We start from the raw sequence: 56,092 nt of genomic DNA on the forward strand, positions 1-56,092 counted from the left end.
TCGGCCTGGGGGGGTGGTCCCCCGGGCCGGGGGGGCTGGGGCCCCCGCGGCGGGGGGGGTTCCTCCCCCCCCGGGGGGGGGGCCCCACTGGGGGGCCCCCCCCCGCCGGGACCCGGGCCGGTTGTACGGCGCTGGTGGACGGCCGCGACCGATGGGTGACCGGCGAGTTCTCGAGCCGGCGTTTCGGCGTCGGCAACTGGTCGGAAACAACATACGGCCGGCACCGGCGAGTTGCCGGGGCCGGCCGTACGGGCCTGCGGGTGGGGCGCCAAGGGGCACCCCACCCGCAGCTCCGTTCAGTCCTTGTCCGTGCCGCCCGCTTCCGCCGGACGCCAGCCCCGGGCGCGGGCCCTGGGGAGGGCCAAGGCCGCCCACAGGATGGCGAGGACGCCTGCGGTGCCGAGGAGGACGAAAAGCGTGGCTCGGTCGGTGGCGCGGTCGGCGGCCGAGGTGTCGCGGACGGCCACGGGGGCCGCGGCGCGCTCGGCGCCGGCAGCCGTACCCGAGTCGCCGAGGACCGTGGTGACGGCGGCGTACGGGTCCAGCTGGGGGATGTCGGCGGGGTAGGCGGTGGCGGTGAGACGGCGCGCGACGGCGTCGGGCGAGTCGTCGGGCCGGACGGCGCGGACTGCCGCGGCGGCCCCTGCGGCGTAGGCGGTGGCCACCGAGGCGCCGGCGCCGAGGTAGTGGCCGTCGCCGCGCGGGCCGCCGGAGACCACCCCGGCGCCGGGGGCGGCCAGGTCGATGCCGCTGGTGGCCAGGGAGTTGTCCGGGCGGACACCGCCGGGAAGCATGTCGGCGACCGAGAGGACCCCGGGTTCACCGGCCGGCCAGTAGGTGCGCGACGGGATTTCGTCGGTGCCGCCCCGGGGCGGGTCCGGGGTGGCCGCGGCGACCACCAGCGCGCCCTCGCGGCGGGCGTCGGCGACCGCACGGGTCAGTTCCGCGTCACGACGCGGCAGGGCCGCCGCGACGGCGATGACGTCGGCTCCGGCCTCGGTCGCCTCGCGCAGCGCCTGCGTGACGAGGTCGGCGCTCGCCTGACCGCGCTGATCGGTACCGCGCAGGGCCAGGATCTTCGCGCCCGGGGCGACACCGGTCAGACGCGAGCCGCCGTCGCCGGTCCCGGCGATCAGCCCGGCCATGAAGGTTCCGTGGCCGACGCAGTCGTCGCCGGCCGTGCCCTCGGCGGTGACCCTGCCGCTGAGCCCGGCGGCGCCCGGGACGACACCGGTGTCGATCAGGGCGACGGTCACGCCCGCGCCGGTGCTGTACTGGTGCAGCCGGTCCAGGTCGAGGCGCTGGCGCGACCAGTCCTGCTTCTTCGCCTTCTCGCGGGACGCGGGGGTGCAGGTGACCCCATCCGCGTCCGGATCGAGCGCGGAGGGCATGCCGGGCAGTTCCTGGCCCTTCTTCCCGTCGGCCGCCGGCAGGCGCGACGGGAGTGCCGCCTGGGCCGGGACGGCCGTGGGCAGCAGCAGCGCGGCGGCGAGTCCGGTGCCGGACAGCAGGCGGGCCACCCCGCGGGCGGGCATCGTCATCGGGGAGCCGCCTTCGGTGCCTCGGACACGACGTCCTCGGGGAGCAGGATGCGCAGGTCGTCCAGAGTGGGTGTGGCCAGTGAACTGAGCCGCCCCGCCTGGCGGGTGACCATCGACTCGACCACCTGACGGGCCAGGCGGGCGTTGCCGAAGGAGCGGTCCCGGGGCAGCGAGTCGAAGTACTCCTTGAGCAGCGGGCCGGTGCCGGCTCCGCACTCGTAGCCCATGCTCGAGGCCTGGGCCCGCACGATGGTGACCAGTTCCTCGGAGGAGTAGTCCGCGAAGGAGATCCGGCGCGGGAAGCGGGAGGACAGGCCCGGGTTGGAGGCGAGGAAGCGCTCCATCTCGTCCGTGTAGCCGGCGACGATGACGACCACCTCGTCGCGGTGGTCCTCCATCAGCTTCAGCAGGGTGTCCACGGCCTCCTGGCCGAAGTCGGCGCCGCCGCCGCGCGGGGTGAGGGTGTACGCCTCGTCGATGAACAGCACGCCGCCGCGGGCCCGTTCGAAGACCTCGCGGGTCAGCTGGGCGGTGTGGCCGATGTAGCGGCCGACCAGGTCGGCGCGGGCCGCCTCGATCAGCTGGCCCCGGTCGAGGATGCCGAGCTGGGTCAGGATCTCCCCGTAGAGGCGGGCGACGGTGGTCTTGCCCGTACCGGGCGGGCCGGTGAAGACCAGGTGGTTGCTGAGGGAGGGCACCGGCAGCCCGGCGGCGGCACGGTGGCGGGCGGTGGTGATGAGGTTGACCAGGTCCGCGACCTCGCGCTTCACCTCGGCCAGGCCGATCATGTCGCCGAGGCGGGTCAGGGGGTCGTCGGCCGGGGCCGCGGTCTCGGCGCCCTTCGCGGCGGCGGTGGCTGAGACGTCCTCCGGCAGCAGCAGCCGCAGGTCGTGCTCACTGACCTGCTGCAGGGTGGCGAGCCGGACCGCCTGTCTGTCCACCATCTCCTCGAACACCCCGCGTGCGGCACGGCCGTTGCCGAAGCCGCTGTCCCGAGGCATCGCCTCGAAGTGCGCGGCCAGCGCCGCCGCGGTGCCCTCGCCCAGCTCGTACTGGTGCTGGGCGCACATGTTCTCCATGATCGCGACCAGTTCGGGCACCGAGTAGTTCTCGAACTCGACGGTCCGCGAAAAGCGGGAAGCCAAGCCGGGGTTGGAGCCGAGGAAGGACTCCATCTCGCGGGAGTAGCCGGCCGCGACCACCACCACGTCGTCGCGGTGGTCCTCCATCAGCTTCAGCAGGGTGTCCACCGCCTCACGGCCGAAGTCGGCGCCGCCGTTGCCGCTGTCCGAGGCGAGCGTGTACGCCTCGTCGATGAACAGCACACCGCCGAGCGCCCGTTGGAAGGTCTCGGTGGTCTTGATCGCGGTACCGCCGACGACCTGCGCGACCAGGTCGGCCCGGGAGACCTCCACCAGGTGCCCGCTGCGCAGCGAACCCAGTTCGGCGAGGATCGCCCCGTACAGGCGGGCGACGGTGGTCTTACCGGTGCCGGGCGGACCGGCGAAGATCAGGTGCCGGCTCATCGGCGGGGCCGACATGCCGAGTTGTTCGCGGCGCTGGGCGAGCTGCGTCAGGTTGACCAGGGTGCGCACCTGCTGCTTGACGTTCTCCAGGCCGATCAGCGCGTTCAGGGCGCCGAGCGGGCCGTCCGCGCGGTCCGGCGGGGGCGCGTCCGCGGCGCCGGAGCCGGCCGGGTCGGTGTTCTCGGCGCTGCCGCTGCCCCACGCGTCCCGCTTGCCGTTGCCGGTGCTGTTCAGGCCTTCAACGGCCAGCCGGTCGCCGGGCGCGGTCTGCACCAGGCCGCCGCCCTCGTTCTCCCGGGCGAGGCAGTTCACCAGGGACACCGGCGCGGTGGATTCCACCCGGAAGCCGTCCTGGGCGCCGCCGGAGACCTCGCAGCCGCTGAGCGAGGCGAGCGCGCCCTCGCGGAGGAGGAAACCGTGGCCCTTGGGGGCGTGCACCGCGGTGCGGTTGGCGGTCAGCTCGCCGCCCGTGGCGACGACCACACCCTCCTCACCGGATATCTCGATGCGGAAGTCACGGACGGTGACGTTGCCGCCGTCCTCCACGACCAGACCGCTGGTGGCCGTGTCGGAGACTCCGCCACCGGCCAGGTAGAGGGTGCTGCCGGAGGCGACGCGTACACCCGCGCCCTTCGGCCGGACGATCTCGCAGTCCTCTACGCGGCCGCGGGCGTCCTTGGCGGTCGAGATGCCGTCACCGGAGGGTTCCACCAGCCGGGCCCGTCGCAGCAGCGGGTTGGCACCGCCGCGCACCGCGATCGCGGGCGAGCCGCCGATCACCTCGAGGTGGTCCAGTTCCGGCGCCGAGTCCTCCTCCAGGAGCAGCCCGGTCTGGTCGCAGTCGCGGACCGTCAGGCCGGTCAGGGCCGGGGAGGCGGCTCCCGCGACCCGCAGCGCCGCGCCCTGCGCGCCGTCCACCCAGCAGTCCTCGAAGGTGCCGCGCGCCCGGTCGGTGACGAGCACGCCGTGGCCCCGCGTACGCGAGACGCGGCAGCGGCGCAGTACCGGGTCGGTGCCCTGGGCCAGTGTGATGCCGTTCCCTGACGCTCCGGTGACGCGGACGTCCTCCAGCGTCGTACGGCCCCCGCTGCTCAGATGCACGCCGGTGCTGGTGTCGTGCACCACGGTGCGGACCACGGAGAGGGAGCAGTTCTGCTCCAGGGCGATGGAGGGTTTGTCGGTGGAGGAGATGTCGCAGTCCTCGACGGTGCCGCGGGCCTCGCCGTTGGCCAGCAGGCCGTTGCCGCGGGCGTCGCGGACCGTGCAACCGCGGATGCGTGCCTCGCCCTGCTCCGCGATGACCATGCCGCTGGTGCCCAGGTGTTCGAAGGTGCAGGACTCCACGGTGGTTGGCGTGGTCGAGGTGACCACGATGCCCGCGCCCTGCGGGTTGCTCACCCGGCACTCCCGCAGCGCGAGTGAACCCGTTCCGCCGGCCAGCATCGCGGTCCAGGCGGCGCCGACGACCTCACAGCCGTCGAGGGCGGCCTGCCCGCGCCGCACGTCCACGGCCGGCAGTTCGGCGTCGCCGCCGCGCAGAGTCAGTTCGGAGAGCATCACGGCGTCGGCACGCAGCGCGATCACGCTGCCCGAGCGCGGGCGGATCTCCACCGTCCCCCGCCCTTCGGCGGCGGTGAGGGTGACCCTGGTGCTGATCACCAGGTTCTCCGCGTATGTCCCGGGCCGGACGCTGATGAGTGCGCCGGTACGGGCGGCCGCGAGTGCCTCACCGATCGTCCGGTAGCGGTCCCGGTCCCCCGGACCGACGGTCAGTACCTGGCGCGACACGCACCAACCTCCTTGCCACGGGGGCGTCTGCAGTGGGCGCCCCTTCGTCCGGGGCGCGTGTCGGCGAGCCGACGGTGCCATCATGCCTCGCCCTGGGGGCCGGCGAGTGCCGAGAGCGGTGTTCTCGGTCTGCGGGCGTCCTGTCAGACGCTCCACTTCTGGTTGTCGGTCCCCGCGCAGCTCCACAGCTGCAGCCGGGCCCCGCTGCCCCGGTTGTTGTCCTTGATGTCGACGCACTTGCCGACAACGGTGTTGACCAGGTCGTGGCTGGCGTTCAGGACGAACTTCTGGGCGGCGTTGCCACTGCACCAGGCGATCTGGATGGGGCTGCCGTCGTTGTAGTTAGCGTTGGCCACGTCCAGGCACTTGCCCTTGATGCGGACGGTGCCGTCGGAGGCGAACTGCCACTTCTGCGCGGGGCTGTTGTTGCAATCCCACACGAACAGCTGCTTGCCGTCGCTGAAGTCGCTGGCCGGTACGTCGATGCAACGGCCCGAGAGGTGACTGCGCAGGGAGACGGGGGCACTGAGAGTCACGCCCGAACCGGCCTTCGCGGGCTGGTCCTTGCGGCCGTCGGACTTCTTCCCGCCGCTCTGTTTCTCCGGCTGGTCCTTCTTACCGGCGTCCTTCGGCCGGCCCTCGCCCTTGTCCCCGCCCTTCACCGGGGCGGACGCAGAAGCCTCTTTCACCGGCTCCTTCTGCTTGCCCTGCTGGTCGGGGTCCTTCTTGCCGTCGCCGGAGGAACCGGTGTCGGGCGTGGTCGCAGCGAACTCACCCGGTGCGTCCTGCGCGTTCCCGCCGAGCACTGTTCCCGCCGACGCCGGCTCCCGGCGGTCCTTGTCGTCGTTCCCGCCGAGCATCATGAACGGCACCGACACGAGCAGCGCCCCCGCGACCGCGGCCCCGGCCAGCACCGCCTTACCCGGCCGCCCCACCAGTCCGGCCTGCTGCTGCGGCCGGTCGATCGCGGTCACGGTCATGCTCCGTACGAGCGCTGGCAGCCGGCTCTTGGCGGCCGCGGCGGCACCGGGGTCGCCTTCGGCTTCGGACTGACTGCCGGAGGCCGCCCCGCTCTCGGAGCTGGTGCCGGTCTCAGAGTTGGTGCCGGTATCGGAGCTGGCGCCGCTTTCGGGCTCTGTGGTGCTGCCCTGTGCGGCCGTCTCCTCGGCCGCGGCAAGTCTCGTACCGGCCTCGGCTCCGCTCTTCGCCTCCGCGGGCTCAGAGTTGGGCTCGGTCTTGGGTACGGGTGCGGGCTCGGCGACGGCTGCGGGCGCGGCCGTCTCCTCGCCGTCGGAACCGGGCTCGGCACGCGGGGAGATGGGGGGTTGTGGGGCCGAACGTGTCACGTGGTCCTCCCTGTGGTGTGGGGCCTGGGTTCAGGAGAGCTGTCGGTCCGGGCCGCGGCCGCAGGGCCGGTACGGTCCGCCGAGCCGGAGAGGCCGCCGGAGCTCTCCACCGTCACGGCCTCTGCTGCGGGCGCCCCCTCGGCACCCGGCACACGTACGGGATCGAGAAGACTGTCCGCCGGGACGAGCAAGGGGGCCGCGGCTCCGGCGTTCGCCAGCAACCGGGTGCCCGAATCACTCAGTGAACGGGCCAACTCGCGTGCGGGAAGCGTGTCATGTCGAAGTGCCGCGGACATGAACTCGTGTACCGGCGAGGTGAACAACAGCACCACCGGTGCCCCGTCCAGGCCGGTGGCCGTGAGCGGCCCGCCGTCCGGCCCGCGCACCACTGTGATCTCCGCCTCCGCGAGCGCCGCGAGCGCCTCGTCCACCGAGCCGTAACCGGTGGCGGCACGCTGCGCCGCCGCGTCCACCGGGTCGCTGGGCTCCGGCCAGCCGAGCACCCGGGCCGAGGGCCGGTACGCCGGGTTGGCGCGGTAGTCCCCCACGCCCCCGTCCACGTCCGACTGCCACTCCCCCAGCACCGCCCACTCCGGCGGCGTCCGCTCCTCGGTCCACTCCGGGTCGACCACGCCGATCCAGTGCCCCGGCGCCCGGCGGGCGGCGGCCCGCACGGCCTCGGGTATCTCGGGCGTGTCCGCGAATTCGGTGGTCTCGGTGACGTCGGCAACGACTGGCTCGGAAGCGGCGGTCGGGCCGGAGTCGTCAGGCGCCACGGACAAGGCATCATGCCTGCCCTCTTGCCGTTCTCCGGGCCGCATTTTCACCTGAACTCTTCGGTCCGTACGAATTCTTGGGTGCCGCGCGCCATGCGCGCACCTCGACGTTGATCAGATCGGGGAGCCAACAGGATGCCACACGCGCCCCGCCCGTGGGCGACCGGTTCATGTCCGTATCAGGGGCCCGCATGCCCGTTTGCTGCCCGGGTGGTGAACTTTGGGGACCAGTGAGGCGTGGGTGGGCAAAGCGGGGGGCAGTTGGGGCTGGGGGTGCTGCTGTCGCCTCTGTGACGGGCTAAGTTGGGTGTGCCATCGGACCCGTCGACGTACACATGCCTTCCGCCCGGACGTCCAAGCCAGGGCTGTACGGGAGGACTTCGCGGCTCGGAAAGGTTCGCAGCCCGGAAAGGCTCGGACCGGTCCGCGGCCGCCGCCGCGGAGGGTCACGCGGAACTCGACGACCAGGACCTCGAGCCGAACCGGCTCACTCGACGCGGCACTTGCCCAAAGCCCGCCGCGCCGACCGGCGTTCGTCCGGCCCGGCCGCTGTGCGGGCCCGTGCCCACCACCGACAACTCCGCCACCGAGGAGGAGTACCGCATGTCCCCCCAGCACCACACCCCCGGCGCGAACGCGGAGGCGGCCGCCGCCCGCGCAGAGGAGGCCGGGTCGCCACCCCCGTCCTCGGCACCGGACGAGCAGGCCCCGAGCCCCGCCGCGGCCCCCAAAGCGGAGTCAGGCACTGCCCCGAGCGGGGAGACCGCTACCGCCGCCGCCCCGCCCCCGGCCGCCGCCAAGCCCGCCGAGGAGCCCGAGGAGGGCGTCGCCGTGGCGGCGGCCGTCGGAACGGCGCCGCCGGACGTCAAGGCCGCCACCGGTACCGACACAGGACGCCCTCGCAAGCCGATCCTGGCGGGGGCCGCGATCGCCGGCGCCGTCCTGGTCGCCATACCCCTGCTGCTGGCGGGGAGCGCGAACGACGAGCGACCCGACTCCGCCAAGGGGCTGGCCGCGGACTCCGACACCGTCCTGAACGCGAGCTCCGCCCCCGCCGTGCTCGACGACTACGTGGCCGAGAAGCCCAGTTCGTCCCCGAGCAAGGCGAAGCCGAAGAAGAGCGAGGCTCCGAAGGTCGCCGTCCAGCCTGCCGCGCCCTCGCCGAGCCCCAAGGCGAGCAGCTCGCCCGAGAAAAAGCCCAAGGCGACCCCGAAGCCGAACTGGGGCACCAAGACCGTCTACGCGACCAGTGTCCTGCAGGTCGGACAGGCCTGGTCCACCAACCGCATCCGCATGGTCATGCAGAGCGACGGCAACCTCGTCGTCTACAACGAGAAGGGCAAGCCCATCTGGGCGGCCATGACGTTCGGCGCCAACCACCGGGCAATCTTCCAGCAGGACGGCAACCTCGTCATCCACAACGCCGACGACCGCCCCATCTGGGCCTCCAAGAGCCACGGCCACGAGAACGCCCAGCTGGTCCTGCGGGCGGACGGCAAGGTTGTCATTCTTCACAACGGCGGAGTCATCTGGTCCACCTGACACCGCGGCGGTCGGAAAGGCCCGCCGACTGTCGGACCTCGCCGCTATGTGACGGGCCGTGATCGCACAACGGCGCCACGGCCCGTCACGCTGCCCATTCCGCCGTAGCACGATCAAGAGGCGGTCTTCGTCATCACGGGCAGTGATGTCCACGCCGAGGGCGGGGCAGGCAAGCGCGGGCTCGCGGCCATGGACGCCTGGCTTACGCAAGATCAACAGCGGAAAGTCCCTGAGAAGTCCCCGGCGACCCCCTGGATCACGTCGCTGACTGTAAACCCACAGGTCAAGTACAAGGAGACGGCGCGGGGCGGACTCGCGGTCAACGTCATCGAGTGCTGAGAAAACCACACCCGATCAGGGGTTTCCCCTCTTTCAGCTCTGTCACGACCTTCATCCCAGCTTCCTCGGGGCCGGGATCTCGCTCGTGGGTCCATGCACGTGACGGTGTCGGGGAGGGTCGTGAAGCGGATGCCGGAGACGCCGTAAGAGCCGTCGATGCGGCAACTCCCGCAGATCGGGCAGGGCGTGGCCTGGAAGTCCTTCCCGAAGCGCAGGCACCGGCCTGCTTCACGGTGTCGGCGCCCGGCTGGACCATCCCACGGCCATGTAGAACGACTGGAAGCCGGCACCGAAGTCCGGCTCGGAGTGTTCCTGTCGAGCACGAAGTCCAGGGCGCCAAACTCACCGAAGACAAGCGGGAGAACCTCGCCGACCTCGGATTCGAATGGGCAGCAGCGTGACGATCTGCGCCGGCTGCACCCACGCGGGCGCCCGCAGAGCGCGTTCCACACTCATCGGTGGCCTGCCGCCAACGTGCGTAGAGACCTTCCACATCAGCAGCAGTCACCTGGGAGATGGTCAGGGCTCGGCCCAGGGGCGCTCTACGTCTCGCCCTCCGGCTCCTCCCGCACCTTCTTCTCCTCTCGCAGCTTCTGCCACCGCTGGCGTTGACGCTCGCCGTACGCCGCGTTGCGGACGGTGCCGTCGTCTTCGAGTCCGGATCCGAACGCGCCCCCGACCATGCCCATGGAGCTGACGAACCAGGCGAGCACGGCGTAATCGTGGACCGTTGCGTGTTGCCCGGTGACCGTGCCGAAGACCGACGGGGTCAGGATGAGCTCGGAGACGCCGAAGAGGGCGAGGAACAGGACCACGTACAGGGAGAGCACACCGAGGGTGATCGTCACGCAGGTGACTGTGTTGTAGAGGCGGGAGAAGGAGCGGGAGAGCGAACCGTGAGGGCGTTCCCAGAGCTCGTGATCGATGATGATCCATGCCGTGAGGGCGAGGAGGGACGCAACAGAGGTCGCGATCAGGCCCCCCACGTCCATGCCCGAGGAGATGATCCAGGTCGAGCTGTTGATCAGGCCGAAGGCGGCGGTGGCGAAGACACCGGCCAGTGCGCGGGAGAGGGTGGCGAAGAGCCGCCAGGGCCGGTTGGCCCGCACCATACCGGCGACGAGACTCAGATGTCCGCCCAGGCCGGGCACGATGAAGCGTTCCAGGCCATCCTCGCCGGCCCTCGCAGCTTCGAGCCGCCCGGCTTCCTCCAGGGACGGAGCGAGATCGGCACGTTCCCGGGTGAGCAGGCCGACGACATCCGCGACTACGCGCCGGGCGCGCTGTCGCATCCGCCAGGAGCCGAGCGCGGGCAGGGACACGAGCGCGATGCGGTCCTCCGGGCTCACCTCGACGCTGACCGGGCGCAGGCCGGCTCGTCGAGGCAGATCGGTGAGGAAGACTCCGGCCTCCCAGTCGCCCTCGGGGAGGAGGGGGCGTACCAGGTCGGCCGCGGAGGAGACGTCCAGTTGCTCGTCCGCGACCAGAGGTGCCGTGCGCGCCGTCACCCGCCAGTCGACGTCCGCGCTGACCCGCCGCCTCAGCTGCTGTGGCAGTTTGTCGGCCAGTTCCTGGGCGATCTCCGACGCCACTCCGGGGTCGGCGACCAGCACGATCCGCACCGCGTGCGCCGCAGTGGCAGGCAGGAAATCTGTCACGGTCTCAATCCGGTCGTCGGGGGTGGGCAGACTGCGCGACGGCAGGTGGGGGGCCATGCGGGCAGCCCGATTCCCGACGCCGAGCGGCGCCCCACGGTTTTTTCGCCCGAGGTCCCGTTGTAGCGCCCCCCACGTGGCGGTCGAGCGCGACAGGCGCCTTGGCGCCCGGCGTCCCCGATCAGGCCGGGACAGGGAGACCGGCCGACGGAGGGAGGAAAGGGCCGACACCTCTTCGCGGCCTTCCTCTGCCTGCTCTTCTACGTGGGCGCCAACCGCTGACCCCCGTACGGCGGGCGCGCGGCGAGGCGGGTCAGGCGGCTTTCCCGCCGCTCGCCCCTTCCCGCAACCCGGCGATCAGGTGCGCGGCCTCGTCGGCGACGTCCTCCTCCACCACGACCTCGTACCGGCTCGGCTGCATCACGCTGAACGACGCGAAGTCCCGGCGACCGCCCTGCAGCGAATACAGGAGCGTCCCCAGCAGGGCGCCGACGATGGCCCCGAAGATCAGTCCGTAGAGGGCGAGCAGCAGTCCGGCCACGACGGGGTCGAGCCAGTCGAGAAGGCCGAAGATCCAGCCGATGAGCGCGCCCGGGACAGCCCCGGCCGCCGCTCCCTGCAGCGCGGCCTTGCCGTAGTCCATGCGGCCGACGACCTGTTCCACCAGATGTACGTCGTGGCCCACGATCGCCACCTTCTCCACCGGGAATCCCCGGTCGGAGAGGTGGTCCACAGCGCGTTCCGCCTCGGCGTACGTCGCGTAGGAGGCGACGGGCCGGGTGCTCTGCTCTTGCATCGTCACGTCCTTCCCTCGCTGCCGGGCCGCGCAGCCGTGCGGCGGAGCACGTCGTGCCGACAGGGTGGTCCGATACGACCCACAGTGACGACAAGAGAAGCCGTGGGCCTGCCCCTGGGGGATCGAGAATCCGCGCCGGGCTCCGCCTCGGGGCCCAGGCGCCCCGGCGGGAAGGGAGCGGGGGGCCGGCCACCCGACTGGCGCATAGCGGCGGTCGTGAACGGCGATTCGATCGTAGATTGCTGTGTGTGCCGCCCCCTCCGCGCAAACCCCCGAGTCACCCCCTGCAGAGGGTCCTGCAGGGCGCCGAGGACGGTATCCATCTGATCGTCGCGGCGCTGCTGATCGTGTTCGCGCTGGTGTTGATCATCGGGGTCGTCAACGACGCCGTGAATGCCATCAGGGGTCCCTACCACGAGGGGCAGGTCGTGCTCTCCGCGCTCGACAACAGCCTGGTGCTCTTCATCGTGGCCGAGCTGCTCCACACCGTTCGCCTCACCATCAGGAACCGGATCCTGGATGCCGAGCCCTTCCTCGTCGTGGGCGTGATCGCGGGCATCCGGAAGGTGCTGATCGTGACCGCCGAGGCGGACAAGTCCTTCACGTGGAGCTCCCAGGGGATCGAGCTGCTCATCCTGATCGGCCTGATCCTGGTGGCCACGGTGTCCGTGTGGGTCTGGCGGCGCGCGACGCATCCCCACGACACGCCCGGCTGAAGCTCCCGCCCGGCCGGCCCCGGGACTGACGCCGGGGGCTGCGCGCTCCACCGGGCACGGCCAACGGCGGGGAGGCCTCCCCGCCGCTAACGAAATAAATCTGGAGCGAATGTTGCGCTGTCGCCTTCTCGGGCATCGATACCGCTTCTCCACCGAAGCGGAGACGATGACCTGGCGGTGCGGCCGGGGCTGCGGGGCCCACCGCTCCAAGCAGTACGCGTCCGCGGAGGACGCCAAGCGCTACGCCCGCGCCTTCGACCGCGAGGACAGCGAGGGCCTGGGCCGTCGCGCCCGGCTCATCGGGCTGTTCCCGCTGAGGCTGCTGAGAGCGCTGCGCAAGCGCCGGGCGGAATCCGGGACGAGAAGCGCGAACTGAGTCTCACCCCGGCAGCACAGATCGACGGGGTCCTTTCGTCACCACATGGGCATGTTGCGCCGTGCCCCATCGGCGAGGCTGGCGAGGAGGGGGAGCGCCGCATCCGGCGCAGTTCCGATCATGGAGGTTCGAGCCATGCCTGTGATGTCCGTGTCCCGGTTCGAGAGGTTCTTCCGCATGGCGGCCGGACTCGACCTCGACAAGAGCGATCTCAAGCGCTACGGCGAATTCGTCGACGCCAAGCTCTACGATCTCCTGCTCGTCGCCCAGGCGACCGCCAAGGCGAACAACCGGGACGTCGTACAGAAGCACGATCTGCCGATCACCAAGGGATTGCAGGAAAGCATCCATGGCTTCAGGAAGCTCGACCACGAGATCGAGCTGAAGCCGATCCTCGATCAGCTCGCCACGCATCCCCTCCTGGACCGCGCGCCCGACGAGGAGACGGAGGCGGCGTACCCGGAGATCATCGGCGGGCTGAGCCTGGCCCTCGCCCAGTCGTTCAAGATCCTCCACCCGGATCTGAAGAATCCGCAGACCCGCCACTGGAACGAGGTCCGGGCCGTCTTCGACCTGCTCCTCTGACGTCTCCTAAGAAACCGCGGACGACGGTCCCTAGGGCAGCAGCGGGGCCCTGGACGAGGGCATACGGGCCCTGAGGTCCTTTCAATCGATTCGCGCCATCGTGGTTCCGGTCCCTCGTGCCCGGCGAACGCCTTCCGGAAGCGCCTGGCGGCCTCACGTACGGCCGTGGAGCGCCGGCTCCAACTCCTCGCGCGTCGTGGTGACGTGGTCGATCTCCTCGTCCAGGGCCTGATCGGCCATGGCGGAGGAACGGCTGGCGGCGCCGGCGGAACCGACCATGCCCGGCGAGTAGAAGGCACTGCCCGTGCCCACTCCGGGCTCTCCACGACTGCTGCTCGGCGCGGATACCGAGGAAGACTTCGGCAAGGCCGCCGAGGGCCACCGCGCCGGCTCCGATGAGGAAGCCGACGGCGACCAGATCGGCGTTGCCACTGTGGATGAACTGCCCGAACAGCATCGGGCCGGTGATACCGCCGACGGCCGTGCCCACCGCGAAGAACAGCGAGATGGACAGGGCGCGGGTCTCCATCGGGAAGAGTGGGCACGGGTGGGTCGCGCGTGGCGGGTGTGCCGGGCTCCGTGGCTCTGCTCTACGGGCCTCAGGCGGTACCGGCGTTCGCTGTCTTGCCCAGGTGCTCGTGCACCAAGTGGACGGCCATGGCGCCCTCACCGACGGCGGAGGCCACCCGCTTCACCGAGCCGCTGCGGACGTCACCCGCTGCGAACACCCCCGGCAGAGTCGTCTCCAGAGTCAGGCACTCCCGGCCCAGGCCCGCCCAGGAACCGGGCGCTGCGCGGGCCTGGGCGTCCGTGCCGGTCAGGACGTAGCCCCGGGCGTCGAGCAGGACGGAGCCGGCGAGCCAGGCCGTGCAGGGCTGCGCTCCGATGAAGACGAACAGTGCCCTGGCCTTGACCGTGTGACGTTCGCCGGTGCGGTTGTTCTTGACCACCAGGTACTCCGGAGCGTTCTCGCCCGCCACTTCGCCTAGCTCGGTGCTCAGGTGGACCTCGATGCGCGGATGGTGCTCGATACGTTCGGCGAGGTAGCGCGACATGGCCGCGCCCAGGTCCGCGCCCCGTACGAGCAAATGCACGCGCGGTACGTGCTGGGCGAGGAACAGGGAGGCCTGACCGGCGGAGTTGCCGCCGCCGACGACGGCGACGGGATCCGCGCGGCACTCGTGCGCCTCGAAGGCGGTGGCCGCGTAGTAGATACCGCTGCCCTCCAGACGCTCGATCCCGGGCACGGCCAGCCTGCGGTAGCGCGCGCCCGTGGCCAGGACCACAGCTCTGCCCGTGGCCTCGGTGCCGTCGGCGAAGCCGACGGAGTAGTGGTCGTCGTGCGCTTTCAGCGCCGCCGCCTCGGCCGGGACGCTGATCGTGGCGCCGAACTTTCGGGCCTGGATCACGGCGCGTTCGGCGAGTTCGCCGCCGCTGATGCCCGAGGGGAAGCCGAGGTAGTTCTCGATACGGGAGGAGGTGCTCGCCTGCCCTCCCGTGGCGATGGCGTCCACGACGGTGGTCTCCAGGCCCTCGGACGCGCCGTAGACGGCGGCCGCCAGGCCCGCCGGGCCGGAGCCGATGATGAGCAGGTCGCACCGGGTCTCGTCGAAGGCGGGCGGCGCGGGCAGGCCGATGAGCGCGGCGAGTTCGCCGTTGCCGGGGTTGCGCAGAAGTTGCTCCCCGCGCCAGAGGACGATGGGGGTGTCCTCGGGGCGGATGGAGAACCGGCGCAGCAGAGCCTCGGCCTCCTCGTCCGTCTCCAGGTCGATCCAGCGGTGCGGCAGCCGGTTGCGGGCCGCGAACTCGCGCAGCCGCCGTGTGTCGGGCGAGTACCGCGAGCCCAGGATGCGGAAGCCCGCCCCCTGTCCGACGAGCAGGTCCCGGCGGCTCAGATAGGCGCGCAGGATCAGGTCGCCGAGGACGGGGTCGCGCGCGACGACGTCCCGCAACCGGTCGACGGGGACGGCCAGGACCTCTCCCGGGCCCCGTACGACAGCGGTGAAGAACGCCGCCTGCCCGTGGAGCAGCCCGAGTTCGCCGAGGAACCGTCCCGGCCCGTGGACGCGGAGAACGCGTTCGTCGGGGGTCCCGTAGTTCTCCAGGACCACGACGGAGCCGCTGAGGATGACGAGGAAGTCGCCGCAGGGCTCGCCCTCGCGCATGAGGACGTCGCCGCTCGCGGCGGGCGCCCGCCTGCCGTCGGAGGCGAGGAGGTCGATCTGTTCGGGCGTCAGCCGCGGGTAGGCGCCGTACAGGTCCGGGGTCTCGACGGCGTCGAGCGGTTCTTCGGCCCCTGTGTCGTCCTGTGTCATCAGACCAACGCCTCGTGGACGTAGCACCAGCGCCAGTTCTCGCCCGGTTCGAACGACGCGACGATGGGGTGGGCATCGGTGCTGGCGTGGGCCCGTGCGTGGCGCGACGGCGAGGAGTCGCAGCACCCGACGTGTCCGCAGGTCAGGCAGAGCCGCAGATGCACCCAGGGGGTGCCGTCGCGCAGGCACTCCTCGCAGCCCGTGGGCGTACGCGGAACGACCGGGCGTACCAGGGACAGATGCGGGTCGGCGTCGGTGACCATGCGATCACTCCTTCGTCGCGGGTGTGAGGCCGGTCGACTGCTCGACCCAGTCGCGCAGGACCGGGGCCGGGGCGGCACCCGTACGCCGGGCGATGACCTCTCCCTTATCGAGAATGAGCAGCGTCGGCACCGCCTGGGCGTGGAACCGGGCGGCGATCTGCGGGTTCTTGTCGATGTCGACCTTGACGAGTTTGATCCTCCCGGCGAGTTCCTGGGCCACCTGCTCGAGCGCCGGGCTCACCATCCGGCAGGGGCCGCACCAAACCGCCCACAGATCGACGAGCACGGGCAGCGATGCCTTTTCGGCGATATCGGCGAAGTCGCCGTCGCCCGCGTCCACGATCCACGGCAGCGCCGCCTTGCAGTTGCCGCACTTGGGGACGCCGTCACCGACGGCGGGAACCCTGTTCGTGCGCCGGCAGTTGACGCACCTGATGAGCGTGCTGTCCATCGCCCTCACGCGGCCTTCCCGAGATGCGGCTGCTCCCCCTGGTCGAAGCTGACGACCAGTTCGCCGTTCCGGGCGTCGATGAGGACCGTGGCGTCCTCCTGCACATCACCGCTCAACAGGGCGCGCCCGACGCGGGTTTCGACCTCGTGCGAGATGAACCGGCGCAGCGGCCGTGCGCCGTACACGGGGTCGTAGCCCTCCTTGGCGATCAACTCGCGGGCTGTCTTGGAGAGTTCGAGCGAGATACGGCGCTCGGCGAGCCGGCCGCGCAGTTCGTCGAACAGCAGGTCCACGATGCGCTCGATCTGGGCCTCGCCGAGAGGCTTGAAGAGCACGATGTCGTCGACCCGGTTGAGGAATTCGGGGCGGAAATGCCCGCGCAGCTCGCCCATCACCCGGGCCCGGGCGTCCTGCTTGATCTCCCCGTCGGCGGTGACGCCGTCGAGCAGGTACTCGGAGCCGATGTTGGAGGTCATGATGACGACGGTGTTGCGGAAGTCGACCCGGCGGCCCTGGGCATCGGTGATCCGGCCGTCATCCAGCACCTGCAGCAGGGTGTTGAAGACATCGGTGTGGGCCTTCTCGATCTCGTCGAAGAGCACCACGGAGTACGGCTTGCGCCGCACGGCCTCCGTGAGCTGGCCGCCCTCCTCGTAACCGACGTAGCCGGGAGGGGCGCCGACGAGCCGGCTGACGGTGTGCCGTTCCTGGTACTCGCTCATGTCGAGGCGGACCATGCTCTCCTCGGAGTCGAAGAGAGCGGCAGCGAGCGTCTTTGCCAGTTCGGTCTTACCGACACCGGTGGGGCCGAGGAAGATGAACGAGCCGATCGGCTTGCGCGGATCGCGGATGCCGGAGCGGGCACGGATGATGGCGTCCGCCACGAGCTGCACCGCCTCGTCCTGGCCGATCACGCGCTCCCGCAGGATCTCGTCCAGGCGCAGCAGCTTCTGGCGCTCGCCCTCCTGGAGGCGGGCAACGGGAATGCCGGTCCACGCGGCAACGATCTCGGCGATCTCGCTCTCGGTGACGACCTCGCGCAGCAGCCGGTCCTCGCCCTGTTTGGCAACCAGTTGCTCCTCTTCCGCGGCCAGACGGCGCTCCAGTTCCTGGAGTTTGCCGTAGCGGAGTTCCGCGGCCCGGTTGAGGTCGTAGCTGCGCTCGGCCTCCTCGGCCTCGTGCCGGACCTGTTCCAGTTCCCTGCGCAGGTCCTGCACCCGGCGGATGCCTTGCCGTTCGGCCTCCCACTGGGCGTGCTTGGCGTCGGCCTCCGCCCGGACGTCGGCCAACTCCCGCCGCAGTTCCTCCAGCCTGCTCTGGCTGGCAGGGTCGGTCTCCTTCGACAGCGCGGCTTCCTCGATCTCCAGCCGGGTGACCCGGCGGGTGATCTCGTCCAGTTCGGCCGGCATGGAGTCGATCTCCGTACGCAGCCGGGCGCAGGCCTCGTCGACGAGGTCGATCGCCTTGTCCGGAAGGAACCGGTCGGTGATGTAGCGGTGGCTCAGTGTCGCGGCCGCGACCAGGGCGGTGTCCTGGATCCGGACGCCGTGGAAGACCTCGAGCCGCTCGCGCAGTCCGCGCAGGATCGAGATGGTGTCCTCCACGCTCGGTTCGCCGACCAGCACCTGCTGGAACCGGCGCTCCAGCGCCGCGTCCTTCTCGATGTGCTTGCGGTACTCGTCGAGGGTCGTCGCGCCGATCATGTGCAGCTCGCCGCGGGCGAGCATCGGCTTGAGCATGTTGCCCGCGTCCATGGCGCCTTCGGCGGCGCCGGCCCCGACGACGGTGTGCAGCTCGTCGACGAAGAGCAGGATGCGCCCGGAGGCAGCCTTCACCTCGCTGAGCACGGCCTTGAGGCGTTCCTCGAACTCTCCGCGGTACTTGGCGCCGGCGACCAAGGATCCCATGTCGAGCGCGAACACCGTCTTGTCCCGCAGCCCTTCGGGCACGTCACCGCGCACAATGCGCTGCGCCAGGCCCTCGACGATCGCGGTCTTGCCGACACCGGGGTCGCCGATCAGGACGGGGTTGTTCTTCGACTTGCGGCTGAGGATCTGTGTGACGCGACGGATCTCGCCGTCGCGGCCGATAACCGGGTCCAGCTTGCCGTCGCGGGCCTCGGCGACCAGGTCGCGGCCATACTTCTCCAGCGCCTCGTAGGCGACTTCCGGGTTCGCGGAGGTGACGCGCTGGTTGCCGCGGACGCGGGTGAGGGCGGAGAGGAACGCGTCCTTGGTGACGCCGTGCTCCTTGAGCACCCGCCCCGCGGCGGTGGACGACCCCTCATCGGCGAGGGCGAACACGAGGTGCTCCACCGACACGTACTCGTCCTTGAGCCGCTTCGCCTCCTGCTCGGCCGACTCCAGCAGCCGGGCGAGGCGCTGGGTGACGAACACCTGGCCGGGCTGAGCACCGGGCCCGGTGGTCTTCGGCTTCTTGGCGACCTCGGACTCCAGCATCGCGCGCATGGCGGCGGGGTCCGCGCCCGTCTGGCTGATCAACCGTGATATCAGGCCCTCTTCCTGATCGAGGAGGGCGAGCAGCAGGTGCTCGCCGTCGACCTCGGTCTGGCCCAGGCGGACGGCATGGGCCTGCGCGTCCTGCAGGGCTTCCTGGGACTTCTGGGTGAGACGGTTCATGTCCATGGCGTTTGATCACTCCTCATCCCGCTGCGACGCAGCGCGGCTTCGAGCTGGCCGATGCGGTCGAGCAGATCGAGCACCAGGCCGATGGAGGCGTAGTTGAGGGAGAGACCGGCGCGCAGCCGCTGAATGCGCGCCAGGGTCGCGGGGGCCGTCGGCGCGAACACCAGCCGTCCCGCAGCGTCGCGCCGGGCGGGGACGAGCCCGAGCGCGACGAGCCGGCGTACGAGGTCGGGGTGGAGGCCCGAGCGGCGGGCGACGGCGTCCAGGGACAGGTGCGGGACCGGCACCAGGGCGTACTCGACGATGCCCGGGCCCCGGCCCTGTGCGGATGTCCGCGGTGCGTTGGAGCTCATCATGACGTCCTCGGGTCGAAGGTAGAGGTGGCGGCGAGCTCCGCGAACAGCTCACGCTCGCGGTCGGTGAGCTTCGGCGGGACGAGAATGCGCACCTCCGCGTAGAGATCGCCTCCCGTACCCCGGGGGTTCGGCATGCCCTCGCCGCGCAGCCGCAGGCGGCGGCCGCTCGAGGAACCGGCCGGGACCGTGACCTTGGCGGTGCCGCCAGGAGTGGGGACCGGGACCGTGGCGCCCAGCGCCGCCTCCCAGGGGGCGACGGGCAGTCGGACGTGGATGTCGCGGCCCTCCAGCCGGAACCGCGGGTGCGGCCGGATCCGTACGCGCAGGAAGAGGTCGCCGGCCGGCCCGCCGCCCATGCTCTGGCCGCCCTGCCCGGACAGCCGGATGCGCTGCCCGTCGACCACGCCGCGCGGCACGTTGACCTCGTAGGTGCGCTCACCGGACGGCCCGGCGAGTGTGACGGTGCGCTTGCCTCCGTGGTAGGCGTCCTCGACGGTGAGCGGCAGTTCGGCCTCCTGGTCGGCCCCGGGCACCGGCCCACGGGCGGCGCCGCCGCCGAAGATGGACCCGAACAGGTCCTCGAAGTCGACTGCACCGCCCATGTCGTCGCCGTGGACGTAGCGGACCCGGGGGCCGCCGTCACCACCGGCCCCCCGGCCTCCGAAGCCGCCGCCCACGCGCTCCTCGTAGTCCTCGGGGACCTTGCGGAAGTCCTCGCCGAAACGGTCGTAGCGGGCCCGGGTCTTGGGGTCGGAGAGCACGCTGTAGGCCTCGTTGAGCTCCTTGAAGCGCTCCTCGGCCTCCGGGCTCTTGTTGACATCGGGGTGGTACTTGCGGGCCAGCGTGCGGTACGCCTGCTGGATCTCCTCGGGGCTCGCTCCACGCGAGACCCCCAGTACCTCGTAGAAGTCCCGTGCCATGGCGCCTCACTCCCGCTTGGCCACGGTGACGGCCGCCGGCCGGAGCTGGTGGTCGGCGTCCCCGTAGCCGGGGCGCAGGACCTGTACCACCGTGCCCGGTTCGGCGTCGGGATTCTCGACGACCCCGACCACCTCGTGCTGGGTGGGGTCGAAGGGCACACCGGTCTCGGCGTGCCGCGGGAAGCCGAGCCGTTCGAGGATGTCGACGGCCTGGTCGCGTACGGCCTTGACACCCTCGACGATGGCACCGGGGTCGGACTCCGCGTGGGACAGGGCGAGTTCGAGGTTGTCGATCACGGGCAGCAGCGCGGCGGCGGTGCGTGCCCGCTCGGCCGCCCGTTCCCGCTGCAGCTCCCTGACATGGCGCTTGCGGAGGTTGTCCAGCTCGGCGACGGCGCGGCGCCACTGGTCCTGGAGCTGCTCCAGCGCCTCGGCGTGCGCGTCCGGGACGGGGCCGGCATCCGTGGCCGCGTCCGGTCCGGGCCCGTTCTCCGGGTCCATTGCCTGGTCGACCGGACCGGGACGGGGCAGATCCCCCTGGGGCTGGGGAGTCTCCTGCTGGGGCCCCTGGTCCGGTTCCTGCGGATACGTGGGCATGGCAACGACTCAGCCCTTGTCGAACTCGGCGTCGACGATGTCCTCGTCGTCCCCCGGCGCGGCACCGCCCGCCCCGGTGTCACCGGACGCGGCGGAACCTCCGGCGGCCGCGCCCGCGGCACCGGCCTGCTGGGCGGAGAGGCTCGCGAGGATCTGCTGCAGATCGGACGTCAGCGGCCGGACCTCGTCCACGTCCGCCTGGTCCTGCACGGCCTGCCGCGCGTCGGTCAGCAGCATCTCCGCACGCGACTTCTCGTGCGCCGGGGCGGCGTCGCCCAGCTCCCCCAGCCGCTTCTCGACCTGGTAGGCGACCGCGTCCAGTTCGTTGCGGGCGTCCACCGCCTCGCGCAGCGCGCGGTCCTCACCGCGGTTGCGCTCGGCCTCGGAGACCATGCGCTCGACCTCACCGCTGTCGAGGTTGGAGCTCTCGCTGATGGTGATGCTCTGTTCCTTGCCGGTGTCCTTGTCACGCGCGGTGACGCTGAGGATGCCGTTCGCGTCGATGTCGAAGGTGACCTCGACCTGCGGTTCGCCGCGCGGGGCCGGGCGGATGTCGGTGAGCTGGAAGCGGCCGAGCACCCGGTTGTCCGCCGCCCTCTCGCGCTCGCCCTGGAGGACGACTACGTCGACGGCGGGCTGGTTGTCCTCGGCGGTCGAGAACGTCTCGGTGCGGCGCACCGGAATGGTGGTGTTCCGCTCGACGATCTTCGTCATCACGCCGCCGCGCGTCTCGACGCCCAGCGAGAGGGGCGTGACGTCGAGCAGCAGGACGTCCTTGACCTCGCCCTTGAGCACGCCCGCCTGGATCGCGGCGCCCATGGCCACGACCTCGTCGGGGTTCACGCTCATGTTGGGTTCCTTGCCGCCGGTCAGCCGGCGGACCAGGGCCTGGACGGCCGGGATACGGGTGGAACCGCCAACCAGAATGACCTCGTCGATGTCGTTGTCGCTGACCTTGGCGTCGTCCATCGCCTGCTGGACCGGTCCGAGGCAGCGCTCCACCAGGTCGGAGGTGATCTGCTCGAACGTCGAGCGCATCACGGACGTGGTGAGGTGCTTCGGCCCCGCGGCGTCGGCGGTGATGAACGGCAGGTTGACCTGGGTCTGCGTCACGGAGCTCAGCTCGGTCTTCGCCTTCTCCGCGGCCTCGAAGAGGCGTTGCAGCGCCTGCGGGTCCTGCCGGAGGTCGATGCTGTTCTCCTTCTGGAAGTCGTCAGCGAGGTGGTCGACGAGACGCCGGTCGAAGTCGTCGCCACCCAGGTGGCTGTCACCCGCGGTCGCGCGTACCTCGACGACACCGTCCCCGACGTCGAGGATGCTGACGTCGAAGGTGCCGCCGCCGAGGTCGAAGACGAGCACCGTCTCGTGCTCCTTCTTGTCCATGCCGTACGCGAGGGCGGCCGCGGTCGGCTCGTTGATGATCCGCAGCACCTCGAGACCGGCGATCTTGCCGGCGTCCTTGGTGGCCGTCCGCTGCGCGTCGTTGAAGTAGGCGGGCACGGTGATGACCGCCTCCGTGACCCGCTCGCCGAGCTGCTTGCCCGCGTCGTCCGCGAGCTTTCGCAGGACCTGGGCACTGATCTCCTCCGGCGCGTAGAGCTTGCCGCGTATGTCGAAGCGCGCGTTCCCGTGCTCGTCGGGTACAACGTCGAACGCGACGGCCTTGGCCTCGTCGGAGATCTCGTCATAGTGCCGGCCGATGAACCGCTTCGCCGAGTACACCGTGCCTTTGGGGTTGAGAATCGCCTGGCGGCGGGCGAGCTGGCCCACGAGGCGCTCTCCACTGTCGGTGAACGCGACGACCGAGGGAGTGGTGCGGGCGCCTTCGCTGCTGGGGACGACCGAGGGTTCACCGCCCTCCCACACGGCGATCACCGAGTTGGTGGTGCCCAGGTCTATTCCGACTGCCTTCGCCATGAGAGCTCCTTGTCCAAGGGGCGCGGACACCCGTCGTTGGCAGTTCGGCCCCGCGTTCGTGTGGATGCCGGCCGTGCCGACGCTCGCCCCGCGTGGTGGTCGGGATAGTCCCGGGTCTCCCGCAGAGATCGGCTCCCGGCAGGGCCGGGAGCCTGGCCCCCTGGAGTCCGGGACCGGGCTGCACCGGTCCTTGGCCTTCGACTTCGGGTTTCGCGCAGTCACGTACAGAAACCAGCCTGGCCGTCACGGTGCCCGAGTGCCTGCGCCTGCGAGGCGGAAAAACGGGCCAGCGGTGACCCTCGTGGGATCAATAGGTCAAAATGGTAGATAAGGGCTAGGGTCGAATGAGTGGTCCCAGAGCCCGATGTGGACGTGTGCCGACGGATGCGTGGTGGCCACAATGAGCCCGATATCTCCCCCCGACATAGCGCGAGGCCCCATGGCCGTTCCGGAGGACGTCCTCGAAGTTCCGGCCGACGAATCCGGAGGACGGGACGGGCCCGCGCCCGCGGAGTACGCCAAAGCTGTGCGCAGGGTGTTCGACCTCTCCGACACTCTGTTCACCACCAAGAGCGGGGCAGAGATTGTGCGCCTGGCCATGACGCATCTGAGCGCCCTGGGGCCGTTCCGGGCCGAGGCGGGCTATCTCTTCGTCGACGACACCCTGGTCCGCGCACCGGAGGACTGGGGCGCTAACCCCGACATCGATGAGCAGGTCCGGGACCTGCCCGGGGCGAACGGGGCAGTCCCCCTCCCCGGGTGTGCCTGGAGCTGGGCGTTCGCTCTGCGCGGACTCCCAGGACTCCTCGGCTGCCTCGTCGTGAGCTCCCCCACCCGGCCGCACGACGAGGAGCACTACCTGCTCACCGTGCTCGTCCAGCAGACGGCCGGAGCCCTGTCCAACGCGTTCTCCGACCGGCTGCGGTTGAAGTCGGAGCTGGAGCGGGACGGAATGCGCGACGAGCTGGACACCGCACGAGAACAGTTGAACTCCTCACTGTCCGACGTCGAACATCAGAAGCAGCTCAGGGAGGCACTCGCCCGCTCGGCGGCCGCCGGGGACGGCGAGCGCGGGATCGCCGAGGTGCTGCACTCCATCACGGGACTGCCCACGGTGGTCGAGGACCCGTTCGGCAACCTCAAGGCGTGGGCGGGCCCCGGCTGCCCCGACCCGTACCCCAAGCCGGATCCGGCCCGCCGCGAGGAGATGCTGCACGACGCCGCCCGCCGTCTGCACCCCCTGCGGGTCAAGGACCGGCTGGTCGCTCTCGCGTGCCCCCAGGGCGAGGTGCTCGGCGTTCTGGCGCTCGTCGACCCCGAGGCGCGGGCCGACGAGCACGCGATGCTCGCCCTGGAGCACGCCGCGACCTTCCTGTCCCTGGAACAGGCCCACCTGCGGAGCACCGCCGAGGTCGAGCTGCGGCTGCGGCGCGAGCTGGTCGGCGACCTGATCACGGGCACGGACGAGGCGAGCGCCTACGCCCGCTCCGAGGCGGTGGGTCACGACCTCCATGGCCCGCACTGCGTGATCGCCGTGCAGTGGGACTCCAAGGCCGTCGACGACTCCTTCCTGCATGCCGTCAGCCGGTCATCGGCACGCCTCGGCATGCGGTCCCTGGTGTCGCGACACTCCGGGATCGTGATCATGGTGACCCTGGACCGGCCCGGCGGACACGCGCTGCATGATGCCCTGTCCCGGGAACTGGGTTCGGCCGACGGATCCATCGGCGTGGGAAGCCGGTGCGACTCGCCCGTCGGCCTGCCCCGCTCCTACCAGGAGTCGCTGCGCGCCCTCGAAGTCCGCCGGCGCTCGCGCACGACGGAGGGGACCACGTTCTTCGACGAACTGGGCCTCTACCGGCTGCTGGGCGCCGCGAGCGACTACGAGGAGGTCGACCGCTTCCTCCACGAGTGGCTCGGTCCGCTCCTGGACTACGACTCCCGGCACCGCACGGAACTGGTGGAGACCCTCTCCCAGTACTTCGAATGCGCCGGGAACTACGACGAGACGGCGGCAGAACTCGCCATCCACCGCAGCACTCTCCGTTACCGGCTGCAGCGCATCCGCGAGATCAGCGGCTCCGATCTGGCCGTCGTGGACAGCAGGCTGAATCTGCAAGTGGCCACTCTGATCTGGAAGATCACAGCGGGGCACGAGCAGTGAACAGCACCCGCCGGTGTCGCGCGGCGGGGCGTGCGTTCGTCCGCTGGTTCGTGTTTGATCCCAGGCTTATGTGTCTCGCCAGTTGGGGGTGGATCCGGCGGTGAGTCTGCGGCTCATCAGGTCGATCATCGCGAGGTGGAATATGGCTTCGGAGCTGGCGGGCAGGGTCTCGTAGTCGCGGGCCGGACGGCGGTGGAACATTCGTCAGCCCAAGGTCCTCTCCACAGCCCACCGCCTCGGCGACGGAGTGAATCCCCTGGTGGTGGGCGGTCGTTGGACCGATTTCCATGTCTATGCCGGGGCGGGTGGCGTGTTCGACGAGGTGCCGGCGGTAGCCGCCGGCGACCCATGCCCTACGGGGGGTGGGGTGGGCGGCGGCGACCTGGTCGACGAGGTGGGTGCCGGCCACGGAGTCCGGCACGCTCGCGGCGGTGACGGGCTCGTGAGGATCAGCCGTCAAGGAGGTCCGCTCCCTCCGCGCCGTTGCCAGTGGCCGGCGTCAGCGCGACGCCCTCCGACGATCCGGGCTGGAGCCCTCAAAGAAGACTGGCGGGCGCTGCCCTCGCCATCGGCAACGTAGCCGATCACACGATCGGGCTGATGACCTTCGTGGTCCGAGCCGCCCCCGGGGATCACCTCTGACAAGACCTCCGAGTCTGCTGAGCGCGCGAAACGGCGAGGTTAGCCGTTGGCCGCCTGCCCTCCGCCCTCGGCCGTCCCCGGCCGGCGTCGCAGGCGCCGGCGGACCAGGTCGTCCGCGGTGCGTACGCTCGACCCCAGTCGGCGCATCAGGACTCCGGCGGTTCCGGCGGCCTGGGCGCGCCACGCCTCCCGGATCCGTGCCTCGCGGCGGCGGCCCCCCTCGGCCGGCAGCCGGATCCGCCGCTCCACGTCCAGCTCGTTCATCAGCCGCTCCGCGTGCGCCAGCAGCGCCCCGTACAGCTCCCACGCGTTGGGCTCGCGCTCCGACTCCGACAGCAGCTGTGCCGCGATCCGGTCGCGTTCCGCACGGGCGCCCTCCAGCGCCCGCACGAGCTCGGTCTTCACGGGCGCGGTGTCGGGCCCCACGCGCGGCTCCGCAGTGGCGGCGACCGTGGCGAGGACGAGACGGCCGAAGCACTCGGCCGCGTCGGCGAGGTGGCGCAGCAGCTGCCGCAGCCCCGCCGCCAGCTCCCCGGAGTACAGCGGTCTGTCGGCCCCGTGCAGTTCCGCGAGCTCGGTGAGGGAGCGGCAGAACGAACGCACGCCCACCACACAGTGTTCAAGCGTGTCGAGGCCGCTGCGCAGGACCAGCCGCGCCCCGAGTGCCTGCCGTCCCCGCGGGTTGAGCCGCAGGCTCTCCTCCGCCCTGGCCAGCGCGGCATCCACGTCGGCGGTCTGGTGGTCCAGCTGGCGCGCCTCCTCCACCCACTCCGCCGCCTGGGCGGCGGAGGCTCCCCGCGGCAGCCCGTCGGCGATTCGGAGCAGCAGGACCCGCAGCCGCTCGGCCAGGTCCCTGATCGCCTCGCCCGCCGGCTGGACGTACACCGGAGGGGCGACCAGCACATTGAGCAGGACACCCGCGGCGGCGCCGATCAGGGTCTCGACCACGCGGCCGACCGCCTGGGTGGGCTCCCCGCCGACGCCGAGCACGAGCATCCCGGTGATGGCCACCTCCTCCACCCACGGGGCGAGGTGCAGCAGGTGGCCGACGGTGAGGCAGGCCAGGACGAGCAGCCCGAGGCTCCACCATGTCAGCCCCACGACGTCGGCGAAGACGACCGCGATCAGCACCCCTGCGACCACGCTGGCGATCCGCCGGATCCCCGTGGTGAGCGTCGCGTACAGAGTGACCTGCACGACGAGCACCGCGGTCAGCGGGGCCAGCAGCGGCTGCGGGTTCTCGGACAGCCACAGCCCCGCGAGGTAGGCGAGGACCGCGGCGACGGTCGAGCGCAACGTCTGGACGACGACGGGCTCCTTGCGTCGCCTGATCAGGCCCACCACGGGGGCCGGGGGCGCGGGCACCGTACCGGTTTGCACGGTTACGGCAGGACTGTCGCCAGCGACTTGGGCATATGGGCCTTGAGGGCCCCCCACTCACCTTCGCTGACGTGGCCCTTCAGTACTTCGAGGACGGTGTGTACCAGCTCCTCGGTGCCTCCCTCGACCGCGTAGGGGAACTCCTCCCTTACCCGTGCCAAGAACTCTTCCCGGTTCATCTTCACGGGCGTTTCCGCGGGCTTCCAGCCGTCGTAGTAGACGCCGCGTATCAGCGTGGGAAGCTGCGCGCCGAAATGTGCGGTCTCGTCGACCGACAGCCGGTCCCGCAGGGCGTGCAGCACCCCGCGCAGGGCGGCGTACGACTGGTTCCGGCGCTCCTTGGGCCAGCCGAAGGCCTGCTCGATCTCCTTCAGGAGCCGGTTGGCCTTGTCGACCATGGTGTCGAACGAGGAAAAGCCTGTCGCGACCATGTTGTGGTCCTTTCGCGTCCGCGGCGGCACGGCACGGGGAGTGGTGGAGCAGCCCCGGGGCGGGTGGAACTCCGGGCCCGTGCGGTCTCGGCCGTCGCTGTGCTGGTTGTCGGTAATCCCGGTGGGCGGAGGCTTTGCGTGCCCCGCCCCCGCCCACCGGGACGGATTGCCCGTGGACCGCGCCGGCTGGGGTCACCCACCCGGGGCGCGGCCACCGTGTTCCGCCGGGTCCGGTTCACCGGCCCCGAGGACCGTAGGTGTCGTCGCCCAGGTGCTTGGCGCGCGCCTCCCTGACCGCTTCGCGCAGTGTCCTGCGGAAGCGCCCCGGGCCCCACGACCGGCCGCCGACGGCCTGTTCGAGCTCCTCTCGGCTGATCGGTCCGCGCGCCGCGAGGGTCCTGGCGACCTGCTCGATCTCCTCGTCGAGCCGCCGTTCCGCCATGGCTGCCGACCGGCTCGACGTACCGGCGGTGCCGACCATGCCCGGCGAGTAGAACGAACTGCCCGTTCCGGGCCGGTAGCGGTTGACTCCCGCGCGCTCGCGCTCCTGGCGGCGGGCGGTGCGTTCGGCGACCCGCAGGTCCCGCTCGCGTTCCGCACGACGCACCTCCTCCGGCCGGCCGCGCTCGCGCAGGGACTGCGGGGAGGGCTCGTTGCGGGCGTCCGCCTCGGCCTCCTCGGCGGTGAGGGGCAGGGCGATGTTCTCCAGGGACTGCTGCTCCGCCCGGACGCCGAAGAACACCTCGGCCAGTCCTCCGAGTGCCATGGCCACCGCTCCGATGATGAAGCCGAGAGCGACGAGTGCGGCGTCACCGCTGTGGATGAAGTGGCCGAACAGCAGCGGTCCGGTGATACCGCCGACGCCCGTGCCCACCGCGAAGAACAGCGAGATGGACAGCGCACGGGTCTCCATGGGGAACACCTCACTGACCGTCAGGTAGGCGGAACTCGCTCCCGCGGAGGCCACGAAGAAGGTCAGTGACACCAGCAGGAAGAACCACCACGCCGTGAGCGAGCCGTTGATCAGCAGGATCGCCAGCACGACGGCGACGGCGGCGGAGCCGAAGTAGGTGCCCGCGATCATCGGAATCCGGCCAACGGTGTCGAACAGTCGGCCGAGGAGGAGCGGTCCGAGGAAGTTGGCGACCGCGAAGATGGCCATGAAGTACGGGACGGAGCCCGACTCCACGTCGAAGAAGCCGCTCAGAATCGTTCCCAGGTCGAAGACAATCGCGTTGTAGAGGAACGCCTGCCCGATGAAGAGCGCCAGCCCGAGGACCGCGCGGCGCGGGTACCGCTTGATGGCGACCCGTGCGATCTCGGTGAAGGGGATGACGTCCCGCTGCCGGACGGTGATGGCCTCACCGGGCTCCGGCAGGTGCTGGCTGGTCTCCTCCCGCACTTCGGCCTCGATCTGCTCCACGATGCGTTCGGCCTCCTCCTCCCGCCCGTGGATGAAAAGCCAGCGTGGGCTCTCCGGGACGTGCCGGCGCACCACCATGATGCCCAGCCCGAGGATGCCGCCGAGGCCGAAGGCCAGCCGCCAGCCGAGATCCGCCGCGAGGAGGTCCGTGTCCAGGAGCGCCAGGGCAGCCAGGCTGCCGATCGCGGCGCCGACCCAGTAACTGCCGTTGATGGCCAGGTCTACCTGGCCGCGGTTGCGGGCCGGGATCAGCTCGTCGATGGCCGAGTTGATAGCGGCGTACTCACCGCCGATGCCCATGCCGGTCAGGAACCGGAAGAGGAAGAGGTACCAGGCCTCCTGGGAGAACGCGGTCGCGACCGTGGCGAGGATGTAGATCCCCAGCGTCAGCATGAACAGCTTCTTGCGGCCGTAGCGGTCCGTGAGCCGGCCGAAGAGCAGCGCGCCGAAGCAGGCACCCGCCACATAGATCGCGGCGGCGGTGCCGATGTCTGCGCTGGTGATCGAGATGCCGCTGCCCGGCTCGGTCATCCGGGAGGCCACCGCACCGACGATCGTCACTTCCAGGCCGTCGAGAATCCAGACGGTCCCGAGGCCGATCACGATCCGCCAGTGGAAGCGGGACCACGGCAGCCGGTCAAGGCGCGCCGGAACCTTCGTGGTGACCGTGCGCAGTTCATGGGGGGTGGTCATGGCGTTCCTCCCCGTCCCGCACATCGCCACATCGGAGGAAGAGCGGGCGAACAGGCTGGAACGCGCCGCTCCGCATAGAGTGGGTCTCCATGTTGAGCTGCCGTCTTCTCGGACATCGCTTTCGCTTTCTCAGCGACGCCGACACGATGCGCTGGCAGTGCGCCCGTGGATGCGGCGCCGGGGGCTCCAAGCGATATCCGACAGCGGAGGACGCGAAGCGCTACGCGCGGGCCTTCGACCGCGAGGACCGCGAGGACCTGGGACGCCGGGCTCCGCTCGTCGGTCTCTTCCCGCTGCGCCTGATGCGCGCCCTGAGGATCCGCCGTGAGGAGAAGTCCGAAGCGGGGTCCGGCGCGGAGCGCCGGTCGCACTGACACGCTTCGGGGCTTCGCGTTGCGGCGCGGGTACACCCCGCGTCGCGGCCACGATCCGCGGCGCCGAGCACGTCGGACAAGGGGGTCGTCGTACATGGCCTCACCTCGAGCTCTGCTAGAAGCTCGCGCGGTCCGCGGCCCACGGGGGACCGGTCGGAGAACCGCGGCGCACAGGGGGTGACGGCCAGCGTCCATTTTAGGGCATTTCGACATGAAGTGGACCACTGCTCTCCCCGGGCTTGCGGGGGGCGCCCCAGCGGGGCTCGGAGCGGCCGACGGGCGCGGGGACGCGAGATCGGGAGCGGGATCCTGCTCTCCGAGGTCCAGCAGCGGGGAGGGCTTTCACCCCGCAGGCGGAAGTACGGGACGGGGTGCGTTTGCCATGGTGGCGGCAGCGACATGAACCGCGTACGTCGTCTTCGATCGGGCCGGTCGGCGTCATTGACGGCCATCCACCGGGGCGGCCCGCACGGCGCCCGGGTACAGGCGCCGGCGGTCCGGTCGAGAGGGGTTCGCGCTCGTCGGCGCGGCTGGCGTGGCTGGCGCGGCTGCGGGGCATCGGCCGCCCGCTCGCTGAACGCCAGCAGCGAGGTCGCACCGGTCAGCACCGCGCAGGCAGCCAGCGCCAGCACGTACACCAGGCCATGTCGCAGGCCGCGCGGCTTGCGGGGATCGGGAACCTCAGCCAACCGGGCCAGCAGCCCGGGCAGTTCATGTTCAGCCAGGACAACCGCTCAACCCGGCGACTACGTCGAAGCCCTGGGCACGGGTCTCACCGACTGTGTGGACTTCCCCGGACCATGAGGCCCTGACGTGGCATCAAGCTCCCGTCCTGGATCGGCCGGACGCCCCTGGACAGTCGCTATGACCTGTGCCGTGTTGCAGACCATGACGCGCTCGCGGACCTCGATCCCCTCCGGCTTGTCCGCGAGCGTGTCCTTGACCGCCTGGGTGAGCACATCGCGCGCGGTGGCCTCGAAGTCCGCCACCATCGGCGGGGTGACCACGCCATAGAACGCCGGAACCTCCCATGCGATCACCGCATCCACCGGACCACCCGACGACTGGGCCGGCTTTACCGCCCACCGCAGCGCTGCCTTCGACGAGGGTGAACCGTCGACTCCGACCACGATCCGCCGAAGTGTGATGTCTTCGAAGCCTGCCGCCCCTCTCTCCCAGAAATTGTCGTTGTCTAGGTCGTTGCTGGTCAGCGGCCCGTCCAGATGGCGTGGCCGCCGTCACTCATTGCAGCGGTTCCGCTACCAGGCGGGCGTGCCGGGGAGCGGCCTCCCGTATCGGCCGGTGAAGCCGCCTTTTTCGGCGAGGCTGGCACCATGGGCCGAAGAGGGCCCCGGAGCACTGTCGCGCCGGGGCCGTGAAGCGACCAGCCGCCCGGAGAGGGTGGTCAGCCGGTGATCTCGACGCGCCGCGGCCTGGACTTCTCGGCCTTGGGCACGCGTACGGTCAGGACCCCGTCGGCAAGTTCGGCGGTGACGTGGTCGGTGTCGGCATCGGAGGGCAGGGCCCACCGGAAGTCGAACCGGCCGAAACGGCGGGTCTGCCGGTGCAGCACGCCGGAGCGTTCCTTCTCCTCGACCTCGCCGTGGACTGCCAGCTGGGAATCGGTGACATCCACCGTGATCCGGTCCTTGCTGACGCCGGGGAGCTCGAGTTCGATCTGGTAGGCGTCCTCGGTCTCCTCCTCGTCGGTCGGCGGCACCCAGGCGTCGGCGAGCCCACCGCCGCCGGGAACGGCTGACCGCCACAGCTGTCCGAGACGGTCGAAGTGGTCCTCGAACTCGCGGAAGGAATCCCACAGCGCGGGCAGTGCCTCGCGACGGACATTAAGCATCATGTTCGATCATCTCCTTCCGAAAAGCATCTGCTCGTGTCATGCACGCGAAGTTGCCACTCGGAAGACCTCCTGATCGAGGCCTCTTGCTGTTGTATTTCCACCCTTTTCTTCGTCTATTCCTCCGTTCCTGGCCGCCGGCCGCGGCTATCCGCCGTTGTCCAGGTGGTGATGGCGAGCAGGGAGCGGCGCGAGCCCTGGTCGTTGGCTTAGGCCTCGCGGCGCTGCACCTGTCCCGGCGGGGGCCGCCGCTGTCCCACGCCTCGGCCGGCGGCATCGTACGGGCAATGTCGAGCCCAGGCGGTACCGGTGGCACGCTGGCGGCCAATCGGCTGCGGCAACCGGCTGCCGGCCTCCCAGGGCTATAAGCGCCGCTCCACCCACCAGGTGTCATGGCCGCGTCGGCTCACTGGCCGGGCGGCTGCCATTCGATCATCAGAATCGTGGCGTCGTCGCTGAGTTCGTTGTGCCGATGACCGAGGATCGCGTGGATGAGCAGGCGGAGCACCTCCGGGGCGTTCTGCCCGGCGGCGGTCGACCGGATGATGTAGTCGGTGAAACGCTCCAGGCCGAATTGCTCCCCGCTCTCGTCGCGCGACTCCACGACGCCGTCCGTGTAGAGCAGTATCCGGTCACCGGGTTCGAGGCTTGTCTCGTGCACCTGCCGGGGGCCGCCGGCCAGGCTGGCGGGCAGACCCAGCGGAGGCTCGGAAGCCCGCTCCAGGGTCTTGTCAAGCAGGCGCTGGCCGCGGATGAGCAATGGCGCCGGGTGACCGCAGTTGGACCAGTGCAGCACGCCGGTCGGCATGTGCAGCTGGGTGAAGATGCCGGTGCAGAACTGGTCCGGAAGCCACTTCGCCAGCGCCTGGTCGACGGTGGCGACGAGTTTGGCCAGGTCCGCGCCCGTGCGCCGGGCGTTGCGGCAGCCCGCCATGGCCACGGAGGTGGCAAGGCCCGACGCCAGGTCGTGGCCCATCGCATCGAGGATCGTGGCGTGCAGAAAGTCCTCGGTGAATGAATGGTCGAAGGCGTCGCCGCCCAGCTCGTACGCAGGTTCCAGGACCGCGGTCGACACTACCCGGCCGGTACCGATCGAGCGCGGGGGGAGAAAAGCCCTGAGCATCTCCGTGGGCAGTTGCATCGTTCGGGTCCGCATGCGTTGCGCGAAGGTGTCGCTGTAGGTGCGCTTGGAAGTAATGACCAAGGCGAGGAGCGACGCTATCGTCCGGCAGCGCCAGAGTTTGACCCCGTCCAGTGTCTCCATGCGGAGTTCCAGGACTCCCAGCCGCTCCGCTCCGTCGACCAGCGGCAGCCATAGGGTCAGCCCGCCGGACGTGTCTTCCTCCACCCGCAGGGAGTTTGTCCGGTAGGCCCATCCGGCCAGGGAAGCGTCGACGTCCAGGTCCGGCTCGCCTTCGACCAGCGGCAGCAGCACTCTCTGCTGGAGATCGGCCAGGTAGACGATGGCACGGCCCATACCCATGGCCTCGGCATATCGCTCCAGGACCGTCGGCAGTTCCGCAGGTGACGCCTGCTGGGCGGTCCTGACCAGCGCCTCCAGCAGCCGTTCACCGGCTCCGGCCGACACGCTCGCACCTGCCATCCGATCACCCCTGCCGCCCGAGTCACCACCCCGAACGCCCGCACCTTGAGGTAGCCGGCCTGCTGCGTTCACCTGGGTGGGGCGGCCGGGCAGGCGGCGTACGCGCGCCGCATCGGGGACGCAGCGGATGCGGGCGCAGCCTGCGCCGTGGTGCCGTCCGGCCCTCCACCAGTCTGCTCCAGCCGGCGCCCGATCGCGCCCCGAGCATGGGCCTGCTATCTGCCGCCGCGATGTGGCAGGAAGCGTCAGAGGGACCGATCCTGCTGATCAACACAAGCCGCTACCGAGGCGACGCACTGATCGTCACCAAGACCGGACCCCGCACGGCTTCGGCGGCCTGGTCGGCGGTCAGGCGGTCGTCGAGCCAGGTGACCAGTGACTGGACGCCAGGCGATCTCCACCCACTCCTTGACAGGGCCTCGCATGGCGACGCACCCGGAGCGAACCTGGGAGTGGGCAGTATGAAACCTCGCGGAGGTACCCATGAGCACCAGCCTCCTGCGCATCGTGGTCGGCGGAGGCTACACCGGCTCCGCCGCGCACAACGTCGCCGCCTCCTGCGGCCGCGGCGACCGCAGCCCCGGAGCCCCGGAGCCCTTGCATGATGGACGGGCAGGACCGTCAGCAGCTCCTGCCCGAAACTATCAAGCGGAGGGCGGCCGACCATGAGTCAGCATGTTCACGTCCGCTTCAACCACGGCCTGGCAGTGTCCGAGGACGGCGATCTGATCGAGCAGTCCGCTGCCGGTGCGGCGCCACCTGGACCAGGACGTTCCAGGCAGCGGAGGGCGATCCCGAGCCTTGACTCTCCGAGGCGGGCATCCGGGCCCGGAAGGAGGCGGCCATGAGTGCCGGACTGCTGGACCGGCTGCCCGTGGAACAACGAGACCGCCTGCGCTGCCCGCCACCGGACGGGCACGCTGTGGACCGGCCGATGCTGGCCGTGCTCAGCGACCGGCGGACCTTCGACGGTGGCTGGCTCTTCGAACGCAAACTGGACGGCGAACGTGCCCTCGGACTGCGCGGCCATGACCGCGTTCAGCTCCTCTCCCGCAGTGGCCTGCCCCTCAATTCCACCTACCCCGAGCTCGCGGCCGCCCTGGCGGAGCAGGAGTGCTCCGACTTCACCGTGGACGGCGAGATCGTCGCACTCCGCGACGGCCGCACCGACTTCTCCCTCCTGCAACGAAGGATGCACCTCACCGACCCGCGCACGGCCCTGGCCAGCGGGGTCCCCGTCGTCTACTTCGTGTTCGACCTGCTCCGGCTGGACGGCTGCGACACCACCCGGCTGCCGCTGCGCACCCGGAAGCAACTGCTGCGCAGCGCCTTCGAGTTCCGCGGACCGCTGCGCTTCACGCCGCACCGCAACCATGGCGGGCAGGAGCTACTGGAGCAGGCGTGCGCCCGCGGCTGGGAGGGGCTGATCGCCAAGCGCGCCGACTCGGTCTACGTCGCCAGACGGTCGTCCGACTGGCTCAAGCTCAAGTGCGCCGCCGGGCAGGAGTTCGTCATCGGCGGCTTCACCGAGCCAACCGGCAGCCGGGCCGGCTTCGGCGCGCTGCTGCTGGGCTACTACGACGGCGGGCGCCTGCGTTACGCAGGCAAGGTCGGTACCGGCTTCGACCGGGCCACCCTGCTTGACCTGCGCCGCCGCCTGGAGGCTCTGCGGCAGTCGCGTTCCCCGTTCGAGGCGGGGCCCGAGATACGGGAACGCGGCGCGCACTGGGTGCGTCCGGAGCTGGTCGCCCAGATCGGCTTCACCGAGTGGACCCGAGACGGCAGGCTGCGGCACCCCCGCTTCCTCGGCCTCCGATTCGACAAGAAGCCCACCGACGTGGTGCGCGAGGTGCCCGCCTCCGGCTGACGGCCGAGAGGGACGATCGACGAACACCTCTACAAGGAGACCTCCCGCGGAGGCCTCGCGGTCAACGTCATCGAGTGCTGACCCGATGGAATGCCGACGCGAAGCCGACGCGAGGCGGTCAGAACCCGCAATCAGAACCCACGGTCAATCCACTCCTGCACATGCGGGGCCTCGGCGGCGATGGTGGTCATGTCCCCGTGGCCGGTGTGCACGACGGTGTCGTCCGGCAGTGCCAGCAGCCGGTCCCGGATCGACTCGATGATGGTGCCGAAGTGGCTGTACGACCGTCCCGTCGCCCCCGGCCCGCCCGCGAAGAGCGTGTCACCGCTGAAAAGGGCGTTCAGAGCGGGCGCGTACAGGCAGACCGCTCCGGGGGCGTGGCCGGGGGTGTGCAGCACCGTCAGATCGACACCCGCAACCGTGATGATCCGGCCGTGGGCCAGTTCACCGTCGGGCAGCCGCTCGGGATGGGTCTGCTTCCACAGCGGCAGGTCGTCCGGGTGCAGCAGGATCGGAGCGCCGGTCCGGTCGGCGAGCACCGGGGCGGCGTCGATGTGGTCGTTGTGGGCGTGCGTGCAGACGATTGCGCGAAGCGCCCGGCCCCCGAGCGCGGCCACGATGGCGTCGGCGTCGTGCGCGGCGTCGATGACGATCGCCTCGCTGTCGTCGCCGACCAGCCACACGTTGTTGTTCACGTCCCAGGTGCCGCCGTCCAGGGAGAACGTTCCGGACGTGACCAGTCGTTCGACGCGCGCGGACATCACAGGACCACCACCGAACGCAGCACGTCGCCGTGATGCATCCGCTCGAAGGCCTTCTCGACATCGTCCAGCGCGATGGTCTCGGTCACAAACGCCTCCAGATCCAGGCGACCCTGCAGATGGAGGTCGATCAGCATCGGGAAGTCGCGGCTCGGGAGGCAGTCCCCGTACCAGGACGACTTGAGCGCTCCGCCGCGTCCGAAGACGTCCAGCAGCGGCAGCTCCAGTTTCATCTGCGGGGTCGGCACCCCCACCAGGACGACGGTCCCGGCCAGGTCGCGGGCGTAGAAGGCCTGTTCGTACGTCTCCGGACGGCCGACGGCCTCGATGACGACGTCCGCGCCGAAGCCGCCGGTCAGTTCGCGGACCGCCTCCACCGGATCGGTCTCCTTGGAGTTGACGGTGTGTGTGGCGCCGATCCTCTTCGCGGTGGCCAGCTTCCGCTCGTCGATGTCCACCGCGATGATCTTGGCCGCGCCTGCGAGCCGGGACCCGGCGATCGCCGCGTTGCCCACGCCGCCGCAGCCGATGACGGCGACGGAATCGCCGCGTCCGACGGCGCCGGTGTTGATCGCTGCGCCGATGCCCGCCATCACACCGCAGCCCAGGAGCCCGGCGACCGCGGCCGACGCCCTCTCGTCGACCTTTGTGCACTGCCCGGCTGCCACCAGCGTCTTCTCGGCGAAGGCGCCAATGCCCAGGGCCGGGGACAGCTCGGTACCGTCGGTGAGGGTCATCTTCTGCTTGGCGTTGTGGGTGTTGAAGCAGTACCAGGGCCGCCCCCGCAGACAGGCCCGGCACTGCCCGCAGACCGCACGCCAGTTCAGGATGACGAAGTCGCCGGGTTCGACCTCGATGACGCCCTCGCCGACCGCCTCGACCCGGCCCGCCGCCTCATGGCCGAGCAGGAAGGGGAAGTCGTCGTTGATGCCGCCCTCGCGATAGTGCAGATCGGTGTGACAAACCCCGCAGGCCTCGACTTTCACCAGCACCTCACCCGGGCCGGGGTCAGGCACGATGATCGTTTCCAGGCTGACGGGGGCGCCCTTCCCCCGCGCGACAACAGCACGGACCTGGTGAGTCATGGCCACTCCTCAGCTGATACGAATCCACGGGGTACGCGTTGCTTATTACGGCACGCACCTCATGTGCCGCAACAACAGCATCATGGAGGGCCGACCTACGGTCAAGGATCCTGCGTATCAGGCATGCTGGATGACGGTGTTGATCCGCGCGTCGGGCCCGACCGATGTCACCCCGACAGGGAACGCCGGTCCGTGCTCGCCAGCTCGTTGAGAGGGCCGTCGGTCAGCGTGGCGCGCTGGTCGATCGCCACCGGCAACCGCGCCATGGTGGAGGGCTCGATGAGACCCGCCTGCCCCAGGACCGATGCCTGGTCCCAGTAGATGCGCTCGCTCGCGATCAGGACGCCGTCGAACGACACGACCGCGATGACCGCGATGCTTATAGCTCTCCCCGTCGGGGCCACACCGGGGAGGATCCAGGGGACTTCAATGTCATGGGTGAACGAGACCAGCATCTCGTCGGCGATGCGGTCGTCGCCGACGGTCCGGGTCAGGGTCGCAATCGTGAAGTCCCGTGGATTGCGGCCGATGAACCAGCGTCGGTAGAAGTCGCGCACTGGCCCCCTGCCGCGGGCGCCCATGGCAGTGGGCACATGGAGCACCGCTGGTGCGTCCGTCATGGTCTCCATCGTCGCGTCGACGTCCAGGGTGGCGAACTCGCTGCTGGTGTGGAGCTCCCATACGCGCTCCAGCTGCGAGCGGACGGAGTCGGTCGTCATGGAAGAGCCTCCTCGGGCTTCCATCCCCAAGCGGTGATCAGTCCAGGTGAGAGTGCGGCGCATTCGGACGAGTCGAGCGAACGGACGGCCGCGTCGATCGTCGCTTCGTCGACCAGCCCGGTGTCCACGATGCTTGCCCTGGCCCGGTCCCAAGTCTGCGCCCAGAAGCGGCTGATGGGGCTGCCGGGCAGCAGGGGAGGTACATGGATCTCGGCCGCGACGGAGGTGAGACCCGCGTCGCGCAGCAGTCGTGGGTACTGCGGCACCCAGGAGACGTCGGTGCCGATGGTGTTCCGCAGGCCTTCCCACATCGCTCGCATGACCTCGGTGTACGGAGTGCTGGGGGCGCCTGCCGTCGTCAGGTCGACGGCGTCGCCGAGAACCAGCACACCACCCGGGGCCACCAGCTCGCAGAGCTTGGTGATCATGCGCCGGTAGGAGGGCAGATGCATGAGGACGAACCGCGCGTGAACCAGGCGGAACCGGCCCGGGTCGAAGTCCGGGGCGCTGATGTCGGCCTCCAGTACTCGGAGCCCGTCAGTGGGGGACGCCGTGAGGAAGCGTACGTCGCGGTCGACCGCGAGCACGGAGGCGACCCCGGCCCGGCGCAGCAACTGCCTTGCGACGGTGCCGGTGCCCGCTCCCACGTCCAGGCAGTGCCAGCCCGGGCCGACTCCCAGCTCTGTCAGCCGGGCCAGGGTGGTGGCGTCATAGGCGAGTCCGCCAAGGTCGATGCGCTCGGCCTCGCCGCTCTGCTCGGGCCTGAATACCGTTTCTCCGTACCGCCTTGGGGACGGAGCATCGTCATGGCGGGGCACAGACACGTACGCGTCACCGCCTTACTTCGAGGCGTCGCGCGAGCGGGGTGCTGCGGGGCAGGGGGCGACAGGGGCAGCCACCGTCTCGTGCTCCTTCATTATGACCGTTAAGACCGGTCGCTTCCTGTCGCGCCCGGCGCGGTACCAGTCGGCCGGAGAACGGCGGGGCCGGCAGCGTGGGCCATGCCGTAGAAGGACGGGTCCGGCTCCGGCCGGATGGCGTGCTCGCAGAGCCGCGTGCGGCCGCATCGCATGAATGTGGATATTCTGCTGCTCGAACTCTTGCAAATTCACATTCATTTCGGCAGGATCTGCCGAGTCCACGCCGGTCAGCCGCATATCTGGCTGCCCGTGGACCCATGGGTCGCTGAAACGACACACCCTGACCTCTTCGTCAGCCCCTGGCGGGCCTGCTGTCCCATGGGGGAGCACCGCCGGATGCGCCGTTGTGGTTTCACTTGAAAGGCACGTCCGTTGAGCATGAGATCCGGCATCGGTGGCGGTCTGCGGGCGGATGCCCTCAGCACGTACGACATGGTGGTCATGGCCGTCGCGGGCTGTGGTCCGGCCTACACGGTCGCCGGAACGATTCCCGCGCTGATCGCCGCCGTCGGTGTGGCAAGCCCCGCCGCTCTGCTCTACTGCGCGATACCGGTGATCGGCATCGCCCTGGCCTACCGGCAACTTGGCCGCGTGGACCCCAACGCGGGGGCCGCATACAGCTGGGTCGCCCGGTCGTTGCACCCCTTCCTCGGGTTCCTGTGCGGCTGGTCGCTCGTGGTCGCCTGCACCGTCTTCATGGCGTCCAGCACCGTGCCCGCCGGCAATGCGACGCTCTCACTCGTCGCGCCGAGCCTGGTCGGTGACCCGGTGCTGGCCGCGGTCGTCGGCTCCGGCTGGTTCCTCCTGATGGCAGGGGTGGTGGCGTACGGAGCCCGGATCGGAGCCCGCGCGCTGGCCGTCATCACCGCCGTACAGCTGTTCCTGCTGATCGGCTTCGCGGTGGCTGCGCTGCTGTCCGACGGGAGCGGGGCGGAGTTCTCCCCCTCCTGGTTCGGCTTCAGTCACTTCGAGGGACAGGAGTCCTTCGTGACGGGCGCGCTGATCGCCACCTTCGCGTACTGGGGGTGGGACGTGACCAGCAATCTGGGTGAGGAGACCCGGCGCGGCTCGCGTGGTTCGGGGTTCGGCGGGGTCATCGGTGTGGTCCTGGCGTTCCTGCTGTTCGCGCTGATAGCCGTCGCGGTCAATGTCCTCATGACGCCGACCGCCGTGTCGAGCGCCCCGGAAGGCATTCTGATCGCGCTCGGTCAGCAGGTCTGGCCGGGTGTGGGCGGCACGCTGCTGGTGCTCGCGCTGCTGCTGTCGACGGTCGCCATGCTGGAGACCGCCCTCATCCAGGCCAGCCGCACCCTGTTCGCCATGGGCCGGGACAGGACGCTTCTCCCCGTCCTGGGCCGTATCCATGCCAAGCGGCATACGCCGTGGGTGGCCACCGCCACCATCGCGGTGGCCGCAAGCACGCTCGCCATCGTCGAGGCCGCCCGGCTGAAGCCCGGCGAGTCGCTGCTCTCGGACGCGGTCAGTGGCGTGGGTCTGCAGGTCACCTTCTACTACAGCCTCGCCGGACTGAGCGCCGTCGTCGTCCACCGCAAACTGTTGCGCACCTCCGCGTCCAACTTCCTCCTCATGGGACTTTGGCCGCTGGCCGGCGCGTTGTTCATGCTGTGGATCATGATCGAGTCCGTTGCCTCCCTGAGCACGTCGGCGCTGATCATCGGGTTCGGCACGCTCGCCCTGGGACTCGCGCCGATGCTCACGGCATGGCTCCGGCAGCGGCCGTACTTCGAGCCCGGGCGCCTCGACGCCGACCGGGCGCGCGCCATGGACGATTCCTTCGGCGGCGCGGACTCCGACGAGACGCACGCCGTCAACCTGACCAGGAACCAGGACGAGCTCCTCACCGACTTCTGACTCCAGTTCCGCCTTCTCATTCAAAGGACGCCTGCCATGGCCCCGGCCTGGAACCGAAGACGCTCCGCGGCACCTCACTACGACCAGACCTTCGGCGACAAAGCGCTGTCCGCCGCATGCGAGGACATGGTCATGGGCCGCTGGGAAGGCGCACACGATCTGCTGGCCACCGGCCCCCACAAGGACTGGGACCGCCGCAGCCATCGCATCCGGCTGCTCGCCCACACCGCCGCCGACAAACGGATCGTGGAAGCCTGGCAGACCGCCCAGCCGAACAGCGCGGACGCCGTCGTACTGCGGGCGGACACCGAGGTGATGCGGCTTTTCGCAGCCGCCCGTACGGGAACCCTGCCCGGCCCCGACAGCCTGGACCGCACGGCCCACATCTGTCTCAACGCCTCCGAGGCCTTCCCTGAGGACCCCCATCCCTGGGTATCGCTGATCACGCTGGGCCGGCTGTACGGCAGCGGGACCCACTCGATGAACCGGTGGTGGCCGGAACTCCTGGCCCGCGACCGGTACCACCGCGAGGCGCACCATCAGGCTCTGCGCTACATGTCGGCGCGCTGGCACGGCTCGCACGGCCAGGCCTACGCCTTCGCCCGTGACTGCGCGGTCTACGCACCGGCCGGCTCCCCGTTGCTGGTCATGCCGCAGATCGCTCGCGCGGAGGAGTTCCGGCACCGCACCGCCGAAGGGGCCAGGCCGCACACCATGGTCGGCTACTGGGCCGGGGAGCGCTGGGACCTGCTGGAGACCATGGAACGCTGGATAGCGGTCCGATCCCCCATCGAGGGGGCGCAGGACGTCGCCGATCTCAACCATCTCGCTCACGGTCTCGCGCACGCCGGACTTCTCGTCGAGGCCGCGACGGTCTTCGATCTGCTCAAGGGACGGGCCACCCGGGCGCCGTGGTCGTACACGGGCGACGCGGAAGCGGAGTACCTGCGCTGGCGCGAGCGGGCGTCCCGTGCGGCGGCGGAGCAGTCGGATCCCCGGAAAGGCTGACCTCTGATGCGTACCGGCTCCTTCAACGAGGGCAGCCTGCTGGAACAGGCGATGCAGGCTGCCGTGAGCGGGGCGACGTTCGCTCCGTTCACCGAGGGGCCGGCCGGTGCTGTCGACCGTCGCAGAGGGGCGGCGCACAGTGCGGGAGCGGTGTTCCGGTCGATGCTCGGCAAGGACTTCAGCCTGGGGCAGCCCGGTGCCCGTGAACGGGTGGGGACCGAGTCGTCTCCGTACGGCTTCAGCCTGGGCGTGCGCTATCTCCGTTCCGAACCCAGTGAGTTGGTTGAGGCGGCGGTGCGGGCGACGGCGGGCTGGCGTGCGGCGGGACCGCGGCGCCGGGCCGGGCTCGCGGTGGAGATGCTCTGCCGACTCCATGACCGTAGCCATGAGATCGCGCACGCGCTGCATCACACCACTGGGCAGGCGTACACCACGGCCCACCGGTCGGGCGGTCCGCACGCGCAGGACCGGGGACTCGAGGCGGTGGCCCATGCGCTGGCCGAGTCGGTGCGCAGACCCGCCGCCCTGTCCTGGGAGCATCCCGGCAAGTTGGGCGGACCCATGCAGATGGACGGCACGTGCACTGTCGTCCCGCGCGGCGTCTCGTTGCTCATCGGCTGCCCGGACTTCCCCACTTGGAACGGCTACCCGGGCCTCTTCGCAAGCCTGGTGACCGGGAATCCGGTGATCGTCAAGCCCCACCCCCGCGCGGTCCTGCCGCTCGCGCTGACCGTACAGGTCGCCAGGGACGTACTGGCGAAGGCGGGGCACGATCCCAACGTGGTGACACTGATGGCGGAAAGGCCCGGTGAGAAACTTGCGTCCCGGCTCGCGACCGACCCCGCGGTCCGACTCATCGACTTCACCGGCTCGGCCCGGTTCGGCGACTGGCTGCGGCGCAACGCCCGTCAAGCCGGCGTATACGCCACACCGGTCGGGGCCAACACGGTGCTGGTGGACTCCACCGACGACTACCGCAGAATGCTGCGCGAACTGGCGCTGTCCCTGTCACTGTGCAGCGGCCAGAGCTGCACCGCGCCGCAGAACATCCTGGTGCCTTCCGGCGGGATCACCACCAACGAAGGCCACAAGCCCATAGGGCGGTTCAGCGTCGATCTGGGCCGCGCCGTGAAGCGGCTCCTGGCGGATCCGAGGCGTGCGGCAGGGATCCTCGGGGCAATCGGCAGCGACCGCATCCGCAGCTCCCTCACGCATGCGGCCGAATGCGGGGTGGTGGTGCACGCGTCCCTGCCGGTCGCACACCCCGACCATCCGGCGGCGGACATCCGTACCCCGCTGATCGTCCGGCTGGAGGCACACGACGAGCAGGTGTACTCCCGCGAATGGGCCGGGCCCGTCTCCTTCGTGATCGCCACCAAATCGACCTCGCAGAGCCTGGACATCTTCCGCCGCACCGCGCGCGGACACGGCGGCCAGTACGCCACGGTCCACTCGACGGACCCGCTGGTCCTGGGGGCCGCCGAGGCGGCATCGCTCGACGCCGGAGTACATCTGTCGGAGAACCTCGCCGGTAATGTCTTCATGGACCAGTCGGCGGTGTACGGCGACTTCTGCGACGCGGGCGCGCCCGCGGGCGCTCACACCTCCCTCGCGGACCCCTCCTTCGTCACCGGCCGGTTCCGTGTCGTGCAGGCCCGCCGCCCTGCGGCCCCGGTACTGGGCGTGAGCTCTGTCGGGGCGTAAGAGCCCCTCGCGCGGCGCATTCCCCACTGTCCTATCCGTCCGAGGCGCGGTCGCATGAAACGCCATTGAGGCGCGATCATTGCCTGGGGCCGAGACACCGGTCGCGGAGGAGGAGTGGACTGATGCTGAACGAACGCGCGGGACAGCCGGCGCGGCCTGAGGATCTCGTCGATGTCGCCCGGCTGGTGACCGCCTATTACGCGTTGCACCCCGATCCCGCCGACCCCTCCCAGCGCGTCGCCTTCGGCACGTCGGGGCACCGCGGGTCCTCCCTCGCCACTGCTTTCAACGAGGATCACATCGCCGCGACGAGCCAGGCGATCGTCGAGTACCGGGCCCGTCAGGGCACCGACGGGCCTCTGTTCCTCGGCGCGGACAGCCATGCGCTGTCGGAACCGGCCCTCGTGACCGCCATCGAGGTCTTCGCGGCCAATGGAGTGACCGTACTGATCGATACCGAAGACGGTTACACCCCCACTCCGGCCGTGTCGCACGCGATCCTTACCCACAACCGCAAGCGTGCCTCCGGGCCGGCCGACGGTGTGGTGGTCACCCCCTCGCACAACCCGCCGGCGGACGGCGGGTTCAAATACAACCCGCCGAGCGGAGGGCCGGCCGGCTCCGAGGCAACCGGTTGGATCCAGGAGCGCGCCAACCAGATCATCGAGGGAGATCTGAAGGATGTGCGCAGGCTGCCCTACGCCCGCGCGCTGGCCGCGTCGACCACCGGGCGGTACGACTTTCTCGGCTCCTACGTGCGGGACCTGCCGTCGGTACTCGATCTGGACGCCGTGCGCGCCGCGGGCGTGCGGATCGGTGCCGACCCCCTGGGAGGTGCGTCGGTCGCGTACTGGGGCCGCATCGCCGAGGAGCACCGTCTCGACCTGACGGTGCTCAACCCGCACACCGATCCGACGTGGCGGTTCATGACCCTCGACTGGGACGGCAAGATCCGGATGGACTGCTCCTCCCCGTACGCGATGGCGTCACTGATCGAGGGCCGCGACCGCTTCCAGATCACCACCGGCAACGACGCGGACGCCGATCGGCACGGCATCGTCACGCCGGACGGCGGACTCATGAATCCCAATCACTACCTCGCCACCGCGATCGACTATCTCTTCAGCCACCGCGAGCAGTGGCCGGCCGGTGCCGGCGTCGGCAAGACGCTGGTGTCGTCCGGCATGATCGACCGGGTGGCCGCCGACCTCGGCCGCGAGCTGGTCGAAGTACCCGTGGGATTCAAGTGGTTCGTGGACGGGCTGGCCGAGGGCACCCTGGGCTTCGGCGGTGAGGAATCCGCCGGTGCCTCCTTCCTGCGCCGCGACGGCTCGGTGTGGACCACCGACAAGGACGGCATCCTGCTGGCGCTGCTCGCGTCCGAGATTCTGGCGGTGACGGGGCAGACACCGAGCGAGCACTACGCGTCGCTCACGGCCCGGTTCGGCGAGCCTGCCTACGCCCGCGTCGATGCTCCCGCAACCCGGGAGGAGAAGGCTGTGCTGAGCCGCCTCTCCGCCGACCAGGTGACAGCCGACTCCCTCGCCGGGGAGCCGATCACCTCGGTGCTCACGCACGCTCCGGGAAATGGGGCTCCCATCGGAGGTATCAAAGTCACGACGGACAACGCCTGGTTCGCCGCACGCCCTTCGGGCACGGAGGACGTCTACAAGGTGTACGCCGAGTCCTTCCTCGGACCCGAACACCTGACCCGTGTGCAGGAGGAGGCACGTTCCCTCGTCTCTGCGGCCTTGGGCGGTTGACCTCCTGGGTCGTACGGCGGTTGCGCCACGCGCCGTACGGCCCAGGGGCTCATTCCGTCAGCTGCGCAGCGGGCCGTCGCAGGTGTAGTCGGCAGTGCCGGCGCGGCCGTCCGTCCAGAGGTCGACCTTGCCGAAGTGGCAGTTCATATCGGCCAGGTTGGTGGACGCGGGGCGAGTCCGATCCAGGATGAAGTAGTCGACCGTCTCGGACATGTCCTTGAAGATGCGGTCGGGGCTCGAGGCGTCGGTGAGGCTCGCGGTGATCCGGCCGGTGCAGACGAAGCGGGGCGTCGTCGGATCCGGTGCGGTCGCGCAGGTGGGACTGAGCTGGGTGGCGGTCGCGAAGGAAGCGCGGACGGCTTCCGCCGAGGAGTCCCTCAGCCGGTCGTTCGGATTGAACGTGGTGTTCGGCACGAAGAGCTTGTCCACCTGGGCGATCTGTAGGTCCAGGAAGCTGTCGTACGCGCGCTGCACCGCCGCGTCCCCGCCCAGGCGGTTCCGCCAGGCGTCGAAGCCGGCAGGGTCGTCGGCGCGCAGGTACCCGTACATCTCGCGGATCAGCGAGGGCCGCTCGGTCCACAGGAACTCGAAGAAGGTGCCCGCGTAGTCGTAGAAGCGGAAGCCGTCCCCGTCGTAGGTGGCGTGCAGCAACTGCTGCACGGTCATGCGCGGTCCGCCGCCCGCTGTGTCCTCGATGACGCCCTGCACCAGTGACTTGCGCACGGCGATGCCGTCGTCGCGGGTGCCGCCGTCGAAGAACTCGGCCGTGCCTTCGTCCATCGCGGTCGTGCGGTCGTCCTGGTACCACGGTCCCTCACCGAAGTAACCGGGCACAGCCCAGCGGCCGTTGAGGTAGTGCGTGTACTCGTGCCGGAAGAGCTCCTCCAGGGTGAGCGAGGAGTCCTGCGGAACGCGCCGCTGGTAGGTGTAGAAGGTCGCGCCGCGCTCGATGTAGACGCCGCCGTTGTTGGTGCCCATCCCGGTGAGCAGCGGGTGGTACGTCTCGTAGTCGGCGCGCGAGGCGTAGAGCACGATGTTCAGCGAGGTGTTGGTGTCACCGGCGAGCGGCGCGTCGGTGCCGAGGACGCGGTGGAACTGCGCCTTGACCTGCTTGCTCGCGTAGTAGAGCTGATCGACGGTGGCCCGGGCCAGGGCGGTGCGGACCTTTATGGCGCCGTTGTCGTAGCTGTAGGTGTACGGGAAGATGCGGCGCTCGATGTCGTCCTTGCACACCCCGTACGGCTTGCATGCCTCGTAGAAGTTGAGCCAGCCCGCCACCTTGGCCCAGGGCTGGCTGCCCTCGCCGAAGTTCCGCGTGGTGACCGGCAGCAGCCCGCCCAGGCCTGAGACGGTCTCGGTCTTCAGTGCCTCGATCTGGCCGAAGCGGCCGTACTCGCCGAGCGCGTCCCGCACCACCCACTCGTTCGCCGTGCCCTTGAGATGGGTGTATCCGGCGAACTTCTTGAAGGCGTTGCGGTAGGTCGTGTTCCGGGTGACCAGCGTGCGGAAGGAGGTGTCGTTGTTGCCCGGGTAGATGCCCAGGTAGTTGACGGAGAGCCCGGCGAGCGCGGCGCCGCCCCACGCCGGGTCCTTGTAGGTGGTGGTGTGGTACTGGTCCAGGGTGGCCAGCACCTTCTGGATCAGACCGATCTGGGAGTGGCGCAGCCCCGGGCCGCTGCCCGCGTAGAGACCTTCGCGCAGGGTCTCGGCATTGGTGCGTGTCACGGTGAAGGAGCGGGCCGCCGTCCCGAAGGCGTTGATGGCGCGGCGCATGGCCTCGGTGGTCGGGGCGTCGGTGACGTCGATCTCGCCGCGTGAGAAGTCGTGGTAGACCACGGCGTGGAGGTAGGTGAACATCTCCAGGAGATGACTGCCGTTCTTCCCGTCATGGGCCGGGGAGAGCGTGGATATCCGTCGGGAGACGGCCTGGACGTGGGCATCGGACATGACGGGGGCGAGGCGGGCGTCCCAGGTCCAGATGAGGTTGCGCAGACAGCCGTCGGCGGTGACGGCCGGATCGGCGAGGAAGTCCGCGAACTGCTCCGGGCTCAGACGGGTGATGCCGTCCAGTGTGCAGGGAACTGCGAGAGCGCCGGCCGCCTTCTTTGGCGTGCCTGCCGTACGGGCGCCGGGGACACGGCCCTCCGGCAGCCCGCCCGGCGCGGGCGCGGTACGGGTCGTGAAGGTGGGTGCCGTGGCGAGGCGTTCCACCTCGTCCTGCTGGTTGTGGCGTTCGACAGCCCCGGCGGGAGCGGCTGCCCGCTTCGGCTGGACGGGCGCCGCCGAGGCCTGGCCGAGCGGTGCGAGGGGGGCCAGCAGCGCTGCGGCCGTTATCACCGCGGCCAGCAGGGGTCTGGGGGCGTATCTGTTTCGAGACACCGATGTCTCCTGAGGGGGGTTTGGGGATGAAGTTCCGTGTCACAGGCGGCAGTTGAAGCGAGAGAGGCGCTGCCGCCATGTGACGTGTAACGTAGTAATGTGAAATTGCACTGACAACCCCTGTGCACACTCCACTTCGCCGGAACCTTGTCCCAGGGAGACGAATCCGATGACCGAACAGGCGCTCCGCACCGGAAGTCACGATCTGACGCCTTCCGCCGAGTTCCAGGCCGCCATGGCCCGCGACTGGGCCGCCAGCCCGCTGCCCGGCGAGCTCCTTCTGCCCGCCGCCCGGTTCACCCCCTCCCGCCGCGCCCGGCTGTCCGCCCGCTTCCCCGGCGAACGACTGATGATCCCCGCGGGTGAGCTCAGGGTCCGTTCCAACGACTGCGACTACCGGTTCCGCCCGCACAGCGCGTATGCCTGGCTGACCGGACTGACCGGGGAGGACCAGGCGGGGCATGTGCTGGCGCTGGAGCCGTCGGGGCCGAACGGCCACGACGCCGTGCTCTACGTACTGCCCCGCTCCCCGCGCGACGACAGCGAGGAGTTCTACCGGGACCGCCGCTACGGCGAGTTCTGGGTCGGCCGGCGCCCCGACCTCGGCGAGGTGGAGCGGATGACCGGCATACCCTGCGCGCACCTGGACGTGTGGGGAAAGCTGCCTCCCGGCCGGGACGCGTCACGCGACGCCGAACTCGCCTCCGTGCTGAGCGAATTGCGGCTGATCAAGGATGTCTGGGAAGTGGACCAGCTTCAGCTGGCAGTCGACCACACCGCGTCCGGTTTCGAGGACGTTGTCAGGGCACTGCCGCGTGCGCTCTCGCATCCGCGCGGTGAGCGCTGGATCGAGGGGGTCTTCGGGCTGCGCGCCCGAGCCGAGGGAAACGGCACGGGTTACGACACCATCGCGGCATCCGGCGCGCACGCCTGCGTACTTCACTGGATACGCAACGACGGCGCGCTGGACCCGCAGAAGCTACTGCTGCTCGATGCGGGCGTGGAGACCGGCTCCCTCTACACCGCCGACATCACCCGCACCCTTCCGCTGTCCGGGCGCTTCTCGTTCCTCCAGCTGCAGGTGTACGAGCTGGTGCTGGCGGCCCAGGAAGCGGGAATGGCCGCACTCAGGCCCGGAGCGAGCTTCCGGGACTTCCACCGGGCGGGCATGCGGGTGATCGCCGAGGGACTGGCCGAGTGGGGAATTCTGAAGAGCCCGGAGGGCGATCTGCACCGGCGCTACACCCTCTGCAGCAGCGGCCACATGCTCGGACTCGACGTCCACGACTGCGCGCAGGCCCGCGTCGACACCTATCTGGACGGTGTACTGGAGGAGGGCAACGTGCTCACCGTGGAGCCGGGCCTGTACTTCCAGCCGGACGACGAGACACTGCCGGCGGAGCTGCGCGGCATCGGAGTACGGATCGAGGACGACCTGGTGATCACCGAGGACGGCGCACGGCTGATGTCCGGCGCGCTGCCGCGGACACCCGAAGGGATCGAGTCCTGGATGGGTGCGCTTCTGGAGGGCTGACCTCCGCCCCATGGCGGGCGTCCGGCCGATCTTCGCAGCACCTTGGCAGGGTCAATACCATGTGACATATTACTCGGTGTCCACAGGAAAATCCCCGGACGTCGTCATCGGGGCCGGAGTGGTCGGCGCGGCCTGTGCCTTCCGCACAGAGCCGGCGGCCCCGGCAATCGCCCCCAGCTGTGCGGCACACCAGCCGTCACCGAGACGCTGCGCCGCCGCCGGGCCGGGATGCGCGCCTTCGCCGACGCGGTCGGCGCCGCCCACGCTCCCGGTCCGGGGTGGGCCGGCCGGCTCACCGGCGACACCGACGTCTGCCGCTGCGAGGAGGTCACTGCGGGCCGGATCCGTGCAGCTGTGGACGGCCTCGGGGCCGCGGCTCGCGCAGCGTCAAGCTCATGACGCGCGGGCATGGGCTGATGCCAGGGCCGTATGTGCGGCGAGGCCGTGGCCTGCCCCGCAGGCGGAACCGAGTCCCCCGAACGCCGGCCGCTCGCCACTCCGGTCCCGCTCGGTGTACCGACCGGGGTCGACCCCGCCGCTGAACCAACTCTGCGAACCCTTGCACACCCCGTAGGAGTGTTAATAAAATGTCACACCTCATCGAAGGGGATCCTTCATGACCTCCCACTCCTGGAGCAGCGCCCACCCGTGGCGCGGCATCATGGTCGCCACCGCCCTCCCGCTGCGTGACGACCTCTCCGTCGACTTCGACGCGTACGCCGAGCATGTCGCATGGCTCATCGCGAGCGGCTGCGACGGCGTCGTCCCCAACGGATCCCTCGGCGAATACCAGACGCTCACCGACGACGAGCGGGCCCGCGTCGTCCGCGTCGCCGTGGATGCCTCCGGTGACGGAGCCCGGGTCATGCCCGGCGTCGCCGGCTACGGCAGCGCCGAGGCCCGCCGCTGGGCCGACCAGGCGGCCGAGGCCGGCGCCGGCTCGGTCCTGCTGCTGCCGCCCAACGCATACCGCGCCGACGACCGTGCCGTACGCGCCCACTACGCGGAGGTCGCCCGGAGCGGACTGCCCGTCGTCGCGTACAACAACCCCCACGACACAAGGGTCGACCTCACCCCCGAGCTGCTCGCCCGACTGCACAGCGACGGCAGCATCGTCGCCGTGAAGGAGTTCAGCGGCGATGTCCGCCGCGCATACCAGATCGCCGAACTCTCCCCGGACCTCGACCTGTTGGTCGGCGCCGACGACGTCCTGCTGGAGCTCGCCGTCGCCGGAGCCGTCGGCTGGATCGCCGGCTACCCGAACGCCTTCCCGACCACCTGCACAGAGCTCTACCACGCCGCCGTCGCAGGCGACCTGGACACCGCGCTGCCCCTCTACAAGTACCTGCACTCACTGCTGCGCTGGGACTCCAAGGCCGAGTTCGTCCAGGCCATCAAGTTGTCCATGGACATCGCCGGGCGCCGCGGCGGCCCGGTCCGCCCGCCACGCTTCGCGCTCACCGGCGCCGTCGAGGCCGCTGTGCGGGCCGCCACCGACAAGGCCGTCGCCGACGGCCATCACTGACCACAGGGGCCCACGCATGCGTACTCGCAATGTCTTCCATGCCGTCGACTCGCACACAGAGGGCATGCCGACCCGTGTCATCACAGGCGGCGTCGGCGTCATCCCCGGCGCCACCATGGCCGAGCGGCGCCTCCACTTCATCGAGCACCTGGACCACATCCGCACGCTACTGATGTACGAGCCCCGCGGCCACGCTTCGATGAGCGGGGCGATCCTTCAGCCGCCCACGCGTCCCGACGCCGACTACGGAGTCCTCTATATCGAGGTCTCCGGACTGCTGCCGATGTGCGGACACGGCACCATCGGCGTCGCCACCGTTCTGGTGGAGACCGGCATGGTGCCCGTGACCGAGCCGGTCACCCGGGTCCGCCTGGACACCCCGGCCGGTCTGGTCTCCGTGGACGTACACGTCGAGGACGGCTCGGCAAATTCCGTCACCCTCACCAATGTGCCCGCCTTCTGTGTCGGCCTGGACCGCGCGGTGGATGTGCCGGGGTACGGGAAAGTGACGTACGACCTCGCCTTCGGCGGCAACTTCTACGCCTTCGTCGAACTCGACGCGCTGGGACTGCCCTTCGACCGGGCCCGCAAGGACGATCTGCTGGCCGCCGGACTGGCGATCATGGAGGCCATCAACACCGCCGACCGGCCGGTCCACCCGGAGCAGCCGGAGATCGGCGGGGTCAAGCACGTATATCTCGCCGCACCCGGCTCGGACGCGCACCGGTCCCGGCATGCCATGGCCATCCACCCGGGCTGGTTCGACCGCTCCCCCTGCGGGACCGGCACGTCCGCCCGGATGGCGCAGCTGCACGCCCGCGGCCGGCTGCCGCTGCACCGCGACTTCGTCAACGAGTCCTTCATCGGGACCGAGTTCACCGGCCGACTGATCGAGGAGACGACCGTGGGCGGGCTGCCCGCCGTGGTGCCCACGATCACCGGGCGCGCCTGGATCACCGGCACCGCCCAGTACTTCCTCGACCCGGACGACCCGTTCCCCGGAGGCTTCCTGCTGTGACCACCGCCGCCCTGCCGGATCAATGCCGCGTCCGCCGGCGTCGACTTCCATGTGCCCTTCGCGGTGCGCAGTCCTCCGGCCGTGGGACCGCGCGAACAGCACCGCGCGACCCTGGAGTTCCACTCCCCCGGCCGCACCTACGTCCTCGCGTCCACACCCTCGCACCTGCGAAAGCAACGTGACATTGTACCCTGGTGATCCGCGGCAGTACGGAAGGAACACCATGGGGCACCTGAAGCAGCGCAACCTCATCACGACCCGGGAACGGCTGCGCGACCAGGTGGCCCACGCCCTGCGAGCCGCGCTCATTTCCGGTGAACTCCGCCCGGGCGAGGTCTACTCGGCGCCGGGGCTCGCGGAGGACTTCGGCGTCTCCGCCACCCCGGTGCGCGAGGCGATGCTCGACCTGGCCCGCGAAGGCCTCGTCGAGCCTGTACGCAACAAGGGGTTCCGGGTCACCGAGGTCAATGAGCGCGACCTCGACCAGTACACCGAGATCCGCACCCTGATCGAGGTGCCGATGGTCGGCCGGATCACCCGCAGCGCCTCCCGCAAGGACCTGGAAGCGCTGCGGCCGGTGGCCGACGAGATCGTCCGCGCCGCCCGCGAGCACGACCTCATCGGCTACCTGGAGGCCGACCGCCAGTTCCATCTCAGCCTGCTCGGTCTCACGGGCAACGAGCGTCTCGTCGAGACGGTCGGCGATCTGCGCAAGCGTTCCCGTCTCTACGGACTGACGGCCCTGGACGAGCGCGACCAGCTGCTGCCGTCCGCCGAGGAGCACCTGGAGCTCCTCGATCTGATGCTGACCGGTGACGCAAAGGCCGCCGAGGCCTGCATGACTCGGCACCTGGGCCATGTGCGCTCCCTGTGGGCGGAAGGCCGTAAGGACGCCGAACCCCCCGCAGCGCGCCGGCCCCGGCGGAAGTCCGCCGCCGCGGGCTGACAGCAGGGGCGGCCCGGCGGGCTTGTGGCCGCCGGGCCGCCGGGCCGCCCCGGGACTACGTGGACGTCACTCGCCCGGATACGCGCTGCGGATCGAACGGCCTGACTCCTGCGCGTTGTTCTACTTGCTCTCCTTGAAGCACACCACGAATGACTCGGCGCCGACCTGGGTGAGGGAACCTGTCGCGCCGGTGACGTCCGAGCACGCGAGAGTGCCGGAGACCGCGTCCTTGACGGTCTTGAGCACGGTGTAGTCGGCGTGGGCATCCGTGCAGCCGAGCTTCTTGACCTCCGGGGTCTCTGTGGTCCCGGTGTTCTGGAAGCAGTCGCCCGCCTTCAGTGTCCCGGCGTCGTCCTTCGAGTCGTGCGGACCGAAGACGGAAAACGCCACCAACCCCGCGAGGACGACAACCAGCCCCAGCAGGACCAGACGGTTGCGCTTGCGGGGCGCGTCCGTAACCAACGCGATCGGCTCATGCAGGGGCGGAGTTGCGGACACGGGTGGTGCTACCTCCGACGGGGTGATGGACAGACAGGCGCAGGCGACCCTAGCAACCCACCCGTCACCCTTGTTGATCGCACCCTGTCGGGCCGGACGGGAGTAGCGCCGGCATCCGGAGGAGCGATTCAGCCTATTCCCCTACAATTGTCATGATTAGTTCCGATTGTTAAAATTCGAGCTACCCGCACCCCGAGGGTGGCCGCGACGCTTCGGTCACTGCACTCGGAACCTGCCCTCGGCTGCCCAGTGGAGGATGCGATGGACACGACGTGGACGATCGTCATCATCGTGGTTGCCGTGATCGTTGTGGTCCTGGTGGCGCTGGCCGTGCGGAGCATGGCGCAGCGTCGACGACTTCAGGAGCGCTTCGGGCCGGAATATGAACGCACCGTCGAAGCGAAGGACAGCCGTCGAGCGGCCGAGCGTGATCTGACCGCACGAGAGAAGCGCCACGAGAATCTGGAAATCCGGGCGCTGCCGTCGACCGTCCGGGACCGGTACGCGCGGGACTGGGCCAGCGTGCAGGAGCACTTCGTGGACAGCCCCGACCAAGCCGTGGGCGAGGCGGACCGGCTTGTCACCACCCTGATGAGCGAGCGCGGCTACCCGACCGAAGGGTACGAGCAGCAATCGCGCGACCTGTCTGTCGACCATGCCCGCACGCTGGAGCACTACCGCGCGGCCCACGAGATCAACCTGCGCACCGGCAGCAGAGACACCTCCACAGAAGAACTGCGGAGCGCGATGGTCCACTACCGGGCACTGTTCGAGGAACTACTGAAGGACGACACCACTTCATCGGATGAAGGACGCCGATGACCGGCGAGCATTACAACATCCCGTCACTTACCAGTCCATGGAGGTGGAAGCGACATGCAGGGAGAAGGCGGATTCGGGCGCGAGGACCGTGTCGCACCCGGCGAGGAGAGGCTTTCCACTGAGGACATAGCCCGGCCCCAGACAGAGCCTGCGGAGCCACCGCCCCTGGACGACCCGATGCCGGTCTCCGAGCCCGGCCGCGCGGAGCCGAGAAGCAGAATCACGGACGCGCCCGGTGACCAGCGGCCCGCCGCCCATGAGCCCGCCGGATCGGGGCAGGAGGACGCAGCTGTTCCACTCCTCGGGTCCCGGGAGGCGGAAGAGCTGCGTTCGCGGTGGAGCCAGATCCAGCAGGGCTTCGTCGATGACCCTCAGGAGTCCGTGCGGGCAGCAGACGGGCTGGTTGCCGAGGTCATGCAGCTGCTTGCTTCGACCTTCGCCGACCACAAAGAGAGGCTCGAAGGGCAATGGCACCAGGGGAATGAGGTCGCCACCGAGGATCTACGCATCGCCCTGCGGCAGTACCGGTCCTTCTTCGACCGCCTGCTCACCACCTAGGCAGGACTCCGTCAGGTCTTCCCGACGACTTCCTCAGGGAGCATGTTGGACCTGTGGATCTACGCCAAGTAGAGGGTATGCGGCGCGAGTTGGCGGAGTTCGTGACTGGTGTGTCGCCGCGGCGGATCCCCGAGCGGAGGGGGCCGTTGATCGGTCCGGGTGCCTGGGTGGTCGATGTGTCGTTTCCCAAGGACGGCCGTATGCCGGTCGGCGTCGCCCCGACGTACTGCGGAGCCTTGGGCAAACAGGCCAACCGCCAGGTCGCCGTGAGCGTGCACGCGGCTCCCGACGTCTCCGCCACCACGGCTAGCCGGCGCTCCGCACCTGGGACCGCCGCCGGGCCGTCCGGCGCTTGAGCGCCCGGCGCTCGTCCTCGCCGAGTCCGCCCCACACACCGGAGTCCTGGCCGTGCGCCATGGCCCACTCCAGGCACGACTCCTGGACCGGGCACCGGCGGCAGACGGACTTGGCCTCGGCGACCTGAAGCAGAGCCGGGCCGGTGTTGCCGACGGGGAAGAACAGGTCGGGGTCTTCGTCGAGGCATGCCGCTTCATGACGCCAGTTCTCGTTCTCCACGGGAGTTCCTCCTCCATTCGCAGATGATTGTCGGTTCCCTTACGGGTCACCGACGATCGCCCGCTGAAACTGCCGAGGCGCATGCGAATGCTGGACTGTCCGAAATCCGGCCGGTGCGCACCGGGGGTCCCGCCCTGTCGGTCGGCATCGGCCGGCATCGGAGCGCTGTCCCCGGACGCGCGGCTGCGGCAGCTTCGACGTACCCGTCGGCAAGTCGGCGCTCAGCCACCACTTGTCGGTGCTGGGCGCCGCCGGTCTGGGCGAGCAGCGCGACCAGGGCCCCAGACGCCTCAACCGGTTGAGGCGCAAGGAGTTCGACGCCCGCTTCCCGGGACTGCTCCACCTGGTCCTGCGCGAGGAGGCCTGGCAGAGCGTGATCATGGCAGCCGACATGCGCGAGTGGCGCAATCACGATGCCGTCGACGCGAAGGCGCGCCGGGCGGCGTCCCATCTACTGACGGCGGCGACGGGCTGAGAGGTTTTCAGCCCGTATCCCAGCTACGGTCCGTCGGGCTCCGGCCAGGAGTACCCTGGACTTACCGAGGACACTTCGTACACCAGCTTTCACGCTGGTGTCGTTTTCGGCGATTCACGACACCGGGCCGGTTTCAACCGGCCCGGGGCAGGGTCCGCGTCATGACCGCAACCATGTTGGACAAACCGGCGGTCGAAGACCGGACCTCTTCGCTGCCCCTCCGACTCATGCTGGCGCCGGCCGGCACCGCTCCTGCTCTGATCGACGGTGCGTGGTGGCCACGCTCCCGCGACTTGACGGCGGAACTCCCCGCGCTCACCGCACTACTTGACCCGCTGTGGGGGCGGATCACCCGCGTCACGGTGAACCCCACGTTCTGGCCGGTCATCCCACGGAAAGTGCCCGTCGCCGGGCATGTAGTGCATGTGGGCTGGTTCAAGGCCGAGCAGGACCCGCACAAGCTGCTGCTGCTCTCCTACACCACCGGCCGCTGGGACCTGCTGGTGATCCCGCCGGAGACGGGCCCGGCCACAGCCGCCCGGCTGATGGCCGCGGCCACTGATCCATCGCAATGTCTCACCGCGAGCGGCCTGATACAGGAGGCAGAGCTCTTCCGAATCGCGGCAGAGGCCGACTGGGACTCGACCCGCGAGACGGTCTGGGACTCCGAAGGCGGCCATGACACCCGCCGCCCGACCTCTCGTACCCCCGCCGGGGCAGTCATTGACCACGTGGCGACTCCGGCGGAAGGCATGTGAGGGGCATGGAGATCTTCGCGACGGTGATCGTGCTTCTGGCGATGATTGCCGTGGGCGTCCTGGCGATTCAGCTCTTCACCACGCGCCACGACGATCGCATCGCGACCTTGTCCTCCGGCCGTGCCCGGCCGCCGGGCAAGGGTTCAGGGCGGACCGCCGCAGCACGCAGCGCGACGAGCGGACTGTGGCGGCTCCGGCCGTGGCGTCGCACACGGGAGTGAGTCGTGAGAACGCGGGAGTGAGAGGGCGGGGAGTGAGTCGTAGGAGTGAGTCACCGCGCACAACCGGTCGC

Annotated in this window: 49 protein-coding genes and 3 pseudogenes; 22 read left to right on the plus strand and 30 right to left on the minus strand. The window is 70.1% G+C overall.

What is annotated here, in order from left to right:
- Window positions 1-296: 296 nt before the first annotated feature.
- From ACFWDI_RS32880 to ACFWDI_RS32895, 4 genes are all read right to left on the minus strand, one after another.
- A complete protein-coding gene (locus ACFWDI_RS32880) occupies window positions 297-1,541 on the minus strand; it encodes a S8 family serine peptidase (protein ID WP_385309672.1) in 1,245 nt (414 codons plus the stop codon).
- Entirely contained in the window at window positions 1,538-4,855 is a 3,318-nt protein-coding gene (locus tag ACFWDI_RS32885) for a right-handed parallel beta-helix repeat-containing protein (RefSeq protein ID WP_385309674.1), read from the minus strand. Before ACFWDI_RS32885 ends, ACFWDI_RS32880 begins: the two co-directional genes overlap by 4 nt.
- A 143-nt stretch (window positions 4,856-4,998) precedes the next feature.
- Window positions 4,999-6,201 (minus strand): ricin-type beta-trefoil lectin domain protein, encoded by a 1,203-nt coding sequence (locus ACFWDI_RS32890; RefSeq protein ID WP_385309676.1) that lies wholly within the window; start codon window positions 6,199-6,201, stop codon window positions 4,999-5,001.
- The gene (locus tag ACFWDI_RS32895; RefSeq protein WP_385309678.1) at window positions 6,198-7,022 is read right to left on the minus strand and encodes a type VII secretion system-associated protein; all 825 of its coding nucleotides are present in this window, start codon (window positions 7,020-7,022) and stop codon (window positions 6,198-6,200) included. The genes ACFWDI_RS32890 and ACFWDI_RS32895 overlap by 4 nt, the downstream gene beginning before the upstream one ends.
- Window positions 7,023-7,580: 558 nt before the next feature.
- Here ACFWDI_RS32895 and ACFWDI_RS32900 point away from each other — a divergent pair.
- A complete protein-coding gene (locus ACFWDI_RS32900) occupies window positions 7,581-8,519 on the plus strand; it encodes a mannose-binding protein (protein ID WP_385309680.1) in 939 nt (312 codons plus the stop codon).
- Between the two features lie 881 nt (window positions 8,520-9,400).
- Here ACFWDI_RS32900 and ACFWDI_RS32905 read toward each other — a convergent pair.
- Window positions 9,401-10,573, minus strand: a complete 1,173-nt coding sequence (locus tag ACFWDI_RS32905) for a hypothetical protein (protein ID WP_385309682.1) — start codon at window positions 10,571-10,573, stop codon at window positions 9,401-9,403.
- A gap of 120 nt (window positions 10,574-10,693) precedes the next feature.
- On the opposite strand from ACFWDI_RS32905, the gene ACFWDI_RS32910 reads away from it, so the two are divergent.
- Window positions 10,694-10,795 (plus strand): DUF6126 family protein, encoded by a 102-nt coding sequence (locus ACFWDI_RS32910; RefSeq protein ID WP_385309804.1) that lies wholly within the window; start codon window positions 10,694-10,696, stop codon window positions 10,793-10,795.
- A 31-nt stretch (window positions 10,796-10,826) separates the two neighbouring features.
- Here the strand turns inward: ACFWDI_RS32910 and ACFWDI_RS32915 are convergent, their stop codons facing one another.
- Window positions 10,827-11,309, minus strand: a complete 483-nt coding sequence (locus tag ACFWDI_RS32915) for a general stress protein (protein WP_385309684.1) — start codon at window positions 11,307-11,309, stop codon at window positions 10,827-10,829.
- 248 nt (window positions 11,310-11,557) lie between these two features.
- Here ACFWDI_RS32915 and ACFWDI_RS32920 point away from each other — a divergent pair, with 248 nt between their 5' ends.
- The 3 genes from ACFWDI_RS32920 (at window position 11,558) to ACFWDI_RS32930 (ending at window position 12,986) form a co-directional block, all read left to right on the plus strand.
- Entirely contained in the window at window positions 11,558-12,025 is a 468-nt protein-coding gene (locus ACFWDI_RS32920) for a phosphate-starvation-inducible PsiE family protein (RefSeq protein ID WP_385309686.1), read from the plus strand.
- A 109-nt stretch (window positions 12,026-12,134) separates the two neighbouring features.
- Window positions 12,135-12,401, plus strand: a complete 267-nt coding sequence (locus tag ACFWDI_RS32925) for a hypothetical protein (RefSeq protein WP_385309688.1) — start codon at window positions 12,135-12,137, stop codon at window positions 12,399-12,401.
- Between the two features lie 135 nt (window positions 12,402-12,536).
- On the plus strand, window positions 12,537-12,986 hold the full coding sequence (locus ACFWDI_RS32930) for a DUF1931 family protein (protein ID WP_385309690.1): 450 nt from the start codon (window positions 12,537-12,539) through the stop codon (window positions 12,984-12,986).
- Between the two features lie 153 nt (window positions 12,987-13,139).
- Here ACFWDI_RS32930 and ACFWDI_RS32935 read toward each other — a convergent pair whose 3' ends face one another.
- From ACFWDI_RS32935 to dnaK, 9 genes are all read right to left on the minus strand, one after another.
- Complete coding sequence (locus tag ACFWDI_RS32935) at window positions 13,140-13,298, minus strand: hypothetical protein (RefSeq protein WP_385309692.1); 159 nt, start codon at window positions 13,296-13,298, stop codon at window positions 13,140-13,142.
- A gap of 287 nt (window positions 13,299-13,585) precedes the next feature.
- Window positions 13,586-15,301: an FAD-dependent oxidoreductase gene (locus ACFWDI_RS32940; protein ID WP_385309694.1), complete on the minus strand. Its 1,716-nt coding sequence runs from the start codon at window positions 15,299-15,301 to the stop codon at window positions 13,586-13,588.
- Complete coding sequence (locus ACFWDI_RS32945; protein ID WP_385309696.1) at window positions 15,301-15,564, minus strand: UBP-type zinc finger domain-containing protein; 264 nt, start codon at window positions 15,562-15,564, stop codon at window positions 15,301-15,303. The genes ACFWDI_RS32940 and ACFWDI_RS32945 overlap by 1 nt, the downstream gene beginning before the upstream one ends.
- A 4-nt stretch (window positions 15,565-15,568) precedes the next feature.
- Window positions 15,569-16,015 carry a thioredoxin gene (gene trxA / locus ACFWDI_RS32950; RefSeq protein WP_385309698.1) on the minus strand — a complete coding sequence of 149 codons (447 nt, stop codon included), beginning with the start codon at window positions 16,013-16,015 and terminating at the stop codon, window positions 15,569-15,571.
- Between the two features lie 5 nt (window positions 16,016-16,020).
- A complete protein-coding gene (gene clpB / locus ACFWDI_RS32955) occupies window positions 16,021-18,660 on the minus strand; it encodes an ATP-dependent chaperone ClpB (RefSeq protein WP_385309700.1) in 2,640 nt (879 codons plus the stop codon).
- The gene (locus ACFWDI_RS32960) at window positions 18,651-19,013 is read right to left on the minus strand and encodes a chaperone modulator CbpM (RefSeq protein WP_385309702.1); all 363 of its coding nucleotides are present in this window, start codon (window positions 19,011-19,013) and stop codon (window positions 18,651-18,653) included. The genes clpB and ACFWDI_RS32960 overlap by 10 nt, the downstream gene beginning before the upstream one ends.
- Window positions 19,013-19,936: a DnaJ C-terminal domain-containing protein gene (locus ACFWDI_RS32965; protein WP_385309704.1), complete on the minus strand. Its 924-nt coding sequence runs from the start codon at window positions 19,934-19,936 to the stop codon at window positions 19,013-19,015. The genes ACFWDI_RS32960 and ACFWDI_RS32965 overlap by 1 nt, the downstream gene beginning before the upstream one ends.
- A 6-nt stretch (window positions 19,937-19,942) precedes the next feature.
- Entirely contained in the window at window positions 19,943-20,533 is a 591-nt protein-coding gene (locus ACFWDI_RS32970; protein WP_385309706.1) for a nucleotide exchange factor GrpE, read from the minus strand.
- Between the two features lie 9 nt (window positions 20,534-20,542).
- Complete coding sequence (gene dnaK / locus ACFWDI_RS32975; protein ID WP_385309708.1) at window positions 20,543-22,450, minus strand: molecular chaperone DnaK; 1,908 nt, start codon at window positions 22,448-22,450, stop codon at window positions 20,543-20,545.
- A gap of 439 nt (window positions 22,451-22,889) precedes the next feature.
- Between dnaK and ACFWDI_RS32980 the strand changes: the two genes are divergently transcribed.
- Window positions 22,890-24,614 (plus strand): PucR family transcriptional regulator, encoded by a 1,725-nt coding sequence (locus ACFWDI_RS32980; protein ID WP_385309710.1) that lies wholly within the window; start codon window positions 22,890-22,892, stop codon window positions 24,612-24,614.
- Window positions 24,615-24,680: 66 nt separating this feature from the next.
- Here ACFWDI_RS32980 and ACFWDI_RS32985 read toward each other — a convergent pair.
- From ACFWDI_RS32985 to ACFWDI_RS33000, 4 genes and pseudogenes are all read right to left on the minus strand, one after another.
- Window positions 24,681-25,050, minus strand: a pseudogene (locus tag ACFWDI_RS32985) (IS5/IS1182 family transposase); the annotation flags it as partial.
- Window positions 25,051-25,295: 245 nt separating this feature from the next.
- Window positions 25,296-26,621: an aromatic acid exporter family protein gene (locus ACFWDI_RS32990; protein ID WP_385309712.1), complete on the minus strand. Its 1,326-nt coding sequence runs from the start codon at window positions 26,619-26,621 to the stop codon at window positions 25,296-25,298.
- 17 nt (window positions 26,622-26,638) lie between these two features.
- Window positions 26,639-27,067 (minus strand): DUF2267 domain-containing protein, encoded by a 429-nt coding sequence (locus ACFWDI_RS32995; RefSeq protein WP_326654538.1) that lies wholly within the window; start codon window positions 27,065-27,067, stop codon window positions 26,639-26,641.
- 235 nt (window positions 27,068-27,302) lie between these two features.
- On the minus strand, window positions 27,303-29,183 hold the full coding sequence (locus tag ACFWDI_RS33000; protein ID WP_385309714.1) for an MFS transporter: 1,881 nt from the start codon (window positions 29,181-29,183) through the stop codon (window positions 27,303-27,305).
- Window positions 29,184-29,272: 89 nt separating this feature from the next.
- Here ACFWDI_RS33000 and ACFWDI_RS33005 point away from each other — a divergent pair, with 89 nt between their 5' ends.
- Window positions 29,273-29,557 carry a hypothetical protein gene (locus ACFWDI_RS33005; protein WP_385309806.1) on the plus strand — a complete coding sequence of 95 codons (285 nt, stop codon included), beginning with the start codon at window positions 29,273-29,275 and terminating at the stop codon, window positions 29,555-29,557.
- A gap of 542 nt (window positions 29,558-30,099) precedes the next feature.
- Here ACFWDI_RS33005 and ACFWDI_RS33010 read toward each other — a convergent pair.
- The 4 genes and pseudogenes from ACFWDI_RS33010 to ACFWDI_RS33025 form a co-directional block, all read right to left on the minus strand.
- A pseudogene (locus tag ACFWDI_RS33010) lies at window positions 30,100-30,246 on the minus strand (transposase family protein); the annotation flags it as partial.
- Window positions 30,247-30,303: 57 nt separating this feature from the next.
- On the minus strand, window positions 30,304-30,687 hold the full coding sequence (locus ACFWDI_RS33015; protein WP_385309716.1) for a universal stress protein: 384 nt from the start codon (window positions 30,685-30,687) through the stop codon (window positions 30,304-30,306).
- A 275-nt stretch (window positions 30,688-30,962) separates the two neighbouring features.
- The gene (locus ACFWDI_RS33020; RefSeq protein WP_385309718.1) at window positions 30,963-31,412 is read right to left on the minus strand and encodes an Hsp20/alpha crystallin family protein; all 450 of its coding nucleotides are present in this window, start codon (window positions 31,410-31,412) and stop codon (window positions 30,963-30,965) included.
- Between the two features lie 403 nt (window positions 31,413-31,815).
- On the minus strand, window positions 31,816-33,012 hold the full coding sequence (locus tag ACFWDI_RS33025; protein ID WP_385309720.1) for a PP2C family protein-serine/threonine phosphatase: 1,197 nt from the start codon (window positions 33,010-33,012) through the stop codon (window positions 31,816-31,818).
- 844 nt (window positions 33,013-33,856) lie between these two features.
- Here ACFWDI_RS33025 and ligD point away from each other — a divergent pair.
- On the plus strand, window positions 33,857-34,879 hold the full coding sequence (gene ligD, locus ACFWDI_RS33030) for a non-homologous end-joining DNA ligase (protein WP_385309722.1): 1,023 nt from the start codon (window positions 33,857-33,859) through the stop codon (window positions 34,877-34,879).
- A 131-nt stretch (window positions 34,880-35,010) separates the two neighbouring features.
- Here the strand turns inward: ligD and ACFWDI_RS33035 are convergent, their stop codons facing one another.
- From ACFWDI_RS33035 to ACFWDI_RS33050, 4 genes are all read right to left on the minus strand, one after another.
- Entirely contained in the window at window positions 35,011-35,640 is a 630-nt protein-coding gene (locus ACFWDI_RS33035; protein ID WP_385309724.1) for an MBL fold metallo-hydrolase, read from the minus strand.
- Complete coding sequence (locus ACFWDI_RS33040) at window positions 35,640-36,725, minus strand: S-(hydroxymethyl)mycothiol dehydrogenase (RefSeq protein WP_385309726.1); 1,086 nt, start codon at window positions 36,723-36,725, stop codon at window positions 35,640-35,642. The genes ACFWDI_RS33035 and ACFWDI_RS33040 overlap by 1 nt, the downstream gene beginning before the upstream one ends.
- A 167-nt stretch (window positions 36,726-36,892) precedes the next feature.
- Window positions 36,893-37,444, minus strand: a complete 552-nt coding sequence (locus tag ACFWDI_RS33045; protein WP_385309728.1) for a nuclear transport factor 2 family protein — start codon at window positions 37,442-37,444, stop codon at window positions 36,893-36,895.
- Entirely contained in the window at window positions 37,441-38,268 is an 828-nt protein-coding gene (locus ACFWDI_RS33050) for a class I SAM-dependent methyltransferase (RefSeq protein WP_385309730.1), read from the minus strand. Before ACFWDI_RS33050 ends, ACFWDI_RS33045 begins: the two co-directional genes overlap by 4 nt.
- 474 nt (window positions 38,269-38,742) lie before the next feature.
- On the opposite strand from ACFWDI_RS33050, the gene ACFWDI_RS33055 reads away from it, so the two are divergent.
- The 4 genes from ACFWDI_RS33055 to pgm all read left to right on the plus strand — a co-directional run bounded on the left by ACFWDI_RS33055 (window position 38,743) and on the right by pgm (window position 44,711).
- A complete protein-coding gene (locus tag ACFWDI_RS33055; protein WP_362686358.1) occupies window positions 38,743-40,236 on the plus strand; it encodes an APC family permease in 1,494 nt (497 codons plus the stop codon).
- A 36-nt stretch (window positions 40,237-40,272) separates the two neighbouring features.
- A complete protein-coding gene (locus tag ACFWDI_RS33060) occupies window positions 40,273-41,244 on the plus strand; it encodes a hypothetical protein (protein WP_385309732.1) in 972 nt (323 codons plus the stop codon).
- 6 nt (window positions 41,245-41,250) lie between these two features.
- A complete protein-coding gene (paaN, locus tag ACFWDI_RS33065) occupies window positions 41,251-42,948 on the plus strand; it encodes a phenylacetic acid degradation protein PaaN (RefSeq protein WP_385309734.1) in 1,698 nt (565 codons plus the stop codon).
- A gap of 122 nt (window positions 42,949-43,070) precedes the next feature.
- Window positions 43,071-44,711 (plus strand): phosphoglucomutase (alpha-D-glucose-1,6-bisphosphate-dependent), encoded by a 1,641-nt coding sequence (gene pgm / locus ACFWDI_RS33070; protein WP_385309736.1) that lies wholly within the window; start codon window positions 43,071-43,073, stop codon window positions 44,709-44,711.
- Between the two features lie 57 nt (window positions 44,712-44,768).
- Here pgm and ACFWDI_RS33075 read toward each other — a convergent pair whose 3' ends face one another.
- Complete coding sequence (locus ACFWDI_RS33075; protein ID WP_385309738.1) at window positions 44,769-47,090, minus strand: collagenase; 2,322 nt, start codon at window positions 47,088-47,090, stop codon at window positions 44,769-44,771.
- A 169-nt stretch (window positions 47,091-47,259) separates the two neighbouring features.
- Here ACFWDI_RS33075 and ACFWDI_RS33080 point away from each other — a divergent pair, with 169 nt between their 5' ends.
- From ACFWDI_RS33080 to ACFWDI_RS33095, 4 genes are all read left to right on the plus strand, one after another.
- Window positions 47,260-48,624, plus strand: coding sequence for an aminopeptidase P family protein (locus tag ACFWDI_RS33080; RefSeq protein ID WP_385309740.1), 1,365 nt, complete (start codon window positions 47,260-47,262; stop codon window positions 48,622-48,624).
- A gap of 616 nt (window positions 48,625-49,240) precedes the next feature.
- On the plus strand, window positions 49,241-50,149 hold the full coding sequence (locus ACFWDI_RS33085) for a dihydrodipicolinate synthase family protein (protein ID WP_385309742.1): 909 nt from the start codon (window positions 49,241-49,243) through the stop codon (window positions 50,147-50,149).
- 16 nt (window positions 50,150-50,165) lie between these two features.
- The gene (locus ACFWDI_RS33090) at window positions 50,166-51,167 is read left to right on the plus strand and encodes a proline racemase family protein (protein ID WP_385309744.1); all 1,002 of its coding nucleotides are present in this window, start codon (window positions 50,166-50,168) and stop codon (window positions 51,165-51,167) included.
- A gap of 223 nt (window positions 51,168-51,390) precedes the next feature.
- Window positions 51,391-52,113, plus strand: coding sequence for a GntR family transcriptional regulator (locus ACFWDI_RS33095; protein WP_385309746.1), 723 nt, complete (start codon window positions 51,391-51,393; stop codon window positions 52,111-52,113).
- A 120-nt stretch (window positions 52,114-52,233) separates the two neighbouring features.
- Here ACFWDI_RS33095 and ACFWDI_RS33100 read toward each other — a convergent pair whose 3' ends face one another.
- Entirely contained in the window at window positions 52,234-52,611 is a 378-nt protein-coding gene (locus ACFWDI_RS33100) for a hypothetical protein (RefSeq protein WP_385309748.1), read from the minus strand.
- A gap of 261 nt (window positions 52,612-52,872) precedes the next feature.
- Here ACFWDI_RS33100 and ACFWDI_RS33105 point away from each other — a divergent pair, with 261 nt between their 5' ends.
- The 3 genes from ACFWDI_RS33105 to ACFWDI_RS33115 all read left to right on the plus strand — a co-directional run bounded on the left by ACFWDI_RS33105 (window position 52,873) and on the right by ACFWDI_RS33115 (window position 54,347).
- Window positions 52,873-53,433, plus strand: coding sequence for a hypothetical protein (locus ACFWDI_RS33105; RefSeq protein ID WP_385309750.1), 561 nt, complete (start codon window positions 52,873-52,875; stop codon window positions 53,431-53,433).
- Between the two features lie 54 nt (window positions 53,434-53,487).
- Window positions 53,488-53,991 carry a hypothetical protein gene (locus ACFWDI_RS33110; protein WP_385309752.1) on the plus strand — a complete coding sequence of 168 codons (504 nt, stop codon included), beginning with the start codon at window positions 53,488-53,490 and terminating at the stop codon, window positions 53,989-53,991.
- A 77-nt stretch (window positions 53,992-54,068) separates the two neighbouring features.
- The gene (locus tag ACFWDI_RS33115) at window positions 54,069-54,347 is read left to right on the plus strand and encodes a transposase (RefSeq protein ID WP_385309754.1); all 279 of its coding nucleotides are present in this window, start codon (window positions 54,069-54,071) and stop codon (window positions 54,345-54,347) included.
- On the opposite strand, the gene ACFWDI_RS33120 is transcribed toward ACFWDI_RS33115, so the two are convergent.
- Window positions 54,298-54,567, minus strand: a complete 270-nt coding sequence (locus tag ACFWDI_RS33120; protein WP_385309756.1) for a WhiB family transcriptional regulator — start codon at window positions 54,565-54,567, stop codon at window positions 54,298-54,300. The two genes, ACFWDI_RS33115 and ACFWDI_RS33120, sit on opposite strands and share 50 nt — an antisense overlap.
- 175 nt (window positions 54,568-54,742) lie before the next feature.
- Between ACFWDI_RS33120 and ACFWDI_RS33125 the strand changes: the two are divergent.
- From ACFWDI_RS33125 to ACFWDI_RS33135, 3 genes and pseudogenes are all read left to right on the plus strand, one after another.
- Window positions 54,743-54,928: pseudogene (locus ACFWDI_RS33125) on the plus strand (transcriptional regulator); the annotation flags it as partial.
- Between the two features lie 275 nt (window positions 54,929-55,203).
- The gene (locus ACFWDI_RS33130) at window positions 55,204-55,800 is read left to right on the plus strand and encodes a DUF5994 family protein (protein WP_385309758.1); all 597 of its coding nucleotides are present in this window, start codon (window positions 55,204-55,206) and stop codon (window positions 55,798-55,800) included.
- A gap of 5 nt (window positions 55,801-55,805) precedes the next feature.
- Complete coding sequence (locus ACFWDI_RS33135) at window positions 55,806-56,021, plus strand: hypothetical protein (protein WP_385309760.1); 216 nt, start codon at window positions 55,806-55,808, stop codon at window positions 56,019-56,021.
- Window positions 56,022-56,092: the final 71 nt, after the last annotated feature.

This window comes from Streptomyces sp. NPDC060064, assembly GCF_042736455.1.
Classification (GTDB): Bacteria; Actinomycetota; Actinomycetes; order Streptomycetales; family Streptomycetaceae; genus Streptomyces.

Coding starts and splice junctions, on each gene's coding strand:
- ACFWDI_RS32880 (WP_385309672.1), bottom strand. CDS start 1,541: ATGACGATGCCCGCCCGCGGGGTGGCCCGCCTGCTGTCCGGCACCGGA.
- ACFWDI_RS32895 (WP_385309678.1), bottom strand. CDS start 7,022: ATGCGGCCCGGAGAACGGCAAGAGGGCAGGCATGATGCCTTGTCCGTG.
- ACFWDI_RS32900 (WP_385309680.1), top strand. CDS start 7,581: ATGTCCCCCCAGCACCACACCCCCGGCGCGAACGCGGAGGCGGCCGCC.
- ACFWDI_RS32905 (WP_385309682.1), bottom strand. CDS start 10,573: ATGGCCCCCCACCTGCCGTCGCGCAGTCTGCCCACCCCCGACGACCGG.
- ACFWDI_RS32915 (WP_385309684.1), bottom strand. CDS start 11,309: ATGCAAGAGCAGAGCACCCGGCCCGTCGCCTCCTACGCGACGTACGCC.
- ACFWDI_RS32925 (WP_385309688.1), top strand. CDS start 12,135: ATGTTGCGCTGTCGCCTTCTCGGGCATCGATACCGCTTCTCCACCGAA.
- ACFWDI_RS32930 (WP_385309690.1), top strand. CDS start 12,537: ATGCCTGTGATGTCCGTGTCCCGGTTCGAGAGGTTCTTCCGCATGGCG.
- ACFWDI_RS32940 (WP_385309694.1), bottom strand. CDS start 15,301: ATGACACAGGACGACACAGGGGCCGAAGAACCGCTCGACGCCGTCGAG.
- ACFWDI_RS32945 (WP_385309696.1), bottom strand. CDS start 15,564: ATGGTCACCGACGCCGACCCGCATCTGTCCCTGGTACGCCCGGTCGTT.
- trxA (WP_385309698.1), bottom strand. CDS start 16,015: ATGGACAGCACGCTCATCAGGTGCGTCAACTGCCGGCGCACGAACAGG.
- clpB (WP_385309700.1), bottom strand. CDS start 18,660: ATGGACATGAACCGTCTCACCCAGAAGTCCCAGGAAGCCCTGCAGGAC.
- ACFWDI_RS32960 (WP_385309702.1), bottom strand. CDS start 19,013: ATGAGCTCCAACGCACCGCGGACATCCGCACAGGGCCGGGGCCCGGGC.
- ACFWDI_RS32965 (WP_385309704.1), bottom strand. CDS start 19,936: ATGGCACGGGACTTCTACGAGGTACTGGGGGTCTCGCGTGGAGCGAGC.
- ACFWDI_RS32970 (WP_385309706.1), bottom strand. CDS start 20,533: ATGCCCACGTATCCGCAGGAACCGGACCAGGGGCCCCAGCAGGAGACT.
- dnaK (WP_385309708.1), bottom strand. CDS start 22,450: ATGGCGAAGGCAGTCGGAATAGACCTGGGCACCACCAACTCGGTGATC.
- ACFWDI_RS32980 (WP_385309710.1), top strand. CDS start 22,890: ATGGCCGTTCCGGAGGACGTCCTCGAAGTTCCGGCCGACGAATCCGGA.
- ACFWDI_RS32995 (WP_326654538.1), bottom strand. CDS start 27,067: ATGGTCGCGACAGGCTTTTCCTCGTTCGACACCATGGTCGACAAGGCC.
- ACFWDI_RS33000 (WP_385309714.1), bottom strand. CDS start 29,183: ATGACCACCCCCCATGAACTGCGCACGGTCACCACGAAGGTTCCGGCG.
- ACFWDI_RS33005 (WP_385309806.1), top strand. CDS start 29,273: ATGTTGAGCTGCCGTCTTCTCGGACATCGCTTTCGCTTTCTCAGCGAC.
- ACFWDI_RS33020 (WP_385309718.1), bottom strand. CDS start 31,412: ATGATGCTTAATGTCCGTCGCGAGGCACTGCCCGCGCTGTGGGATTCC.
- ACFWDI_RS33025 (WP_385309720.1), bottom strand. CDS start 33,012: ATGGCAGGTGCGAGCGTGTCGGCCGGAGCCGGTGAACGGCTGCTGGAG.
- ligD (WP_385309722.1), top strand. CDS start 33,857: ATGAGTGCCGGACTGCTGGACCGGCTGCCCGTGGAACAACGAGACCGC.
- ACFWDI_RS33035 (WP_385309724.1), bottom strand. CDS start 35,640: ATGTCCGCGCGCGTCGAACGACTGGTCACGTCCGGAACGTTCTCCCTG.
- ACFWDI_RS33040 (WP_385309726.1), bottom strand. CDS start 36,725: ATGACTCACCAGGTCCGTGCTGTTGTCGCGCGGGGGAAGGGCGCCCCC.
- ACFWDI_RS33045 (WP_385309728.1), bottom strand. CDS start 37,444: ATGACGACCGACTCCGTCCGCTCGCAGCTGGAGCGCGTATGGGAGCTC.
- ACFWDI_RS33055 (WP_362686358.1), top strand. CDS start 38,743: ATGAGATCCGGCATCGGTGGCGGTCTGCGGGCGGATGCCCTCAGCACG.
- ACFWDI_RS33060 (WP_385309732.1), top strand. CDS start 40,273: ATGGCCCCGGCCTGGAACCGAAGACGCTCCGCGGCACCTCACTACGAC.
- paaN (WP_385309734.1), top strand. CDS start 41,251: ATGCGTACCGGCTCCTTCAACGAGGGCAGCCTGCTGGAACAGGCGATG.
- pgm (WP_385309736.1), top strand. CDS start 43,071: ATGCTGAACGAACGCGCGGGACAGCCGGCGCGGCCTGAGGATCTCGTC.
- ACFWDI_RS33080 (WP_385309740.1), top strand. CDS start 47,260: ATGACCGAACAGGCGCTCCGCACCGGAAGTCACGATCTGACGCCTTCC.
- ACFWDI_RS33085 (WP_385309742.1), top strand. CDS start 49,241: ATGACCTCCCACTCCTGGAGCAGCGCCCACCCGTGGCGCGGCATCATG.
- ACFWDI_RS33090 (WP_385309744.1), top strand. CDS start 50,166: ATGCGTACTCGCAATGTCTTCCATGCCGTCGACTCGCACACAGAGGGC.
- ACFWDI_RS33095 (WP_385309746.1), top strand. CDS start 51,391: ATGGGGCACCTGAAGCAGCGCAACCTCATCACGACCCGGGAACGGCTG.
- ACFWDI_RS33105 (WP_385309750.1), top strand. CDS start 52,873: ATGGACACGACGTGGACGATCGTCATCATCGTGGTTGCCGTGATCGTT.
- ACFWDI_RS33110 (WP_385309752.1), top strand. CDS start 53,488: ATGCAGGGAGAAGGCGGATTCGGGCGCGAGGACCGTGTCGCACCCGGC.
- ACFWDI_RS33115 (WP_385309754.1), top strand. CDS start 54,069: ATGCGGCGCGAGTTGGCGGAGTTCGTGACTGGTGTGTCGCCGCGGCGG.
- ACFWDI_RS33130 (WP_385309758.1), top strand. CDS start 55,204: ATGACCGCAACCATGTTGGACAAACCGGCGGTCGAAGACCGGACCTCT.
- ACFWDI_RS33135 (WP_385309760.1), top strand. CDS start 55,806: ATGGAGATCTTCGCGACGGTGATCGTGCTTCTGGCGATGATTGCCGTG.